The organism is Tsuneonella deserti, from assembly GCF_014644315.1.
Taxonomy (GTDB): domain Bacteria; phylum Pseudomonadota; class Alphaproteobacteria; order Sphingomonadales; family Sphingomonadaceae; genus Tsuneonella; species Tsuneonella deserti.
On sequence record NZ_BMKL01000001.1, the window covers coordinates 1,122,873 to 1,177,856 of the forward strand.

Sequence of the window (54,984 nt, forward strand, 5' to 3'; positions counted from 1 at the left end):
GGTGGACACTTGCGTGATCTCCATGTCTTTTTGGCGACCGCTTTCACGGTTCGCAATCAGGCAGGCGGATGTCCGCATGCCGGTGACCGCGAATATGGAGCGTTCGCCTCAATTCGCAAATGCTTTCGGCCATTCGCCGTTCCGACGACGAGCCCTATTCGTCGTCTCGCCGTTCGCCCATTCCAAGGAGCTTTAGCTTGCGGTGTAATGCCGAGCGCTCCATCCCGATGAAACTAGCCGTTTTCGAGATGTTTCCTGAAAAGCGACGGATTTGAATCGCGAGGTATTCCCGCTCGAATGTCTCGCGTGCTTCGCGAAGCGGCACTCCCATCATCGCCGAAAGTCCAGCGCCCCCGCCCAGACGGCCGCCCGTAACCTCGCTCGGCAGCATGTCCGCCTCGATTGTCGCCAGCCGCTCGCGGGGGGTGAGGATGACCGTGCGTTCGACCACGTTGCGCAACTGCCGCACGTTCCCGGGCCAGTCGTAAGCTTGCAGCGCGGCGATCGCATCGGCGGAAATTTCCGGCGGCGGGATGCCTTGCTCGGCCGCATACCGGGTGAAGAAGTGGTTGGCGAGCGCCGGGATGTCGTCGCGCCGTTCCGCCAGGGAGGGGATGGCCACCGGCACCACGTTCAGACGGTAGAACAGATCTTCGCGGAAAGTCTTCTGCTCCATCTCGCCCGCAAGGTCACGGGAGGAGGAAGACACGACCCGGACATCGACCGCGATCTGGCGATTGCCGCCGACGCGTACAAAGCTCTGCTCGGTCAGCACCCGCAGGATGCGGGCCTGGGTGGACAAGGGCATGTCGGCGACCTCGTCCAGGTACAGCGTGCCTCCGTCGGCGAGCTCCAGGAGTCCGGGACGCAGCAGCTTGCCGTCTGCTTCTTCGCCGAACAGTTCCTGTTCGAAGCGTTCGGGCGTGATGCGGGCCGAATTGACGATGACGAACGCGGCGTCGGCTCTGTTGCTCCAGGCGTGGAGCAGACGAGCGGCCACTTCCTTGCCCGATCCGCCGGGCCCGCTGATCATTACCCTGCTTCCCGTCGTCGCCACGCGTTTCAGCGTTGCGCGCACCGCGTTGATCGCTAGCGAGTTACCGGTGAATTCCTCCCCGCGTGCAAAGCCTTGGCGCAAGCGGGTGTTTTCGCGCCGCAGCCTTTCGGTCTCCGTGGCGCGCTGGACCAGGAGCAACAGCTTCTCGGCCTCGAACGGCTTCTCGATGAAGTCCATTGCTCCGCGGCTGACGGCCGACACCGCGGTGTCGATGTTACCGTGCCCGGAGAAGATGATCACAGGCAATTCCGGCTCGCGCTTCTTGATCTCGTCGAGCACTTCCAGCCCATCCATCGGGCTGCCGTGGAGCCACACATCGAGCAGGACGAGGCTGGGACGGCGCTCGTCTACCGCAGCCAGCGCGCTCGTGCTGTCTGCGGCGGTGCGGCACTCGTATCCCTCGTCACTAAGAACACCGGCGACGAGTTCGCGGATGTCGCGTTCGTCATCGACGATGAGGATATCGAGCGCCATTATGGCCGGTCCTTTCCCGTATTCATTCAGCCGCAGCCGTGTCGGCCGCGAGCGGGTCGCGCGCGAACCGCAGGATCACCCGGGTTCCGCCCCCCGGCGCCCCGGCGAATGTCATTTCGCCCCCATGTTCCTCGACGATCTTGTTGACGATCGCGAGTCCCAGTCCCGTCCCCTTCTCGCGCGTGGTCACGTAAGGCTCCACGATGCGCTCGCGGTCCTGGGGCAGCCCCACGCCGTTGTCCTCTACCATGATGGACAGCATTTCCGGGCTCGTCTCCATGGATACGCGGATACGCCCTCGATAATCCGGCTCCGAGTGGCGTGCCCTCGCCTCGATGGCTTCGACGGCGTTCTTGAGCACGTTCGTCATCGCCTGACCGACCTGATGCCGGTCGCAGGCAATCTGGAACGCAGTCTCGCTGTCCGACGATAGCCGGAAGTCGATTTCCGGATGGGCCACTTCCTGCAGAAACAGAGCCTGTTTGACGAGATCGTGCGCATTTTCCGGTCGGAAAACAGGCTTGGGCAAGCGCGCAAAGCTGGAAAACTCATCGACCATTTTCCGCAAATCGCCGACTTGTCGCACGATCGTGCTGGTCAACTCATCAAACAACTCGCCATCGGTTTCGATCTGCTTGCGATAGCGGCGCCTGAGCCGCTCGGTGGCGAGCTGTATCGGAGTAAGCGGGTTCTTGATTTCATGCGCGATGCGCCGGGCGACGTCAGACCACGCGGCCTGACGCTGGTCGAGGATTTGCCGTGTGATATCCTCGAACGTGATGACCCGCCCGTCCGGAGCAGCAGCTACTTTGACGGCAAGGGTCAGGAGCTCCCCGCCTTTCGTCCAGTTGACGATCCCGCTCGAAAGCCTCGCATCGGCGAGCGCGGCGAATTGCGGTGCCAGATCCTGGAGATGCGAGCCGCTCGGAACGGGACCTTTCTGCCCCAGAAGCAACACTTGGGCAGCGCTGTTCATCAGCAGGACGCGGCCCGAGTGACCCACGGTTACGATGCCCGCGGAGATGGATTCGATGACCGCTTCGATAAATGCGCGGCGTTCCTCCAGCTGCCGGTTCGCCCCTACCAGCGCGGCAGTCTGTTGCTCTATCTGCGCGGCCATCCTGTTGAACGCCCGGTTCAGCATTCCGATTTCGTCGGGCCCGGTGCGGCCCTCGACGCGCACGGCGAAGTTGCCCGCCCCCACCTTGCGCGCGGCCACCACGAGTTCGGTAAGAGGCTCGACCTGCCGGTCGGCGAATCTTAGCGCGAACCAGACTGCAAGCCCGACCAGGGCGAGGCTCACAAACAGTAGCGCAAGGTTGAAACGCAACTGCAGAGCGCGGGCGCGATTGGTCAACTGGTCGTACCCCGTCGCGACCGCGAGTGCGTTCTGCCACAGGCTGAAGCCGGAGGATTCAGTATTGCGGGCCGTGTACAGATACACCCCGGCCTTTGCATCGACCGGGACCATCGCCTCGAACCGCGTCGGGTTTCCGGTAACAACCACCGGTTCTCCCTGTTGCAGCTGGGGTAGCGCTTTTCGCGCGAAGGAGAGCGGCTCATTGCCGACCTGCAAATTGGCCACGGCCGCCGTGCGGATTGCCCCGTTGGGCAAGAGCTGCAGGATCGCGGATTCGTTAAGGTCGCGCGCGGCGAGCTGCTGGCCGTAAAGATCCGAGAACAACGGATCCGTGAGCTTCATGTTGCCAAGGTAATAGCCAACGTCGGCCGCCATCGAGATGCTGTGCTGGCTGACCTGCGACTGGTTCTGCTCGTAGTATCCCCGCGCCAGGTTGTTCGCGTCCTCCATCACGCTGCGCGAGTTGGCAGAGAACCAGAAGTCGACGCCGGACTGGAACAGGAATGCGGCAAAGGCAGCCACGAGCAGCGTCGGCACCGCGGCGACCAGCGAGAAGAAGAACACCAGCCGAACATGCAGCCGTGCAGTGCTGCCTTCGGCCCTGCGCAACGCGAGCCGGCGGCCGAACAGCACCATCATGGCCATCGCGGGAATCAGGGTCCCGATGACCAGGACCGCGACCTGTTGCGAAGGGAGCAGTTGCCCGTCCGGCGGCGCGCTGGTGAAAGTGTACCAGGTGGTCCACACCATCGCCAGGAACGCGACAGCCGCGACGACTTCGAGGATCAGATAAAAGTTCGCCCGCCGGCTCGCGACAAGGAAACGCCGCCACAACCGGGGGCTGCGGCGGGAACTCCTGTGTGGAAGGGGCTGCGACAGAGCCATCGTTGCCGCGTTACAACGGCCCTGTTGCAGGTTTGCAAGCCTTATTCGTCATACTGCAAGCCGCCTGGGTTGTCCCGAGCGCCAGCGTCCGGATCGATCCCGAGATCCGTCAGTCGTTTGCGCAGCGTGTTGCGATTGATGCCAAGCAGGCGAGCCGCCCGAAGCTGATTTCCGCGGGTGCGGGAAAGTGCGTATTCGAAGAGCGGGCGCTCCAACTGGGCGATCGCGGAGTCGTAAATTTCCCCTTCCGTAGGCCGAGAATCGCGCAGCCACGCGGTCAAAGCTTTCGCGAAGCCAGCTGGGGCTTCTTCAACGGTCGCCCTGGTGCGCTGGCCGAGAATGGTTTCAACCGCCTCCGCATCGATGATGTCCTGCCGCGCGAGCAGGGCGAGGCGATACACCGCATTGCGAAGCTCGCGGACGTTGCCTGGCCACGACCAAGCCTCAAGCGCGGTCAAGGCGGCGGCATCGATTTGACGCCGCGGCAGGCCATCGGAGATAGCTTGCGCCAGAAAATGACGGACGAGCGGAGCGATGTCGTCGCGCCGTTCGCGAAGCGGCGGCAGTTCGATCGGGACCACGGCGAGCCGGTAATACAGATCCTCGCGGAAGGTGCCGGCTGCGATCATCGGCGCGAGATCGCGGTTGGTCGCCGCAAGGATGCGCACGTCCACGCCGATTTCCTGACGTCCCCCGACACGCCTGATGCGGCCCGACTGAAGCGCCCTCAGGAGCCGCGTCTGCGCTTCCGCGGGCATGTCGCCGATCTCGTCAAGGAACAGCGTGCCGCCGTTCGCCTGCTCGAACTTGCCGATCACCTGGCTGGTTGCCCCGGTGAAGGCACCCTTCTCGTGCCCGAAAAGCTCGCTCTCGAGAAGATCGCGAGGAATGGCAGCTGCATTGACGGCGACAAAGGGGCCCGAGCGGCGTGAACCGAGCTGGTGGATCGCCTCGGCCACGAGCTCCTTGCCGGTGCCGGACTCGCCGAGGATGAGCACCGTCAGGTCGTTGTGAAGCACCCGGGTGATCATCCGATAGACGCCCTGCATTGCCTGGCTGCGGCCCACGAGCGGCAGGGCTTCGGAAGTTTCCTCCAGTCCGGTTGCCGGTCGGTCTCCCTCGCGCGATGCCGCTTTGACCGTCACCCGGACCAGCTCTTCGAGGTCGAATGGCTTCGGAAAGTACTCGAACGCCTGGATCTCGGTTGCCCGGACAGCCGTGTCGAGCGTGTTCTGCGCAGACAACACGATGACCGGGAGGCCAGGATTTCGCTCCCGCACGCTGGACAAGGTTGAAAGTCCATCCCCGTCGGCGAGCATTACATCCGTCAGCATCGCTGCATACTTGTTCTCCTCAAGCGCGCGATCGCGGCCCGCGATCGAATCGACGCGGTCGACGAGGAGACCTTCCTCCTCCAGCGCCCGGGTTATCACCGTGGCAATTGCCCGGTCGTCCTCCACAAGCAGGATGCGGCGCGGCAAGATCGTTCCCCTATGTGCTTTGCGGAAGATGGACGCGGAAGTGAGTAAGGCCCTGTTTCTCGTCGCGTTCGTAGGAAATGCGCCCGCCCATGTCGCGCACGAGCCGTTGGACCAAGGCAAGGCCGAGACCCTGTCCACCCTTCTTGGTGCTGACGAAGGGTTCGAAGATGTTCTCACGCAACGCCGCATCGATCCCTGGTCCGGTGTCGGTGATCGTCAATTCTATCGGCAGCCGAACCGCGTTGAGAATGACTCCGCTGACATAGCGGGTGCGAACCTTGATCTGGCCCCCGCCCGCTTGTTCTAGCGCATCGCGCGCGTTGGCGAGCAGATTGATGACGACCTGCTCCAGAGCGCCCCGATTGGCGAGCGCAGGCGGTATGGAGGGATCGAATTCCTCGATGAGTTCGATGTCACGCAGCCCGCCTGCACGGATCGTACCGATCGCCCTGCGCACTGCTTTATGGGGGTTGATCGAATCGTTGGGCTCCACGGTGCGCGTCCCGATGCGCTGCATTCGATCGAGCAGTGACGCCACGCGGGAAACCTCGGTTTCGATAAGATCGGCGAGCTGGCGGTCTTCCGGCTCCAGCTTGCGCGCAATGAGCTGGCCGGCTCCGCGAATCGCGGCCAACGGATTCTTGATTTCGTGCGCGAGGACAGCCGGCGCGCTGATCCCGGCGGCGCTGCGGTCGGTTTCACCAGCCGTTTCCTGCCCGGCATCCGACAGCGTTACTACGCGCCAACCCGGGTGACTGGCGAGGGGTGAGATCGTGAGATTGATGCGACCCTCCACTCCGCCCGTGCGGACGCGCACCCAACGGGCGACCAGCGGGGCATCCTGGTTTTGCGCGCGATCCGTGACGCGCGGGTCGTCAATCTCCAGAATGTCGAAGAGGCCGGATCCGATCAGCCGATGCGCGCTTCGGCCGAGAAGTTCCTCGCTCGCGGGATTAGCCTCGGCAATAACCGTATCAGGGTCAACAAGAAGAAGGGCGAAGACGAGGCCGGCAAGCTGTGCTCGAGCGCCGGGCACGTCGCCCTGGCTTTTCACGCGGCAACCCGGCGCAGCAGGGGCTCGTAGAAGCGGTCGATTTCGTCGAGGACCGCTTGTGCCTCGTCGATAAAGTTCACCTTGTTGCGGAACTCCGCTGAACCATGGAGTCCCTTGGTATACCACCCGATATGTTTGCGGGCGATCTTGACCCCGGTGTCCCTGCCATAGTGATCGAGCATTGCCCGGTAATGTTCGGTAATGAGGGCGTATTGCTCGTCGATGTCGGGATCGGCGAGGCTCTCGCTGGTCCGCCACCAGTGCATGACCTGACCCAGCAGCCAGGGACGACCATAGGCGCCGCGCCCGATCATGAGCCCGTCCGCACCGGACTGCGCAAGCGCCCGCCCTGCATCCTGGATCGAGCAGATGTCACCGTTGACGATCACCGGGATGCTCACCGCGTCCTTCACCTTGCGGACGAACGACCAGTCGGCACTGCCCTTGTACATCTGGTTGCGAGTGCGCCCGTGCACCGCCACCATCTTCACGCCGATGTCTTCGGCGATCCGGGCTAGCTCGGGTGCGTTGAGACTATCGTGATCCCACCCCATCCGCATCTTGACGGTTACGGGCACGTCCACCGCCTTCACGCAGGCTTCCATCAACCGAACCGCCAGCGGCACTTCGCGCATCAAGGCTGAGCCAGCATATTGGCCCACCACCTTGCGCACAGGGCAGCCAAAGTTGATGTCGATAATTGCGGCGCCGCGGTCTGCGCTCATTTTTGCGGCTTCCGCCATCGAGACAGGATCACAACCGACGAGTTGCATCGAGACCGGATCTTCGATGGGCGCCCAGGCGGTTTTCTGGATCGACTGGCGCGTTTCGCGGATCGCCGCTTCGCTCGCAACCATCTCGGTCACGTTGAGGCCGGATCCATAACGCCGGACGAGTGCGCGGAACGGCAGATCGGTGACGCCGGTCATCGGCGCCAGCACGACCGGCGTATCGATCTTCACGCCGCCGACCTGGATCGGCTGGGGGACGGAGGGAGCGGGGAAGGACATTGGTGCCTAAAAATTAGGCAGGCGCATAGTGGATTGATGCCTCCTACGCAAGTCGGTAGCGCGCGGCTTATGGGCACCCTTCCCCCTTTCGCCGCCGTGATCGTCGCAGCTGGACAAGGCCTCAGGGCGGGACAATCGCTGCCCAAGCAGTTTGCGCCCTGGCGCGGCAAACCGGTCGTAAAGCATTCCGCCGAGGCGCTTCTGGCGGCGGGCGCTTCTCCGGTAGTCATCGTGATACCCGCAGGTGCCGAGGAGTTGGCGAGCGCGGCCGTGGCAGGCTTGCCGGTTGAACTGGTCACGGGCGGAGAGACGCGGCAGCAGTCCGTCGCGCGTGGGCTGAAAGCAGTTGTGGCGAGTGAGAAGGTTCTTATTCATGACGCGGCGAGGCCCCACGTTCCCCGCGCCGTCATCGAGCGACTGCTTGCCGCACTCGAGCATCATCCCGGCGCAATTCCGGTCTTGCCGGTAGTCGACAGTCTCGTCGTCGAGTCAGGCGGGCTGATGACGGGAACCGGGGACCGCGCCTCACTTCGCCGGGTGCAGACACCGCAGGCATTTCTCACCTCCGCCATCGCCACGGCTCATGCAAGCTGGCAAGGCTCGGCGGATGCTGGCGACGACGCCCAGGTCCTGCGTGCCGCAGGGGGGACCATTGCCCTCGTGCAAGGCGACGAGGCGTTGAAGAAGCTTACATTCGCCGAGGATTTCATGAACGCAGATCTCGCCGTTCGCGTCGGCACCGGATTCGATGTCCATCGCTTGGAGCATGGCAAGCAGTTGTGGCTGTGCGGAATCAGGATCGATAGCGAGTTTGGTCTTGCCGGCCATAGCGACGCAGATGTGGGGCTCCACGCAGTGGTCGACGCCCTTCTCGGCGCGATCGGCGCGGGCGACATCGGCCAGCATTTCCCGCCCACCGACGAGCGCTGGAAGGGAGCCCCCTCATCCCTCTTTGTTGCGCATGCCGTCGACCTGGTTACGCAAGCGGGTTACCGCGTCGGCAACATCGACGTGACGCTGATTTGCGAGGCACCCAAGATCGGGCCGCATCGCGATGCGATGCGCGCCTCGATCGCCGCGCTTGCCGGGATCGACGCAGCCGCTGTAAACGTGAAGGCGACTACTACCGAGCGGCTGGGGTTCACCGGCCGCGGCGAAGGGATTGCCGCGCAGGCTATACTCACGCTCGTTCGTTCTTGAGGGGGTCCCCATGAAAAGTTTTGTTGCCCTTGCTGCCTTTGCCGCACTTTCCCTGCCCGCGTCCGCGCAGGCCCGTGCCGACCTGAGTCCGGAAGCGACCCAGGCTGCGGTGCGCTATGCTTTGCCGCACCTGCTTTCGGGTGTGCGCGCGACGTGTGCACCGAAGTTGTCGTCCACGGGATACCTCGCCACGAATGGCGCTGCGTTGCTCGCGCGGTATTCGAACGGCTCGGAGGCCGCATGGCCCGCCGCGCGCACGGCGCTGATGGCGCTCGGCGCGGATACGGACAAATCGGACATGGTTGAAATGTTCTCGAAGATGCCCGATTCCGCGCTCAAGCCGTTCGTGGACGCTACCATCTCGTCGATGATCGCCACCAAGATCAAGCCAGCTAACTGCGGCGATATCGAGCGAGGGCTCGAACTGCTTGCACCACTGCCGCCGGAAAACATTGCTGGCATCGCCGGCTTCCTGTTCGACATGACCCGCCGCGACAAGAAAACCGGGTCAAGCCAGGGTGGCTGACGGTCTGCTACCCGCCGATATCATCGCGCTGGCCGGCCGGGTGGTAGAGGAGAACGCGGCTATCGGGCGCCGTGTAACCGTGGCGGAGAGCTGCACGGGGGGGCTGGTCGCCGCCGCGTTGACCGAGATACCCGGCTCGTCCGCCGTTCTTGATCGCGGTTTCGTGACCTACTCCAACGAGGCCAAGGAGCAGTCCTTATCGGTGCCGAGCGACATCATCGAGACTTTCGGCGCGGTGTCGATTGCCTGCGTGTGGGCAATGGCGCAAGGGGCGCTTGCGCATAGCGAAGCGGATGTCGCCGTCGCCATCAGCGGCATTGCGGGCCCAGGCGGGGGCAGCGAGATGAAGCCTGTCGGCACGGTCGTCTTTGCCCGCGCGGCGCGCTCCGGCGAAGGGGAACCTGAAGGTGAGATGCGCCACCTGGACGGAGCTACCCGTAGCGAGATCCGCCATCAGGCAACGCTGGTCGCGCTGGAACTGCTGCTTCCGTAGAGCGCGTCGGCGCGGGCTTCGAACGCGGCCATCATCTTGCGGAACGCGCGGTCGAAGTACTGTCCGGCCAGCGCTTCGAAGACGCTGCTGCGAAAGGTGAAATCGACACAGAAGTCGATCTCGCAGCCCTCATCGGAAAGCGGCGTGAACAGCCAGCGATTGTCGAGGTCCTTCATAGGCCCGTCGAGGTAGAACACCTCGATCCGGTTGGGCCGTTGCTTTTCCACCCGCGAGGTGAACTTTTCGCGCAGGTGCTTGAAACCGACCAGCATATCGGCGGTCATCTCGCTCTCGCTGTCCGAGCGCACGCGTGTTGCCACGACCCACGGCAGGAACTCGCCGTAGCGGCCGACATCGGCCACGAGATCAAACATCTGCTCCGCCGTGTAGGGAAGCCGGCGAACCTCGTGGATGCCCGGCATCAGGCGCCCTTCTTGGCGAGCCTGCTTTCGCGCGCGGCCTTCATGGCGGCGAAATCGTCGCCAGCATGGTAGCTCGACCGGGTCAGCGGGCTTGCCGCGACCTGCAGGAAGCCCTTTGCCCGCGCGATCGCGCCGTAAGCGGCGAACGCCTTGGGGGAGACGAACTCCTCCACTTTCGCGTGCTTGGGCGTCGGCTGCAGGTACTGGCCCATGGTAATGAAATCGACATCGGCGCTGCGCATGTCGTCCATCACCTGGTGTACCTCGAGCCGCTGTTCGCCCAGCCCCATCATCACGCCCGACTTGGTGAAGATGAGTGGATCGTGCGCCTTCACTTCCTCCAGCAGGCGCAGCGACGCGTAGTACCGCGCACCCGGACGGATCGTCGGATAGAGCCGCGGGACGGTTTCGAGATTGTGGTTGTAAACGTCCGGCCCCGCCTGGCAGATCGCCTCGACCGCAGGGCGCATCTTGTTGCGGAAGTCGGGCGTGAGAATCTCGATCGTGGTATCCGGCGTCTCGCGGCGCAGCGCCTCGATGACCTTCACGAACTGCGACGCGCCGCCGTCGGGAAGATCGTCACGGTCGACGCTGGTGACGACGATGTGCTGCAGACCCAGCTTGGCCGCGGCGGCCGCGACATGCTCGGGCTCGAGCGGATCGACGGTCCGAGGCATCCCGGTCTTGACGTTGCAGAACGCGCAGGCCCGCGTGCAGACGTCGCCCAGGATCATCACCGTCGCGTGCTTCTTGGTCCAGCACTCGCCGATGTTCGGGCAGGCGGCCTCCTCGCACACCGTGTTGAGCGAGAGGTCGCGCATCAACTGGCGCGTCTCGTGATAACCTTTGCTGACCGGTGCCTTGACGCGGATCCAGTCGGGTTTGCGCTGGCGGGGAGCGATGGGGGCTGACGCGAGGTCGTTCATGCGCGCCCACTTAGTCCCGGGGCTTGTCAGCGGCAAGGCCATGCGGCAACGGGCTGGCATGACCATCGCCCCCTCGCTTGAGCTCGCCGGCCTGATCGAAGGCTATCGCCGTTTCCGTGAAACCGGGTGGGAGCCGCGGCGCGAACGCTGGGCGGCCCTGCGCGAAGGTCAGGAGCCCCGCATAATGGTGATCGCGTGCGCCGATAGCCGCACCGATCCCGCGCTCGTGTTCGACGCCGATCCGGGCGAAATCTTCACCGTGCGCAACATTGCCGCGATGGTACCTCCTTTCGAGACCACGCCTGGCCACCACGGGGTTTCCGCCGCGCTCGAGTTCGCGGTGCAATTCCTCAAGGTCCGCGAAGTCGTCGTCATGGGCCACGGGATGTGCGGCGGCTGCAAGGCAGCGCTCACCCAGAGCGTCCAGGGCACCGAGCCCGGCCAGGGCGGTTTCATCGCCGACTGGATCGACTTGCTGGACGAGGCGCGCGAGGAAGTCGTCGCCAAGCACGGCACCGAGGGCCGCGAAGCCGAACGGGCGATGGAGCTCGCCGGCGTCAAGGTGAGCCTGGCCAACTTGCGCACTTTCCCGTGCGTCGCCGAACTCGAAAAGCAGGGCCGGCTCAAGCTGCGCGGCGCGTTCTTCGCCATCTCCGACGGCGTGCTGCACCTGCTCGACGAGGAATCAGGGGAATTCGCGCCGGTTGCGTGAACGCGCCGTGGACCGCATACCGGGGGTCGAAAAAGAACTGCTCCCGACGCGCTCTGATGGGCGATTTCCCTGCGAGAACAATAACATAATCGGCGGACTCGCAAGGCTCTCCCGGTCGGATTTGTCACCTTCCGCGCGCAGCGGAAATCGGCAGGTCGCAGGTGGGAGCAACGGCGTTTCATCCGGCAGGTTAAGGCAGGTTCGCGCTGTGTAGGAAAGCCCTGCCCGGAGCGGAGGAGCGTTGCGCTTCCCGCGCGTTCCGCCCATCTAGCCGCGCATGGATAATAACGAAAGCCTGAAGAACATCGCGCTGCTCATCGACGCCGACAACGTCAACCCGGCAGCCATAGACCCCGTACTGACCGTCATGGCCGAACTTGGCCAGGTCAACATCCGGCGCGCCTACGGCAACTTCGCCAAGCAGGCGTTGACCAAGTGGGACACCATCACAAATCGCTATGGCATCCGCCCGCAGCAGCAGTTCGACGTGTCGAAAGGCAAGAACGCGACCGACATGGCCATGACGATCGACGCCATCGATCTGCTCAACCAGGGCAAGGTGGACGGGTTCGGCATCATGAGTTCCGACAGTGACTTCACGCCCCTGGTAACCCGGCTGCGGCAGGACGGCATCGTCGTCTACGGTTTCGGCAGTGCGAAGACCCCGCAGGCATTCAAGTCCGTCTGCACCCGGTTCATCGACGTGGACCAGCTGATCAAGACTACCCAGGCTGCGGAAACCGCCACCACCGCGGGCGAGTCGGCCACCACCGCGGCGGCCGACACCGAACTGATGGAGCTGATCGGGGCGGCCTACAAGGAAGCGAAACGCGACGAGGAAGGCTGGGCCCGCGTCCAGCAGGTCGGGCAGATTGCCGGCAACCGTTCGAGCTTCGACGTACGCAACTACGGCTTCAGCAGCCTGTCGGCGATGTTTCGCAACCTGCCGAACTTCAAGGTCGAACGGCGCGAAGGCGCCGAGCTGTGGGTCAAGCGCCTCCGCTGACTATGCGGCCCTGAAAAGAAAAGGGGCGCGGATCCAGCCGGACCCGCGTCCCCTTTTTCAAAAAGAGTAGCGGTTACTGCGCCGCGGGAGCAGCCGTCTTGCCGGCCTGCTGGGCGTAGACCGCCCACAGCCGCGCGATGGCCTGCCGCGCACCCTCCACCTTGGCGAAAGTGGCCACAGCTTCGGCACTCTTGCCCTGGTCCGCCTGGGCGATGCCGAGCCGGGTCAGGACGCGGGGCGTATCGACCCCGGGCTTGGTCAGCGCGCGGGCATAGAACTCCTCCGCCTCGGCCGGCTTGCGATAGCTGAGGAATGCGTCGCCAGCCGCCATGAGGGTGGCGACACTCGCGCCGGCAGAACGCGCGTCGGTCGCCAGCTTGGGCAGATCGGCGGTGTCGGCCTGCAACCGGGCAGACGAGATGGAGTTCGCCTCGGTCACGAACACATCGCCCGATTTCAGCAGCCCGGCGGCGATGCCTGCCTTGATGATCCGCTGGGTTTCGCCCGGAAGGCGCCGCGCATCGGCCGCAGAGATGTAATCGACATAGTCGCGCTCGTTGCGCAGCGAGCCCGTCCGCTCGGCAAGGCGCATCAGGTCGAGCAGGTCCTGCCCGTCGTAGTTATTGAGATTGCGCTGGATCGCGATGGCGTCGCCCCAGCTGTCCTTGGACGGATAGTACTGGGCATACATAGCCGCATACTTGGCCGCCTGAGGTTCCATTTTGGCGGTGTAGGCTGCCGCCAGGCCGCGCTTCACCCAGGTTTCCGGAGGAGTCTCGCCCGCCGCCACCTTCTTCGCGATGACCTTGTCGAGCGATTCCACGCCGGCCGCATCCTGGTCCTGCGCGAAATAGGTTTCCGCGATGATCAGTTCCGCGTCGCCGGTGTAGCCAGCCGCCAGGGCCTGTTCGGCGCGGGCGCGCGCGGTTGCCCAGTCCTTGTCCTGGTAGGCGAGCTGGGAGGCAGCGAACAGGTGGCTCGGGCGGTCGGCCGCGCCAAGCGGGCTGTTGCTGTCGATCATCATGTTGATGCCCTGGCGCTGCAGCGCCAGATCCTTGGTCTGCGCGCCCAAGCTGTAGGTGACCTGCCCGGCGGCAAACTTGTCGTCGGGAGTCGAGGCGGCGGCCTGCACCGCGGCGAGTTCCGCCTTGAGCGGGGTGAGGTCTCCGCCGGCCTTCAGCTTGACCGCGAACGGCTGGTACACGCCGACGAAGCCCTTGGAATAGTTCGACTTCGGAGCCGCGGGCTGTACCTGCTTCTTGGCGGCTTGCGCCGGAGCAGCCGCGGTCAGCGCGATGCCCGACGAGAGGGCAATGGCCAGGGCCATGCGCGAGGCGGCGCCGGGGCGACGGATAAAGGACATTGAGTGGTCTCCCATGAGTGGATGGACGGCCAGTGCTTGCGGCCCTGTTGCCGGACAGGGGGCGTAGTGACGCCTCGTGCCAAACAATGCAATTCCTCTATCGACCGGGCCGTGAACGCGCTTTGAACGGGCAGGTAAGGTTCCGCTCACCGGTTGCTTCCGGTGGGGGTCAATCTTATGTGGAAAACGCCCCACGCGCAGTCATCACTTCCTTGCCCGAACTGGCGGTTTGCGGACCCTTCCCCTAGGCTTGTGCCACCCTCCGCGCCCGCTTGGCGCGCCATGAGAAATACAGCACCTTGAGCGACGAAATCGAAACCCTGAGCCCGCCCTCCCCGATGGGCGATTACGCGCGCGTCGACATCGTCGACGAGATGAAGACGAGCTACCTCGATTACGCGATGAGCGTGATCGTCTCGCGCGCCCTTCCCGATGTGCGTGACGGATTGAAGCCGGTTCACCGGCGCATCCTGTTCGCGGCCCAGGAAGGCGGGATGGTCGCCGGGCGCCCCTATCGCAAGTGCGCCAAGATCGTCGGCGACGTGATGGGCAACTACCACCCGCACGGCGACAGCGCGATCTACTTCGCGCTGGTGCGCATGGCGCAGGACTGGTCGATGCGGGTGCCGCTGGTCGATGGCCAGGGCAACTTCGGCTCGATGGATCCCGACGATCCGGCGTCGATGCGATATACCGAGGCGCGGCTCGCGCGGGTTTCCAACAGCCTGCTCGACGATCTCGACAAGGATACGGTCGATTTCCAGGAGAACTACGACGGTTCGCGGCGGGAGCCGACGGTTCTCCCGGCGCGGTTCCCCAACCTGCTGGTCAACGGCGCCGGCGGCATCGCGGTCGGCATGGCGACCAACATCCCGCCGCACAACCTGGGCGAAGTCATCGACGGGTGCCTCGCGCTGATCGACGATCCGCTGACCTCGCCCGAAAGGCTGATGGAGATCATCCCGGGTCCGGACTTCCCGACCGCCCCCCTGATCCTCGGGCAGTCGGGCGCGCGCAATGCCTACATGACCGGCCGCGGATCGATCCTGATGCGCGCGCGGCACGAGATCGAAAGCGGCCGGGGCGACCGGCAATCGATCGTGTTCACCTCGATCCCCTACCAGGTCGGCAAGGCCGGCCTGGTGGAGAAGATCGCCGAGGCTGCCAAGGACAAGCGGATCGAGGGCGTCTCCGACATCCGCGACGAATCGAACCGCCAGGGCGTGCGCGTGGTCATCGATCTCAAGCGCGATGCCACGCCCGAAGTGGTGCTCAACCAGATCTGGCGCCACACGCCGGCGCAGGCGAGCTTTCCGGCCAACATGCTCGCCATCCGCGGGGGGCGGCCCGAGACCCTTGGACTGAAGGACATCCTCAAGGCGTTCATCACCTTCCGCGAGGAGGTGATCACCCGCCGCACCAAGTATGAATTGATGAAGGCGCGCGAGCGGGCCCATATCCTGCTCGGCCTGGTGGTCGCGGTATCGAACCTCGACGAGGTCGTCGCGATGATCCGCGGGGCGCCGAACCCGGCGGAAGCGCGTGCCCGGCTCCAGGCTCGCGAATGGCCGATCGGCGACATCGCGCAGTACATCGCTCTGATCGAGGCGATCGAGCCGGACGCCGAGCAGGCGGGCGGAACCTATCGCCTGTCCGAACGCCAGGTGCGCGCGATCCTCGACTTGCGCCTCCACCGTCTCACCGCCTTGGGTCGTGACGAGATCGGCGGCGAACTGGAGGAACTGGCCGGCAACATCGAGGAATACCTGGCGATCCTGGGCGACCGCGCCAAGCTCTATGCCGTGATGCGCGGCGAACTGGTCGAGATCCGCGATCTCTACGCCACGCCGCGCCTGAGCGAGATCGCCCCCGCGTGGGATGGCCTCGAGGACGAGGACCTGATCGAGCGCGACGAGATGGTCGTTACCGTCACCCTCGACGGCTACATCAAGCGTACCCCGCTCTCGACTTTCCGTGCGCAGAACCGCGGGGGCAAGGGCCGCGCCGGCATGGCGACGAAGGAGGAGGACGCGGTGTCGAACATGTTCGTCACCAGCACGCACAATCCGGTGCTGTTCTTCTCGACCGCGGGCAAGGCCTATCGCCTCAAGGTATGGCGCCTGCCCGAAGGTGGCCCCGCCACGCGCGGGCGGCCGATCGTCAACCTGCTTCCCGCGCTGGACGACGGCGAAACCATCGCCGCGGTGCTGCCGCTGCCGGAAGACGAAGATACCTGGGGCGCGCTCAACGTGGTGTTCGCCACAGCCAAGGGCGGCATCCGCAGGAACAGCATGGACGCCTTCGCCAACATCCCGACGAACGGGAAGTATGCGATGCGCTTCGACGAGGGCAGCGAGGATCGTCTCATCGGCGTGGCATTGCTCGAGCCGGGCGACGACGTGCTGCTCGCCAGCCGGATGGGCAAGGCGATCCGCTTCGCCGGTGACGATGTGCGCGAGTTCCAGAGCCGCACCAGCACCGGCGTACGCGGCATGCGGCTGATGGGAGACGACGAGGTCGTTTCGCTGTCGATCCTTCACCGCGTGGGCACGGAAGCCGACGAGCGCGAGCAGTACCTGCGCTTTGCGCCGTGGAAACCGGACAAGGAGGGCGAGCCGGCTATCGCCGCCGAGCGCTTCGGGGAACTGGCCGCGAAGGAACAGTTCATTCTCACCGTCTGCGCCAACGGTTACGGCAAGCTGTCTTCGGCTTACGAGTATCGCCGCACCGGGCGCGGGGGCCAGGGAATCACGAACATCGACAATGTCGAGCGAAATGGCCCGGTCGTGGCGAGCTTCACCGCCACGCGCGCCGACCAGCTCATGCTGGTGACCGACCAGGCCAAGCTGATCCGCATCGGGCTGGATTCGCTGCGCGTCATCGGCCGCGCCAGTGCCGGCGTGCGCCTGTTCAACGTCGCGGAAGGCGAACACATCGTCAGCGCCGTCCGACTGGACGAGGACGAAAGCCCGGAGAACCCCGCTGAGGAAGCCATCGCGGAGGAGATCATCGGCCGGGGGACCGTGGAAACAGAGCCCGAGACCACGCCGCAAAGCGACGACGACATCGCGGGCGAACCGGAGGAATAGCGATGCACATCGAGCGATCGGGTGAAGCATGCGGTGCCAGCGTTACCGGCATCGATCTGTCCCGAGAGCTCGATGATGATCTGGTCGCGGAAATCCGCGCTGCCTGGCTCGAACACCGGGTGCTCGCCTTTCGCGATCAGGCAATGGACGACGACGCGCTTGAACGCTTTACCCTGGCGATGGGCGGCTTCGGGGAGGACCCGTTCTTTGCTCCCATTGCCGGCCGCTCGCACATCGCCGCCATTCGGCGGGAGGCAGACGAGACGACGCCGCTGTTTGCGGAAAACTGGCACAGCGACTGGAGCTTCCTGCCACGTCCTCCGGCGGGAACCTGCCTGCTGGCGATCGACATTCCTCCCGTGGGAGGCGACACGTTGTTCGCCGACCAGCATTCGGCATGGGAAGCCCTCCCCGCGGCTCGCCAGGCGGAGCTCGAAGGGCTCGTCGCGATCCATAGCGCGCGCTACGCCTACGCGCCCCAAGGGACCTATGGGGAGAAGGACAAGGGTCGATCAATGGACATCCGGCCGAGCGATGCGGCGATGGCCACGCAGACTCACCCCCTGATCGTCACGCACCCGGAAACCGGCAGGCGGGGCTTCTTCAGCACCTTCGGTTACATCGTCGGCATCGAGGGAATGAGCGAACAGGAGGCGCTGCCTCTGCTGCGCGAACTTTACGAGTGGCAGACAGCCGATCGGTTCGTCCACCGCCGCCGGTGGGAGCCCAATATGCTCGTCCTGTGGGACAACCGTGCAGTGCTGCACCGCGCGACGGGGGGATACGAAGGACATCGGCGCGAATTGCACCGCACCACCGTGGCCGCTCCCGAGGGAGCCTCTGTCTAGGCCTGGTGATCGCGCCGCAATGTGCGGATGACGCCGGTGCAGATCATCAATTGCCCGGCGTAATAGAGCGGCCAGACCAGCCACTCGGTCAGCGAGGGGTCGAGGGCCCCGCCCAGCCGGGCAAATATCAGCAGGTCGCTTGCAACGAACAGCAGCGCGCCGATCCCCACGTTGTAGCGGCTGAACCGGCTCATCCAGGCGGTCGCGGCCATCGCGGCGAGCGATACCGAATAAAGGACCGGCATCGGATCACGCGCAATCAGCCAGGTAGTCAACGGCACTCCCGCAAGCAGCGCGGCGGCGGCGGCCCTTTGAGTGAGGGCGGGATGCGGTCTCCGGTTCCGCAGATAGAGTACGATCGCAACGAGGTGCGACAGCAGGAACAGCGCTCCGCCGGCCACCGTGTCGAGCTCCATGCCGATGTCCCCGGCGGCGCCGATTGCCATGACTGCAGCGATCAACCGGGCATCTCGCGCAGAACTTCGCGACAAGGCGTAGGCCGCCAGGGCCGCGACCGATCCACCCTTGAGCGCCATCTGGAACAGGCCACCCAGAGCGCTGTCCGAAAGGACCCAGAACGCGAGAGCGAGCGCGACGCCCAGCACCAGCCATGGCCGGCTTTCGATCAGTGCGCGTTTCGGCAAGCTGCCCCCCTTGTTGCCTGCCCACATAGCGGCCCGCGCGCGGCCAAGTCGAGCGCAATGCAGGGCGCATATCGACTTCGCGGCCAGTCGGCGGCATGGCCCTTTCCATGACTCACGACATTCATGTGATCGGTGGCGGGCTCGCGGGCAGCGAGGCGGCCTGGCAGCTCGGACGTCGCGGTTTCAGCGTGCGCCTGTCGGAAATGCGCGGCGGTGGAGACATGACTCCAGCCCACCAGGGAACGGGCCTTGCCGAATTGGTATGCTCCAATTCGTTTCGGTCGGACGATAGCGAAAAGAACGCCGTGGGACTGCTGCATCATGAGATGCGCGCACTCGACAGCCTCGTCATGCGCGCAGGCGAAGTGGCCAGGGTGCCTGCCGGTTCCGCGATGGCGGTGGACCGGGATGTCTTCTCCGCCGAAGTGGAGCGCGAACTGGCGGCGCTCTCCAATGTTCACGTCGTCCGCGAGCGGATCGACCGGCTGCCCGCCTCCGGGCCGACGATCATCGCGACAGGCCCGCTCACTGCCGCGCCTCTTGCCGAAAGCGTGGCCGAGGCCACCGGGCAGGATAGCCTGGCCTTTTTCGACGCCATCGCTCCGATCGTGCACCGCGACAGCATCGACATGGATGTGTGCTGGATGGCAGCGCGCTGGGACAAGGGGGGCAAGGATTACATCAACTGCCCCATGACCCGCGAACAGTACGAGGCCTTCGTGCAAGGCCTTCTCGATGGAGAGAAGACCGAGTTCCGCGAGTGGGAAGCAAGCACGCCGTACTTCGAAGGATGCATGCCGATCGAAGTGATGGCATCGCGTGGGATCGAAACCTTGCGCTTCGGTCCCATGAAGCCGGTCGGGCTCGACAATCCGCACTGGGCCACGGCGGAACATCCGAATGGCCGCTGGCCTTACGCGGTCGTGCAACTGCGCCAGGACAACAAGCTCGGCACGCTGTGGAACATGGTAGGCTTCCAGACCAAGTTGAAGCACGCCGAGCAGGTCCGCCTGTTCCGCACCATCCCCGGTCTGGAGAATGCGGAGTTCGCCCGGCTCGGCGGGCTGCACCGGAACACCTTCATCAATTCCCCAATGGTTCTTGATCGCGAGTTGCGGCTGAGGAGATCCAGCCATGTGCGGTTTGCCGGCCAGATAACGGGCTGTGAAGGATACGTGGAAAGCGCCGCCGTGGGGCTGATGGCGGGCATGATGGCTGCTACGGAACTGGCGGGAGAGACGTGGCAGGCGCCTCCGCGCACGACGGCGCTCGGTGCATTGCTGGCTCATATCACCGGCGATGCGGAAGCCGAGACATATCAGCCCATGAACGTCAACTTCGGCCTGTTTCCGCCCTTGCCCGAGGTGAAGAAGAAGGCGCGCAAGGAAGCCTACACCGAACGCGCCAAAGCCGACCTCGATCGCTGGATCGGCGATCGCGCGGTGGAGCTAGCCTAGCACCGGCAAGCCGGCTTTCGCTTGGCGGGCTTGGGCGCGGTGGTGGCGAACTCGGCGAGATCGAGCTCCCGGTTTCGGTTGGCGTCCGCCTTGTCGAACCGCTGGGCAGTCGCCACCGCCCATTCCTCGAAGTCGAGCAGGTTGTTCCCGTCCTTGTCGAGCTTGCGGAAGGCGTCGCTGCGCGTCGAGAGCATCTCGTTGCGGGTGATGCGCCTGTCGCGGTTCCGATCGTAGCGGAAAAAGCGCTCCTCCTCGCGGGTGAGCTCGGTCGCTTCCGGCGGAGCAGGCCCGCGCAAGTCCGTCGCCGCAGTCGTCGGCAAATCTTCGGGAGAAGGTTTCGCGGGTTGCTCAACTGGGGGCGGAGCGGCCTGCTCGACTTCCGCCCTGCCCTGCCACCAGAACAGCCCGACGCCGACCAGCACCAGCGTCAGGAAAGCCCCCAAAATCATACGGTTCATTGAATGCGCCCCGGTCTTTCGCCGGGTCATAGGCTATCTGCCGAACAAGCCAAGGCGCATTGCGGCGGCCGCAGCGCCTCGTCCCTCCATGATCGGTTCTCCGCGCAGAAGGGCGCGGGCGGACAAGCCGCCCAGCACTGCCACTCCACGCAAACGCCTGGAGCGGGGAAGCGCCACGGTTTCAGCCGAACCGAGCGACCGCGCCATCTTCCTTTCCGCTTCGTCCGAGGCGCGGACCGCAAGGTCTGCGAACGCCCAGGCTCGGCCGATAGAGGCGGCGGCGTCCGCATCCGCGCCCGCCCCCGCATGGTTGGCGAACGCCCGCAGCGCTTCCGCCCGGCCAGTTGCAAAAGCGGTCATGTCCTCAGTCGAAAGGGAGGGCTCGCCCACCAGGTGCTCCCAGCCATCCACCAGGGCAGCCAGCCGGCCGCCGGATGGGCCCCACGTCTCGCTCACTCTCGCGAGGAGCGGTTCGCCCGAGGCTGGGTTGCTTGCGATTTCCGACAATCGTTCACGCCACCAGGCAAGCCGCACCTGGGCGAGCATGGGCTCCCGCGCCTGGGCCACCGCCGCTGCCAGCCGCTCGTCCAGCTGGAACAGGACGGACAGTCCGGCTCGGCTCCCGAATGGCTGCCACGCCAGGCAGACGGCCAGGCCGGGATCGGATTGCGCTGTTTCCGGCATAACGATTGGGATGTCCCTTCCCGGCACACGCGCAACCAGCTGGTTTAGACGCGGTGCGCTTAAACGCTTCATTAACTACAATCTTTCGCGAACTGCTTACCCTGCGTGCGTATCACGCATCTGAGAAAAATCCGTTCGAAGAGAAGGAAATCTGTCCCATGAGGGCGTTCAAAAGACTCTTGCGGGATTTGATCGGTCAGAAGCTCGGTCAAGCTTCTGTCATAGTCGCGCTCGCCATGCCGGTGCTGATAGGCGCGGCTGGTTACGCCGTCGACTTATCGCAAGTTTATGTTTGGAAACGTGAACTGCAGCATTCGGTCGATCAGGCGGCTCTAGCTGGTGCGTGGACACTGGCTTATGATAAAAATGCGACCAATTACAAAATTCGTGCGCAACAGGAATATGACGCTAACCAGGTGTACACGGCTTCCTTCGACGCGACTCCCACGATTCAATTGGGTAGCTACGGGCCCGCAACCAACAACAGCATTATCGTTGCGTCTTCGGTTACCAAAAGGCTGCCTTTTTCCGGCTACTTGATCGGCCAATCGCTGACGATCGCCGCTAGGGCGCAGGCGACGTTCAAGCAGGGCGGTGTCTACCAGGCATGTTTGATGAGCCTTAAGAAGGAGGCGTCGGGAACTTTCACCATAGGGGGCAACGCGACCGTAAACGCCCTGTGTGGCCTCGGAGCTCTCTCCTGCGAGCCGAACGCGATTACGATCGATGGCTCAAGCCACGTGACCACAAACAGTATTGTGTCATGCGGTACCTCGCAGGTGCCAACCGATCTTCAAGACAAGGTCACCGACTACGCGACCTCGATAAGCAATCCCTTTGAGGACCTTCCGCCGCCAGCACCGACTGATAATAGTGCGACCTCGCTGAATTGCCCCAGCAGCGGTAAGGGCACGCAGTACCTATCCCCTGGGCGGTACGTGGGTGGATTCAATGTGACCTGCAAAGTCGTCATGACCAAAGGTATTTATATTATCGACGGCGGGGTGATGGATCTTACGAGCAATAAGGGAAATATCACCGGGACCGGTGTGATGTTCGTTCTGAGAAACGGAGCCCAGGTTAAAATGGGGGGCAGCGGGACCGGGGGGATCATTAATCTCAGCCCCATGGAAGCGGCAGACTTCGTGGGCACCCCGAACGAGGCTTACCGGAATCTTTATGCGGGTATGTTGATCTACGAAGATAAAACCGGCCAATCATCGCCAGTTGAGCATGTCTTCAACGGAAACGCCGACGTCTCAGTGCGAGGAACGTTCTATCTTCCGAACGGCAACCTGACGGTCAATGGCAACTCGAATACGTCTCCCCTCTGTTTCCAGCTCTGGGCCTCAACGCTTAAAATCAACGGTAATACTACCATCACCACTACCTGTACGAGCAGCCAGACGAACTCGGCGGGATCTGCCGCGGGCGGCGTGAGGCTCGTAGCGTGAGGACCGTACGATCCACCGTCATGCGGCTTTGGGCTGCCCAGCGTGGCACGATGGCGATCGAAACCGCTATCGTGCTTCCGGTTCTCGCGACGTTGGCCCTCGGAGCGTTCGACGCCAGCCGGATTCTGTCGCGACAGCAACAGCTTCAGAGCGCGGCAAACGAGGCCGCCGAGGTCGTTCTCGCAGCATCTTCGGGTCCTGGCATAAACTCTTCGGATCTCAAGACGATCCTCGTGAATTCCCTGGGCATTCAGCCGAGCCAGCTGACGATCGAACAAAGGTTTCGGTGCGATGCGTCACCGACGCTTGTAACAACGAAGCCCACCTCTGAAACCTGCGCACCGCCAATGCCCATCTATACGTACGTCAGGTTGAACCTTACCGAAACTTACAATCCTGTCTGGACTCAGTTCGGCGTCGGTTCGCCTGTCAACTATAACATCGTCCGGACGGTGCAAACCTCATGACTCATCCAAAGTCATTCCTCGACCGGATTGGGCAAAATTCGGTGGCAGCATCAGCAGTGGAGTTTGCGCTGCTGGCTCCGCTTTTCTTTGCCTTGCTCTTTGGAGCAATCCAAATCGGCATCTACATGCAAAACTATAACGCATTGCGTTCGCTTGCCGCCGATGCATCCCGCTTCGCCGCTGTTGAGTACCAGAAGAACCATCCGATGTCGTCCACTGCGCTTGAGGACAACATTCTATCGTTCGGGACCAAAGCGCCATACTTCCTGAACGAGTCGCGCCTGGAAGTCCACTTGACGGAAGTGACCCCAAGTACCGTCAGTGGGGCGCGCGAGTTCACACTTGATCTGAGCTACAACCTTCCTTCGATTGCAGGCGGAATAGCCATCGATGCATTCGAAATCACTCTCTCGCGCCCGGTATTCGTTTTAAAGGTCTAGGCTGATCCGGAAGGATCCATGGGCTGCGCTTCTTTGAAGTGGCTTCAGTCGCGATAGCAGACCTTTTTCACCGCACTGACGATCGCATCGCTGTCGATCAGTGCCAGTGCCTCCAGGTTGGCGGCATACGGTAGCGGCACGTCCGCATCGCACACGCGCAGGACCGGCGCGTCGAGGTGATCGAAGCCTTCCTCCATGGCGATCGCGATGATCTCCGAGGAGATCGAGCAAGTCGGCCAACCTTCCTCCGCGACGACCATGCGATTGGTCTTGGCCAGGCTCTCCAGGACCGTCGCCTTATCGAGCGGGCGAAGGGTGCGCAGGTCGATGACTTCGGCATCGATGCCCTCGGCCGCCAGCTTTTCGGCCGCTTCGAGCGAAAGCCCGACCCCGATCGAGTAGCTGACGATGGTGACGTCCTGGCCCTCGCGCACGACGCGAGCCTTCCCGATCGGCAAGACATGATCTTCGAGGTCCGGGATCTCAAACGTACGGCCATAGACCAGTTCGTTTTCGAGGAAGACCACGGGGTCCTCGGTGCGGATGGCTGCCTTGAGCAAACCCTTGGCGTCGGCCGCGTCATACGGTGCGATGACGATCAGGCCGGGGACGCTGGCGTACCACGGCCCGTAGTTCTGGCTGTGCTGCGCGCCCACCCGGCTGGCGGCTCCGTTCGGTCCCCGGAAAACGATCGGACAGCGCATCTGCCCGCCAGACATGTAATTGGTCTTGGCGGCCGAGTTGATGATATGGTCGATCGCCTGCATGGCGAAGTTGAAGGTCATGAACTCGACGATCGGGCGCAGGCCCCCCATCGCGGCCCCGCTGCCGATGCCGGCGAACCCGTATTCGGTGATCGGGGTGTCGATCACCCGCTTGGGTCCGAATTCATCGAGCAGCCCCTGGGTAACCTTGTAGGCGCCCTGATACTGGGCGACTTCCTCGCCCATCACGAACACACGGTCGTCGCGGCGCATTTCCTCGGCCATCGCGTCACGCAGGGCTTCCCGCACGGTGACGGTCTTCATCGCCGTGCCCGCGGGCACCTCGGGATCGCGCGCGGGGCCCTTGTTTGCGAACTGATGCTCGATCTCGGCCCGGTGAGCGACAGCAGGACCTTCTGCCCGGCCTACGTCCTTGCCCTCGCCCGGCACATCCGCCGGCGCTTCCGCGCCCTGGGCAGGCGCGGAAGCGACTTCACCGCCCTCGCCCGCCATCGTCGCGATCACTGCGCCGACTTTCACGTTCTCGGTTCCTTCAGGTACGACGATCTTGCCGATCGTCCCCTCGTCCACCGCCTCGAATTCCATCGTTGCCTTGTCGGTCTCGATCTCCGCGAGGATGTCGCCGGCGTGAACTTCGTCGCCTTCCTTGACGAGCCACTTGGCCAGCGTGCCCTCTTCCATCGTCGGGGAGAGCGCAGGCATCTTCAGTTCGAGCGCCATCAGTAGCTCTCCACCAGGACGTCGGTGTAGAGTTCGGCCGGCGCCGGCTCGGGCGAGCTTTCCGCAAAGTCTGCAGCTTCCGAACCGGTCGCGCGGATGCGCTTGTCGATGTCCTTCAATTCATCCTCTGTCTTGCCGCGCGCGAGCAGTTCGGTTTTCGCCCGCTCGATCGGGTCATTATGTTCGCGCTGGTCCTGCACTTCCTCGCGCGTGCGGTACTTGGCCGGATCGGACATGGAGTGCCCGCGATACCGATAGGTGTTGAGCTCCATCAGCACCGGTCCGTTGCCCTCGCGCACGTGCTTGAATGCCAGCTCGGCAGCCTGACGAACTTCGAGCACGTCCATGCCGTTCACGTCCATGCCGGGAATACGGAAAGCGGTTCCGCGACGGTAGAACTCTGTCTCGGCACTCGAACGCGCGGTGCTGGTGCCCATCGCATACTGGTTGTTCTCGATCGCGAAGACGATCGGCAGCTTCCACAGCGAGGCCATGTTGAACGTCTCGTAGACCTGGCCCTGATTGGCGGCGCCGTCTCCGAAATAGGCCAGGCACAATCCGCCGTCTCCGCGGTACTGGTGTGCCAGAGCAAGACCACCGCCCAGCGCCACCTGCGCACCGACGATGCCGTGGCCGCCGTAAAACTTATGCTCGGTCGAAAACATGTGCATCGACCCGCCCTTGCCCTTCGAGATGCCCGCCTCGCGCCCGGTCAGTTCTGCCATGATGACCTTGGGATCGATGCCGTAGGCGAGCATGTGGCCGTGATCGCGGTACCCGGTGATCACGCTGTCCTTGTCGTTGTCGAGCGCGCTCTGCAGGCCGATCGCGACAGCTTCCTGGCCGATATAGAGGTGGCAGAAGCCGCCGATGAGGCCGAGGCCGTAGAGCTGGCCCGCCCGTTCCTCGAAGCGCCGGATCAGGAGCATCTGTTCGTAGAACTTCAGAAGCTCTTCGTCAGACGCCTCGTAACGCGGTGACTTTGCGTGCGTTTCCTGCAGCGAATGAAGGATGAATTCCGGTTCGTTGCTGGCGGCGTTTCCGCCATTGGCGGGGTTGGCTGCTGATGGGGCGCCGGTTTTGCCCTTGGTGGCTGATCTGGCCAAGGTGGTCCTCGCTATCGTGTCTCGCCGGGGAGGTGGCGTGTGGCGGTCAGCCTATGGCCCAAGCACCCACGGGGTGCAATGCACCGGGACACGAAATTGCCGTAGCGGAAACCGCGCCTTGCCGGCCCGGAGTCCCCCGCGGCTAACGCTCGGGCTTGAGGATCAGCACGACCTCGTCAGGGTGGACGACGTTCAGGTTCTTGCGGATGAGTTCGCCGCTGAGGTCAGCGTCAGCATGGTTGGGATCGAGCAAGTCGACCTGCAGCTTCAGCTCGTCACGCTGGTGAGCGAGACGGGCAATTTCGGCCTTGCGCTGATCGAGCACGCGAAGATTCTCGCCCCAGGCCAGCAGCCCGCTGGGCCCGGCGATGGCCAGGCCGCCGAGAACGAGCAGGATAAACAGAGCCGCACCCTGCGTCAGCCGCTCCTTTGGTGAAGTGATTGTGTGTCCCTCGCGTGTCACAATCTCACAGAATCACAGTTAACTTCGGGTATCAAGAGGTTTGTGGGCGCGGATTGCGAAACTGGTTGAAGACCGCGCGAAATGTGCTGCCAAGGCCGCAGGGTGACGATAATCTGGCGTCATGAAGGCGGCCCGCTCTTTCAAATGGACCCTGGGTGCCATGGCGGTGATCGCAATTGCGTTTGCGATTCGGTTTTTGCTGGCCGAGGGGGCGCCAACGATCGAACGTGACGGGCTCACTTTCGCCTCCCCGCACCTTGCTACAGCGCTTCAGCGGACGCAGCCCGGGAGCGGCGTGCGGATCATCTCGACGTTCCGCGACGGTGAGGTGCCCTGCAAGGCCTTCGTGGGCGAAGGCGCATCGGGCATTGCGTGCCGGGAGCGCGGCGGATGGCATCTCCGGGTGGTGCGTAGCGGGGTATCGCTCGACGACCCTGCCGGGACGAAGGCTCTGGAGCTCGCCTTGCGCCGATCGGCGGCCGAAATGTCTCAATAACTGCGCGGCAGCCCCAGCACGTGCTCGGCGAGATATGACAGGATCAGGTTCGTGCTGATCGGGGCGACGGTATAGAGCCGCGCCTCGCGGAACTTGCGCTCCACATCGTATTCCTCGGCAAAGCCGAAACCGCCGAATGTCTGAACGCACATGTCGGCCGCTTCCCAACTCGCCTCGCTGGCGAGAAGTTTGGCCATGTTGGCCTCCTCACCCGGATTACCGCCAGCGTCGTATGCACGTGCCGCGTGGTGGACCATCAGCTCGGCGGCTCGCATACGGGCATAGCAACGGGCAATAGGGAATTGAATTCCCTGGTTTTGTCCGATGGGCCGGTTGAAGACCATGCGCTCTTTCGCATAGCTCGAGGCCTTCTCGATGAACCACTTCGCGTCGCCGACGCATTCCGCGGCGATGAGGATCCGTTCGGCATTCATGCCCGACAGGATGTAGCGGAAGCCCTGCCCTTCCTCGCCTACCAGGGCGGATGCCGGAATGCGCAGATCCTCGAAGAAAACCTCCGTCGTCGAGTGGTTCATGAGGGTGCGAATTGGCTTGATCGTCAGGCCGTTACCGAGAGCTTCTCGCATATCGACGAGGAAGATGGACAGCCCCTCGGTTCGCTTCACGGCCTCTTCGCGCGGGGTTGTGCGAGCGAGAAGGAGCATGAGGTCGGAATGCTCGGCCCGGCTGGTCCAGACCTTCTGTCCGTTGACGACATACGTGTCGCCATCGCGCACCGCGCGCGTCTTCAGCGAAAGAGTATCGGTGCCGCTGGTCGGTTCGGACACGCCGAACGCCTGCAGGCGCAGCTCGCCGCTGGCGATCCCTGGCAGGTAGCGCGACTTCTGCTCGGCACTGCCGTACCGAAGCAGGGTGTTCATGATGTACATTTGCGCGTGGGCGCTGGCGCCGTTGCAGCCGGAAGCCTGGATCTCCTCCATGATCACCGCCGCGGCGTCGAGCTTCAGCCCGCTTCCGCCAAATTCCTCCGGAATCAGAGCCGCGAGGAAGCCCGCGCGGGTGAGCGCGTCGACGAATTTGCCCGGATAGGCCCGGTCGCGGTCCTTCGCGCGCCAATACTCGCCCGGAAACTCGGCGCAGAGCGCCCGTACTGCACGGCGGATTTCCGCCAGGTCCTCGCGTTCGTCCATCGCTTGTGACTAGCGGTTGGCGAATGCCGCGCAAGACGGAACCGCATGGGCGATTGTCAGCCCGCTGCAGCGCGGATAAGGCACCCGCCGGCGCGCCCGTAGCTCAGCAGGATAGAGCACCAGATTCCTAATCTGGGGGCCACAGGTTCGAATCCTGTCGGGCGCACCATCAAACTTCGGCGGGATACACCAGCGCCTGCCCCTCTACGCGGGCGGCGGGGGTCATCTTCGCCGGCTCGACCCGGTCGGCTCCCATCAGGTGGAACACCTCTCTTCCGGCGTCGAGCATGTAATCCGCTACGAAGCGACGGTGACAACGCCACCAGACGGCTTCCGAACACATGATCGCGCAACGCCGCTCACTGCTGAGTGCGCTGAGCTGGGCAAGACCCCGTTGGAATTCGTCGGACAGCGCATAGTCTGCGTAGTTGTGAAAGCTTTGATTGGTCCAGTAAGCGTTGACCTCGGGCGGAACCGTCTTCGACTTTGGCCTGCGTCCGCCCAGCTCCTCGATCCTGACATGACCGATTTGCCAACGCTCCAGCGTTTCGGGCAAAGTGTCGAGGTTGTATTGCGGGTTGGTCCGCGAACGCGGCGTGCTTCGTATATCGACCAGCACATCGATCCGGCCTGCGCGCAACAGCTCGACGAATTCCTCGATCGAACGTGTCGAATGACCGACGGTGAATAACGGGAGGGCGTCCGTTTCCGTCACGCCAGAGCCTCCCGGACCGCGGACCGCAAGGCGGGCAGGACTTCCGCTTCGAACCACGGATTGCGCTTCATCCAGACTTGCGAACGCCACGAAGGGTGCGGGAGCGGAAGCACCTCTGGAAGATGGTCCCGAAACGCGCGCACGCGTTCGGTCATGGCGCCACGACCTAGCCGCTCGACCTGTGCGTAGCTGCCAATCAACAGGGTGAGGCGAAGCTGGCGCAGCTGCGCCATGATGCGCGCGCGCCACAGCGGGGCGCACTCCGGGCGCGGCGGCGCATCGCCTCCGCCCTTGCGGCCAGGATAGCACAGTCCCATGGGGACGATCGCCACGCGGCTCGCGTCGTAGAACTCTTCACGAGCAACGCCCATCCACTCACGCAGTCGATCCCCCGACGCGTCGGCGAAGGGCACGCCGCTATGATGGACCTTCGTTCCTGGTGCCTGGCTCGCGACGAGGATGCGCGCGGTCGGCGAGATCTGCAGGACCGGCCGGGGACCGAGCGGCAGAACGTGACTGCAGGCACGGCAGGCGGCAATCCCCGCAAGCAGGTCGTCGATCGGCTCGGCTTCATGCAGTGCAGGCATCCGGCTCGATCAGTTGAGCTCGTCTGGCGGGGCGACCGGAAACGGGAGCGGCACTACCGCGATCCCTTCTTCAACGAGAGCGGCCGCTTCGTCAGGGGTGGCCTGGCCGTGGATCGTCGCGGCGTCGCGCTCGCCATAGTGCATCGCGCGACTCTCTTCGGCAAATCGCTCGCCTACCCAGGTGCTTTCTTGCAGCGCAGCCGCCTGCGCCTTGGCAAGCGCGGCCATTGCTTGCCTCAGCGCCGGTGGGATCGCGTTCGACATCGGCTGAGTAGGGGGAACATCCCGGCGCGCATTTCCCTTCGCCGGAACGGCCGGCGCCATCGGCGCCTTTTCCATCTCAGCCGATCCGCAATGCGGGCACGCGACCAGTCCTCTCTTTTTCTGCTCGGCAAAGGCCGCAGAGGAGGCGAACCACGCCTCCGACCGATGGCCCTGCGGGCAAGTGAGGTCGAACACGATCATCGGGTGTCAGGTGGCAATCGAACGGCGATTGGCAAGGCTGGGAAGCTGCGCGCGCACCTGCCGGGTCCGGGACCGGTCGATTTCCGCAAAGCCTAGGCCCGGCCCCTCTCCACCCATGTCGAGCACCACGTCGCCCCACGGGTCGACCACCAGGCTGTGACCGTAAGTCTGGCGACCGTCCTCATGAGCGCCCACCTGCGCGGCAGCCACGACCCAGGCGCTCGCCTCGACCGCGCGGGCGCGCTGGAGCAGATGCCAGTGCGCCTGGCCCGTGGGCACCGTAAAGGCAGCAGGGATGGCGATGACGTCGCACGAGCGCTTGCCAAGCTCCTCGAACAGCGCGGGAAAACGAATGTCATAGCAGACCGTCAATCCCAGCCGGCCGACCGGCGTATCGCCAGCCGTGACGACGCTTGTACCGGCACGATAGGCGTTCGATTCCCGCCAGCTTTCCCCGGTCGACAAATCAACGTCGAACATGTGGATCTTGTCGTACCGAGCGGCGATCTCCCCCCGGGAGTCAATCAGTAGCGAACGATTGGCCCAGCCCCCCTCGGCCGACACCACCGCGAGGGAACCGAGGGCAATCCATAGACCACGCCGTGCCGCCGCCTCGCGGGCCGCGCCGAGAACGCGATTGTCTTCCTCGGGAACGATGTGATGAGAGGCGCGGGCGCGATCGCGGTCCAGCAGTCCGCTCATCTCGGGGGTGAACAACATGGTTGCGCCGCCCGCGCTGGCATTGTCCGCTGCGGACACGATAGTCCGTGCGTTCACTTCCGGGTCGATCCCGGCGTTCATCTGCAGCAGCGCGATGCGCGTCATGCGCCGGCGAGTAATGCGTCGAGTTTGCCGGATGCTTCCAGTGCATGGAGATCGTCGGATCCCCCTATATGGGTGGCGCCGATGAATATCTGGGGCACGGTGCGTGCGCCGGGCGCCCGCTGCAGCATCTCGGCACGTTTTGGCCCGCCCAACGTGATGTCGTGCTCGGTATAGGCAACGCCCTTTTTATCGAGCAGACGCTTGGCCCGGAAGCAGAAGCCGCAGCCGAACTTGGTGTAGATCACGACTTCGGGGGCGGCCATCGATTGTCCTTCGCTACAGACCAGCAACACCCTCTTGAACCGGGTATGCAGTCAACTATGTCAAGGCAGCCTGTCCGTGCCGCAAGGCGGGCGGAAAGGCAACGTTTCGGCGGGCGCCGCGGGTGCGGGTCCGTCGGTGGTTCAAATTGCTCATTGGAGGATTTGTTTCATGTCACGCCTTGATTTCACCCCCTATCGCCGCACCACGGTTGGCTTCGACAAGCTGTTCGATCTGCTCGAGAGCCAGGTGCGCAACAACGCGGGGGACAACTACCCGCCGTTCAACATCGAGCGGCGCGGCGAGGACGAGTACCGCATCACGCTGGCGGTCGCGGGTTTCCGCGCCGGTGATCTCGATATCACCGCCCAGCAGAACCTGTTGGTCGTGCAAGGTCGCAAGCGCCCTGACAACCCGCAGGGAGAGGTGCTCCACCTGGGGATCGCCAATCGTGGCTTCGAACGCCGGTTCGAACTGGCCGATTTCGTGCGAGTCGAAAAAGCCGACCTCGCCGATGGCCTGTTGATCATCGACCTCGTGCGCGAGGTTCCCGAGGCGATGAAGCCCAAGAAGATCCACGTCGGCGGACAGCCGGCTCTGGAGGTCGTCAAGGATGGCGACGAGAGTTCCGGCACAGCCGATGCCGCCTGAGGCAACGGCGTCTGGCGCCTGACTTCAACGAATGGGGGCGGACCTTGCGGCCCGCCCCCGCGACGTGAACGCCGCCTCGGGCGAATCTGACCGTCCGGGTCGCAGAAGACGATCAAACACGCACCAAGTCCATTTCTCTTGCTTCGGTTCTGCCCTGGGCTGCCATACGCAGTTTCCCGCAGACAAACTTAGCAAAAGGCAATTTTGCGGTAACCCTGCTCCCCTACGGGCGAACGGCCCTGTTTGGCAACATATATAACGTTTGCTGCCAGTTTTCTTGTAAGAAATAACCCGAGGCGCTTTCCGGGCTGGGGTCTAGACGAGACGCGCCTGGCGCAGGGCGGCGCCGATAAACCCGGCGAACAGCGGGTGGGGGTCGAAGGGCTTGCTTTTCAGTTCCGGGTGGAACTGGACGCCGATGAACCAGGGATGGTCGGGCCTCTCGACTATCTCGGGCAACAGACCATCGGGTGACATGCCTGAGAATACCATCCCGTCGGCCTCGAGGGCCTGGCGATAGGCCGAATTGACCTCGTACCGGTGGCGATGGCGTTCGCTGATGGTGGTCGCCCCGCCGTAGATCGCGCTGACGTGGCTATTGCCATCGAGTTTGGCCTCGTAGGCACCCAGGCGCATCGTTCCGCCCAGATCGCCTTCCACGCTGCGCTTCTGCAGGCCTTCCTTGCTCATCCATTCAGTGATGATGCCGACGACTGGCTCGTCCGTCGGACCGAACTCGGTTGAACTGGCGAGAGGGCGCCCTGCTGCCCTTACCCCTTCGATGCAGGCCATCTGCATGCCGAGGCAAATGCCGAGAAACGGTACATTGCGCTCCTTGGCGAAACGAACGCTGGCGATCTTGCCTTCGGAGCCTCGTTCGCCGAATCCACCCGGTACGAGAATCCCGTGCAGCGGCTCAAGCCTGGCGGCGATTTCGTCGTCGTCCGCCTCGAACAGTTCGGCGTCGATCCACCGGATGTTGACCTTGACCCGGTTGGCCATCCCGCCGTGAACCAGCGCTTCGTTGAGCGACTTGTAGGCATCCGGGAGGCCGACGTACTTGCCCACCACGCCGATCGTCACTTCACCCTCGGGGTGCTCGAACCGTTCGAGAATATCGTCCCAACGGGCCATTTCGGGTGCGGGAGCGCTCATTCCGAAGTGCCGCAAGACCTCGTCGTCGAGGCCCTCGCGATGGTACTGGACGGGCACCGCGTAGATGCTCGTCGCGTCGAGCGCCGGGATGACCGCTTCCTTGCGCACGTTACAGAACAGCGCGATCTTCGCCCGCTCGCTGTCGGGCAGCGGCTGTTCGCAGCGGCACAGGAGAAGATCCGGCTGTATGCCCAGCCCGGTGAGCTCGCGCACGGAATGCTGGGTCGGCTTGGTTTTCAATTCGCCGGCCGCGGCGATGTATGGCACCAGGGTGACGTGGACGAAACAGGTGCGCTCGCGCCCCAGTTCGTTGCGGACCTGGCGAAGTGCCTCGATGAACGGCAGGCTCTCGATATCGCCCACAGTGCCGCCGATTTCGCACAGGACGAAATCGAGATCATCGGTCTCGGCCTGGGCGAAAGCCTTGATGGCGTCGGTGACGTGCGGGATCACCTGCACGGTCGCTCCCAGGTAATCCCCGCGCCGTTCCTTGGCGATGATGTCGCGGTAGACGCGGCCCGAAGTGATGTTGTCGCCCTGGTGGGCCGAGACACCGGTGAAGCGTTCATAGTGGCCCAGATCGAGATCGGTCTCGGCACCGTCATCCGTCACGTAGACTTCGCCATGCTGGTATGGGCTCATCGTGCCCGGATCGACATTGAGATAGGGGTCGAACTTCCGGATTCGAACGCGGAACCCCCGTGCCTGCAGCAGAGCCGCCAGGCTCGCCGCCATGAGACCTTTGCCGAGCGAGGAGACCACGCCGCCGGTGATAAAGATATACCGCGCCATGGGAGTTGGGCCTTAAGCCTGTGAGTGGGGTGGAGGCAAGCCGGTGGGGGCGGCGGAGTGCCGCAATCCACAACCGCTTCGTCCCGCGGCGGACCGGCTTGGAGGAAAAACTAGCGGGTAACGTCGGCCAGCGGATCGTCGCCATTCGACGGTGCTGTCGGCGCGGCCGGCGCAGTCTCCGCCGGAGCCGGCGCATTCTGGACCGGGGCTGCGCGATCGAGCGTCGATTCGACCGATGTGGACCCGCCCGAGGTGTTGGCTGCAATGGCCGCCAGAATGATCGAAAGCACCACGAACACGACTGCCAGCCAACGCGTGGCCCTGGTCAGGAAGTCGGCCGCGCCGCGCGCGCTCATCATTCCGCTCGGGCTGCCGCCGATACCCAGACCGCCCCCTTCGGACCGCTGGATGAGGATCACCCCAACCAGTGCTGCGGCGACGATCGCCTGGAGAACGAGGAGGAAAATGAACAGCGACATGGGCTAGCGATCGATCCGTTTGCTTCAATGAGCATTGATGGGCCCGCGCGACTTAGGCGCGACGGGTGGGAACGGCAAGTACGGTACGTTTCAGGCGTCCTGCAGATCGACCGCGGCGACCACGATGCCGAGGAAGCTTTCCGCGGTCAGGCTGGCGCCGCCCACGAGGGCGCCGCCCACTTCATCGGCGGCCAGCAATTCGCGCGCATTCTCGGGTTTGACGGAGCCGCCATACAGGATGCGCACGGCCGAGCCCTGATCCTGGCCATAACGGGACACGAGCAAGTCGCGAATAGCGCGGTGCATCGCGCCGATATCGGCGACAGTAGGTGTCCGGCCGGTGCCGATGGCCCAGATCGGTTCGTAAGCGACCGACAGCCGCTCGTCCGCGGCGTCGATTTCATCGGGGAGCGAGGCTTCCAGTTGGGCGGTGACGAATCGCTCCGCCCGGCCTTCATCGCGCACCTGCTCGCTCTCGCCGCAACAGACGATCAGCTTGAGACCGGCAGCCAGGGCGGCCTCTGCCTTGGCCCGCACCAGAGCGTCGGTTTCACCGTGGCCTTCGCGGCGCTCGCTGTGTCCGAGGATCACGAACTTGGCGCCGGCATCGGCCACCATGGCTGCCGAAATGTCGCCGGTGAACGCGCCGTCGGCCGACGGATGGCAATCTTGCGCGCCGACACCGATCTGTTCGGCTTCCCGGTGAACCGCGTGGATCAGCGTATAGGGGGGAGCCAGCGCGACCTCGACCTTCATCAGGCGCTGGGCAGACCGATCGATAGCACGCGCCTCGGCGAGCATGGCCCGGGTGCCATTCATCTTCCAGTTGCCGACGACGTAGGGCCGAAGGGCCATGAGTGTTCCTAGCAGTGTTCGTGGAGTGGTTAGCCCGCGCTATAACGACGGACGCGGCCGGCCTGCTAGCGCGCAAAGCGGGTCGCGTCAAAACGGCGCAGGACCTGTTGCGGCAAGGTCGCAGGGCCTCTAAAGCCCTCGGCCTTCGCGCCCCTGCGGCGCCCAACCCGTTTCGCCAGGCGTCCGCTCCCCCATGCTCCAGTTTTTTCGCAATATCTTCAAATCGAAGTACGGCGTTCTCCTCACCCTCGTGTTTATCGGGATAATCGGTGTCGCTTTCGCGGTGGGCGATGTCGCGGGCACGGGCTCCCTGGGTGGAGGAATTTCGGGCGGCGACCGGGTCGCGGTCGTGGGTGGCGACAAGATCAGCGCCGCCGAACTGAGCGAGGCCGCAAGCAACGCGGTCGACCAGGTGCGGCAGGAAAACCCGACCGTTTCGATGGCCGCGTTCGTTGGACAGGGCGGACTGACCGAGGTCCTCGACCAGCTTCTCGACCGCAGGGCGATCAGCAACTGGGCGCGCGATCACGGCCTGCGCGCCGGTAACAACCTCGTGAACAGTGAGATCCGCCGCATCCCTGCCTTCGCGGGCCCTGATGGCAAATTCAACGAGGCCATCTATCAGCAGACGATCGCGGCCCGCAAACTGACCGACGCGGTGGTTCGCCGCGACCTCGCGGACGGGCTTCTCGCCCAGCAGACGCTGGTGCCGGCGGCATTCGGCGCGAAAATGCCGCAGAAGATCGCCCTGCGCTATGCGGCGCTGGCCAAGGAGCGCCGCCAGGGAGCCGTAGCAGTCATCCCGAGCAGCGCCTTCGCACCCAAGGGCGCGCCGACCGAATCGCAGCTCGTCTCCTATTACAACGCTCACAAGTCCGACTTCATCCGGCCCGAGAGGCGGGAGCTGCGTTACGCGGTATTTGACGCCAAGTCGCTTGGGTCCGTCGACCCCACGGACGCGGAGATCGCCGCGCGCTACGCTCGTGACCGGTCAACCAAGTATGCCGCGCGCGAACGCCGCAACCTGACGCAATTGATCGTGCCCACTCGCCAGGCTGCACAATCCATTGCCCAGCGCGGCCCCGGCGCGCTTGAGGCAGGTGCAAAGCAGGCCGGCCTGGAAACGGCGAAGGTCGCGGAGGTCGACCGGCAAACCTATGCGGGCCAGACGTCGCAGTCGGTGGCCAGCGCGGTGTTCGCGGCTCCCCGTGGAACGATCGCGACGCCGACAAAGGGTGGTCTCGGCTGGTACGTGGTGCGGATCGATGCAGTCACCAGCACGCCCGCCCGCTCACTCGATCAAGTGCGCGGCGAGATTGCCGCGGCCCTTCGTGACGAGAAGCGCAGCCGTGCCCTGTCCGAACTTGCTTCGGACGTGGAACAGCAGATCGATGAGGGTAATGCGCTGGCCGACATCGCCAAGTCGCTCAAGGTGGAACTGCAGACAACGAAGCCGGTGGTAGCCGACGGGCGGGTGTACGGCTCATCGACCGAGCGCGCGCCCGAGGTGCTTGCCCCTGCACTGGCGAGCGCATTCGAGATGGAGGAGGGCGAGCCGCAAATCGCCGCGCTTCCCGGAGGGCAGAGCTACCTCGTCTACGAAACTAGCCGCATTACCCCCTCCGCTGCCGCGCCAATGGCCGAAATTCGCGAGGACGTCGTCGCCGGTTGGCGGCGCGCGACGGGCTCCGCCGCCGCCAAGGCTGCCGCCGATCGCATCCTGGCCCGGATCGCCAAGGGGCAGTCGCTCAGCCAGGCGCTCGCCGCCGAGAAGGTCTCCCTGCCCTCGCCCAACCCCGTCGACATGTCGCGCGAGCAACTGGCGGCCCAGGGCCGTCAGGTTCCCCCGCCTCTGGCGCTGCTGTTCTCGATGGCAAAGAACAGCGTGAAGAAGCTCGAAGCACCGAACGATATCGGCTGGTACGTGGTCTCGTTGAATTCCGTTGAGCCGGGGAAGATCGCACCGAGCGACCCGATTGTCGCTCAGGCGGCCAACAGCCTTGGGCAACTGCTGGGACGCGAATATGGCGACGCGCTGAGGGTAGCCATCCGCAAGGAAGTGGGCGTCGAGCGAAACCCGGAAGCGGTCGCCGAAGTGCGCAAGCGTCTTATCGGCGAAAACTGAGGGCTGTTTCGCTGACCGGATCATCGTCTCAAAACGTCGAAGCGGCGCGCGCGGCGCTTCGCGAGGGTCGTCCGTCATTGGTATGGCGGCGTATCGTCGCGGACACGGAAACGCCTGTCGGCGCGGCGCTCAAGCTCATCGAAACCGGGCGGGGCGATTTCCTCCTCGAATCTGTCGAAGGAGGCGAAGTGCGCGGGCGTTATAGCCTGCTGGGGCTCGATCCGGACCTCGTGTTCCGGGCCGAAGGCGCGCGGGCGGAGGTCAACCACGATTGGCGGCGTCGGCGCGATGGCTTCGCGCCGTGCGAGGAGGGCGCCCTCCTTGCCTTGCGCAATCTGGTTGAAGAGTGCCGGATCGACGTGCCGCCTGGACTCCCGCCAATCTCCTGCCTCGTCGGATATTTCGGCTACGAGACGATCGGACTGGTCGAGCGACTGCCGCGGGCGCGCGGAGAGGGACTCGGCCTGCCCGACATGCTTTTTGTCCGGCCAACCCTGATCCTGGTGTTCGACCGGTTGGGAGACGAGCTTTTCTGCATCGCGCCCCTGTGGCCGGATGGCGGCCCGCCCGAGGCGGCGGTCGAGGCTGCGTCAGATCGGATCGATGAGGCTTTGCGCAAGCTTTCCCTCTCGCCGCCTGTACCGGAGCCGGCGCCGGCCATTCCTGATCTTGCACTGGAGCCTGTCGTTCCCTCCGGGGACTACCGTTCCATGGTCATGCGAGCCAAGGAGTACATCGAGGCTGGCGACGTGTTCCAGGTGGTTCTTGCGCAGCGCTTCACCTGCCCGTTCCCGCTTCCGCCGTTCGCGCTGTATCGCGCCCTGCGTCGCATCAATCCGAGCCCGTTCCTCTACTTCCTCGATCTTCCCCGGTTTTCGATCGTCGGCTCGAGTCCGGAAATCCTCGTGCGGGTCCGTGACGGCGAGGTAACCATTCGGCCGATTGCCGGCACCCGCCCGCGTGGAGCGACGCCTGAAGCGGACCGGGATGCCGAAACCGGATTGCTCGCTGATCCCAAGGAGCGCGCCGAACACCTGATGCTGCTGGACCTTGGCCGCAACGATGTCGGCCGGGTCGCTGCCCCCGGTACGGTGGAGGTGACCGCCAGCTTCACCATCGAGCGTTACAGCCACGTAATGCACATCGTCAGCAACGTGGTCGGCCGGGTGGATCCTGCAAAGGATGCCCTCGATGCACTGTTCGCCGGCTTTCCCGCCGGGACCGTCAGCGGAGCGCCCAAGATCCGCGCGTGCGAGATAATTGCCGAGCTCGAACCGGAGGTGCGCGGCGCTTACGCGGGAGGCGTGGGTTACTTTGCGCCCGACGGCACGCTTGATTCATGCATCGTGCTGCGGACCGGCGTCATCAAGGACGGCACGCTCCATGTCCAGGCAGGCGCCGGGATCGTCGCGGATAGCACTCCCGAATACGAGCAGCGGGAATGCGAGGCGAAAGCCGGAGCGCTGATCGCCGCGGCGCGAGAAGCTGCCCGCATCGCCCTCGAACCCGGATACGGCCAGTGAAGCGGCTGTCACCTGTTTTCAGCCTGCTCCTCGTATGCGCGTGCAGTCCCCAGGCCGAGGGCGAACCCGTCACCCGTATCGATCTCGATAACCCCGCCGCCGCGGCCGCCCCGCGGCCGACGCCGACGCCCGTCGCTGATTCCGCCTGCAAAACGGTCACGTTCGAAGACGCCGCGTTCACCGATTGCGTGGCCGATCCGGCTCGTCATCGCATCACGACCGTGCTCGGCAATCCACCGTACCGGGGCTTCAAGGCCCTCGCCGATGCGCGCGGCCCAGCTGCACCGAAAGTCGCTTTCGCGGTGAACGGAGGAATGTTCGGCGAAGATGGAAAACCCATCGGCTATTACGTGAAGGACGGGGAGCGGGGTCACGAACTGAACCGCAACGATGGCCCCGGTAATTTTCACATGAAGCCCAACGGGGTCTTTTTCGGCAGCGGCGGCCAGTGGCGGGTGATGACCGCGGACGATTTTTACGCCAAGGTGAGCGACCGGCCGGAATTCGGAACCCAGAGCGGACCCATGCTACTGATCGGCGGCAAGCTCCATCCAGAAATAACCGAGGATGGTCCAAGCCGGACGATCCGCAACGGCGTTGGCGTCGACGCATCCGGCCGCGCCCATTTCGTGATTAGCGAAGGCCCGGTCAGCTTCGGCAAGCTCGCGCGTTATTTCCGCGATATACCCAAGACGTCCGATGCGCTCTATCTCGATGGCGGGGTTTCCGCCGTCTGGGTGCCGGCCATGGGCAGGATGGATGCGCGCGCCCCGATCGGGCCGATGATTGTTGTCGAGGAGAAGCCGGAATGACCGCCAGCTATTCCGGGCGCCGCACGCTCTATCCGCCGATCGAGCCATACCAATCGGGAATGCTGGACGTCGGCGGTGGTCATTCGATCTACTGGGAGCGCGTCGGCACTCCCGGCGCGAAGCCGGCAGTGATGCTGCACGGGGGGCCGGGCGCGGGATGCAACGAAAAGCACCGGAGCCAGTGGAATCCGGCCCTTTACGACGTGCTGCTGTTCGATCAGCGCGGGTGCGGCCGGTCGAAGCCGTTTGCCAGCCTGGAGAACAACACGACCTGGGACCTTGTCGCGGACATCGAGGCTCTGCGCGAGATGTACGGCCACGACAAATGGCAGGTCTTCGGCGGTAGCTGGGGCTCCACCCTTTCGCTCTGCTACGCTCAAAAACATCCGGAGCGGGTCAGCGAACTCATCCTCCGCGGTATTTTTCTGTGCGAGCAAAATGAACTGGACTGGCTGTACGAATACGGCGCAAGCGAAGTTTTCCCGGAGGAATGGGAAGCCTTCAATGATCATATTCCCGCGTCCGAGCGCGGGGACCTGCTCGCTGCGTATTCGCGCAGGCTGACCGGTGAGGACCGTCAGGCTCGCATTGCTGCAGCCAAGGCGTGGAGCCGCTGGGAAGGTGTCACCGTCACGCTGCTGCCGGATCCCAAGGGTCTGGAGGAATCAACGCAGGACGAGCACGCCGATGCAATCGCGCGGATAGAAACGCATTATTTCAATCACATGTGTTGGCTCGAACCCGGTCAACTCCTGCGCGATGCGCATAAGCTGCACGATATCCCCGGGGTTATCGTGCAGGGGCGACATGATTGCTGCACCCCGCCGTCAGCCGCTTGGTCGCTGAAAAAGGCTTGGCCGCAGGTCGATCTCCAGATCGTGCCGGACGCCAGCCATTCGTTCTCGGAACCAGGCATCACCGACGGTCTGGTACGCGCGACAGACATGTTCGCGGGCTGAACCCCATGATCCTCGTCATCGACAATTACGACAGCTTCACGTTCAACCTGGTCCACTACCTGATGGAGCTGGGCGCCGAGGTCCGCGTGGTTCGCAATGACGCGATCAGTGCGGACGAGGCAATTCAGAGCGGTGCCCAGGGATTTCTCATCAGCCCCGGCCCGTGCACCCCCAACGAGGCTGGAGTGAGCCTCGATCTGGTCGGTGCGTGCGCCGCGGCCGGCAAGCCGCTGCTCGGGGTTTGCCTGGGCCACCAGTCCATTGGCCAGCACTTTGGCGGGCGGGTTGTGCGCGGCGGGCTGATGCACGGCAAAACCAGCGCGGTGACTCACGACAGCACCGGAGTGTTCGTCGGACTCCCCTCGCCCTTCATGGCGACGCGCTACCACAGCCTCGTGGTGGAGCAGGTGCCACCCGCCCTGGTGGTCAATGCGACCTCGGAGGATACCCACGTCATGGGATTCCGGCACATCGAGCTGCCAATTCACGGTGTGCAGTTCCACCCGGAGAGCATCGCGACCGAACACGGACACGCATTGCTCGCCAATTTCCTTGCCATGTGTGGGATCGCGGCAAAGAAGGTCGCATGAAGACGCTGCCCGCCGCCGAGCCCCATCTGAAAGAGAGCCAGGCTGAAGAGGTCTTCGGCGCGCTTCTGGACGGAGAGGTGAGCGAGGCGGAAATCGCGCGCTTCCTCTGTGAGATGTCCGATCGCGGCGAGACGGCGGATGAGATTGCGGGAGCCGCGCGGGCTCTGCGGGCAAGGCTGATCCCGGTGGATGCGCCGGACGATGCGATCGACGTTTGCGGCACCGGCGGTGACGGGCATCATACGCTTAACGTTTCGACAGCCGTCAGTCTGGTCGTGGCCAGCTCCGGCGTGCCGGTCGCCAAGCATGGCAACCGCGCCGCGAGCAGCAAGGCCGGCGCGGCCGACACGCTCGAAGCGCTCGGCATGAACATGGAAGCGGCGGGAAGGACGGCAGAGAAGTCGTTGTCGGAGTTGGGAATATGCTTCCTGTTCGCCGCCAACCACCACCCCGCGATGCGCCGCATCCAGCCCATCCGCCAGAAACTGGGTCGCCGCACCATCTTCAACCTGATGGGCCCGCTGTCGAATCCTGCCGGAGTGAAAGGCCAACTCATCGGCATTGCCCGGCCCGCATATGTTCCGATTTACGCGGAAGCCGCAGCTCGCCTTGGGACTCGCCGGACGATGATCGTGTCGGGTGACGAGGGTCTCGACGAGTTGAGCCTGGCGGGTGGCAATGAAGTCGCCGACGTGCGCGGGCACGAATGGGAGCTGCGCCGCGCGCGAGCGTCGGACGCCGGGCTGCCTACGGCCCCGATCGAGGCGATCCGGGGCGGGGACGCGCTGCACAATGCCAAGGCGTTGAAGGCATTGCTCATGGGCGCACCCGGACCCTATCGCGATGCAGTGCTGTTCAACGCTGCCGCCGCGCTGATTATCGCCGGTCGCGCATCCGATTACTCCGAGGGAGCGGTGCGCGCAGCCGAAGCGCTCGATTCCGGGCGGGCCGAAGATCTCCTCGCTCGCTGGATCGAACTCACCCGATGAACAAGCTCGAGGAGATTTGCGCGACCAAGCGGCAAGAGGTGGCCGAGCGCCGTGCTCTGGCCACCGTGGATGATCTCGATAGAATGGCTGCCGGGCAGACGGCGCCACGCGGATTTCGCGCTGCGCTGGAGAATAAGTCGCGCGACGGGTTTGCCCTGATCGCGGAAATCAAGAAAGCTTCGCCGTCCAAAGGTTTGATCCGGCCCGATTTCCGTCCTGCGGAACACGCGGCGGCGTACCAGTTGGCGGGGGCTGCCTGCCTGTCCGTCCTGACGGATGCCCCGTACTTCCAGGGGCACGAGGACTATCTGGCCGACGCCCGGCGCGCGTGCGAGCTGCCAGTTCTGCGCAAGGATTTCCTGGTGGATCCGTGGCAGGTCGCCGAGGCTCGGGCGATTGGGGCGGATGCGATCCTGATCATTGTGGCCGCGCTGGATGACGTCCTTATGCGGGAGATTGAAGCCGCGGCGCTGGAGCGCAGGATGGATGTGCTGGTCGAAGTTCACGACGAGGAGGAAATGGCGCGCGCCTCTGTCCTTCGGTCCCGATTGATCGGGATAAACAACCGCGATTTGAAAACCTTCCGCACCGATATTGGCACGACGGAACGTCTGGTCCGCATGGCACCCGAGGATGCCTTGCTCGTCAGCGAGAGCGGGATCGAAACGCACGATGACTGCGTAAGGCTTTCTCACAGCGGGGTGCGGTCGTTTCTTGTCGGAGAAAGCCTCATGCGCCAGCACGACCTCGAAGCTGCGACGCGGCGCCTCCTGGATGGCGAACCCCGATGAGCGGTCTTACCCATCTCGACGAGACGGGGGCTGCCCGTATGGTCGACGTGGGCGGGAAGGCGGAAACGCTGCGTTCAGCGACGGCATCCGGCCGGATAGCGATGACTGCGGAGGCCTTGTCCGCAATTCGCGAGGGGTCCGGCCCCAAGGGCGATGTTCTCGCCGCAGCTCGCATTGCCGGCATCATGGCGGCCAAGAAAACGTCTGAGTTGATCCCGCTATGTCATCCGCTTCTGCTTGAAGCGGTAACGGTAGATTTCACCTTCGAGCCCGGCGGCGTGCGCGCCACCGCTCGCGCGACCCTGACGGGCCGAACCGGGGTGGAAATGGAAGCGATGACCGCATGTTGCGTCGCCCTGTTGACAATCTACGACATGGCCAAGGCGCTCGATAAGGGGATGGTTCTGGGGGAAATTCGCCTTGTCGAAAAATCGGGCGGCAAGTCGGGACCCTGGCGCGCAAACACTCTGTAGCGGAAGCTCTTGACGGAGCTGTTGGAGTTGCCTAATTGTTCCGCGTTCGTTCCCGAATTGGAACGTTTAGCCAGAGGAACGCGCATGCTCACCGCTAAGCAACGCGAACTGCTCAAGTTCATCACCATCCGGCTCGAAGAGAGCGGCGTGTCGCCGTCATTCGAGGAAATGAAGGAGGCGCTGGATCTGAAAAGCAAGTCCGGTGTGCACCGCCTGATTTCCGCACTGGAGGAACGCGGTTTCATTCGCCGCCTGCCCAATCGAGCGCGGGCTCTGGAGGTCATCCGCCAGCCTGAAGACTCCGTCGCGGCCCCCCGGGTTCGGGCCAGTGATAACGTGATCCCCCTCCACCGCCTCTCGCCGCCGCGTGCTCATGCGGCAAACGACGTGGTCGAGCTGCCGCTTCATGGACGGATCGCCGCCGGTGTTCCGATCGAGGCGCTCGAAGGTCAGAGTACGTTACCGGTTCCGGCAGCGCTGCTTGGCCCTGGAGAGCACTACGCTCTGGAGGTTTCGGGCGATTCGATGATCGAAGCGGGTATTTTTGACGGCGATTTCGCGCTGGTTCGCAAGACCGAAGTCGCGCGTGACGGCGAGATCGTCGTCGCTCTGGTGCGGGACGAGGAAGCGACTCTGAAGTACCTGCGGCGGGAAGACGGGATGATCCGGCTCGACCCTGCCAACGGCGCGTATGAGCCTCAAATCTACCGTCCTGGCGAAGTCAAAGTGCAGGGCAAGCTTGCGGGCTTGCTGCGGCGGTACAACTGACCGCCTTTCGACGCTGATTGCCGCGGGCCACCCACCACGGGTGACCGCTCCGGCCCTCCGCCACTTTCGTTACGCCGGCATCGGCAAGGTACAGGGCAAGACCTCCGCTTTCAGCCAGGAGGCGGCGGTCGGCTTTGAGCCAGCCCGGAGTGCAACTGCGGGGCAGCCACCGGTCGGCTATGACGATATCGGCCTGGTCACACGCGGCGGCCAAGGCGCGCTCCTCGATGCGTGAGCGGCTCCGAGCCATCAGTATGCGCCAGCGACGTTCGCCCCGTTGCATCCCAAGCGTGCAGAAATCACGGCTGCAGCTGGCACCGTGCCACCGTTCCATGGCGATCGTTTCTCCGTCGACGCCAGCCAGCTCTCGCAGATTGTCGCGTGCATAGTCGCTCCGGCTCTCACGCAACATCAGCAGCTGCTCGCCGCGGACCCGAACGCCCACATGCGTGCCATCGCCGGATATCAGAATATCGGGCGCCGGTGTGGCGGCAAGCGCGAGCGCACCCACGGCGACCGGCAGGAGTCCCCACAGCCTGACACTTCCCTGCCATAACGCCAGCCACAATCCACCGGCGGTGAAACTGGCAAAGGCCCAGCCGTCCATTTGTGGCATCAGCTTGACCGCGCCCGGTTGCCCCGAGGTGAAATGAGCAATTGTCAGGAGCAGATCGAGTGACTGGCCGACGAGCCACCAGGCAGGCGCGCCCAAGCCCATCAGGTCGAGCGCCAATGACAATGCAATCAGGGGCATTGAAATGAATGTGACCAGCGGAATCGCCACCACGTTGGCGAGCGCGCCGTAGAAGCCCGCGCGGTGAAAGTGGAACAGCACGACGGGCATCAGTGCCAGCTCGATGGTCAGGCCCGTTAGCAGGAGCATGCCGGTTCGCCTGGCGATCTGCGATAGAGTGCTTTCTTCCCGCGGAGCGAGAAAGGCCCGAATGGGTCCGGCGGAGTGCAGCGCTACGATTTGCGATGACCGCCGCGAAGCTCATCTGGAAGCTCGGACTCACGACGGCTTCTGGCCACGCGAGCATGACCACGAAGGCCCCTGCGGCGACCATCCGCATCGAAAGTGGCTCCCGCCCCAATGCCAGCGCGCCCAAGACCAGCAGGGCGCCGACGCAACTCCTCACCGTGGGAACTTCGGCCCCGGTCAGCAGGGTATATGCTATGCCGGCGGCCGCGCCGCTCGCTGCGGCGACCAATGGCAAACGCACGCGAAGCGCAAGCCACGGCCACAGCGCGAGCAAGCGGATTGCCAGAAAGTAGACGCCAGCGATCACGGCGCTCACATGCAGCCCGCTGATCGATAGCAGGTGCGTCAGACCTGAATCGCGCATCGCCTGTTCGTCGACAGGCGAGATTCCACCGCGGTCCCCGCTAGCGAAAGCGGCGGCGATTGCGCCGCCAGAACCGGCGAGCTGATCGCGAACGTGCTTCGAAAGCTCCCGCTGGAGCTTGTCCATCGTTTTGCGCTTTGAGCTGGCCTCCACAACTTCGACCGGGCCGATGGCGCTCCCCGTAGCCGAAAGCCCGGCGAACCATGCGGTGCGGGCGAAGTCGTACGCTCCCGGCACCATCGGGGCAGCGGGTGGCATGAGCCGGGCGCGTACGCGGACCCGCGCACCTTCGGTGACCTCCGGTCCGAGTGATGAAGGTGGAAGATTAATGCGCACCTTTCGGGCGGACCCGTTTTCGGCATCCCGGTACGCCAGAGTTAGCCGGATGCGATCTTCCGCGGGCCGGTCCTCGCGGACCAGTATCCGGCCATCGATCATGACGACTTGCGGCCGCGCAACCGGCAGCGCGCCAATCATCGCCGATCGGGCCCAGATGAGCACGATGCCAAGCGCGATCATTAGCGCGATTGCGATGACTGCCCGCTGCAGCTGTTGCCGATTCTCGGCGCCTCGCCATCCAAGCCAGGCCAGGACGGCCAAACCGAGCGCCAGGCCAAGCGCGCCTGACCACCACTCCATGCCCGGCAGCGTGAACCATGAGGCGATCCCGGCCGCCAAGGCAACCGCCAGCCAGGGCGCGCGGTCGAAGCCCGCACGCTCGAGCCGCGCTTCGGCGGCGTCTCCGAGGCTGGACAAGCGCAATGGCTTGCGCCAAGGCTGCTGCTGCACTGCAGCATCGTCCTGGTCGCCCTCCAGAGGCACGAGCGACGCGACGCGGTTCGCCATGCAACTGTTGGATAAGGAAGCAAATTCGGATGGCAAGCGCTAGCGGAGAAGTAGTCACCCGCTTCGCCCCCTCGCCTACCGGGTTTCTTCATATCGGCGGCGCGCGCACGGCCTTGTTCAACTGGCTTTATGCGCGCCATCATGGTGGCCGGGCCCTTCTGCGGATCGAGGATACAGACCGCAAGCGCAGTACAGCCGAAGCAATCGACGCCATCATCGACGGCCTTTCCTGGCTCGGCCTCGATTATGATGCACCCCCCGTTTTTCAGTCAGAGCGCGCGGCGCGGCATGCCGAGGTGGCCTTCCAGCTTCTCGAGAATGGTCATGCTTACAAGTGCTACGCCACGACCGAGGAACTCGAGGAAATGCGCGCGGCCCAGCGCGCCGCGAAGCAGCCGCTGCGATACGACGGTCGTTGGCGCGACCGCGACCCGTCACACGCGCCCGAAGGCGCCCCGTTCGTAATCCGCCTGAAGACTCCGGACGAGGGGGAGACGGTGATCGACGACCAGGTGCAAGGCCGGGTCACGGTGCGGAACGAGGAGCTTGACGATTACGTCCTCCTGCGCGCCGACGGCTCACCGACCTACATGCTGGCAGTGGTGGTTGATGATCACGACATGGGCGTGACCCATGTGATCCGGGGCGACGACCACCTCAACAATGCTTTCCGTCAGCTGCCGATCTATCGCGCGATGGGCTGGCCCGAACCGGTTTACGCGCACATCCCGCTGATCCATGGCGCCGATGGCGCGAAGCTGTCGAAGCGGCACGGCGCGCTTGGCGCGGAAACTTACAGGGACGAGTTCGGCATCCTGCCGGAAGCGCTTTTCAACTATCTCCTGCGCCTCGGATGGGGCCACGGGGACAAGGAAGAAATCACCCGCGACGAGGCGATCGCGCTGTTCGACCTGTCCGGGGTGGGCAAGAGCCCATCCCGCTTCGATCTTAAAAAGCTGCATCACCTGAACGGGCATTACATCCGCCTGGCGGATGACGCCCGCCTTGCCGCGCTCGTTGCGCCGCGCATCGGCCCTGCGGTGGACCAGGCCCTGCTGACCCAGGCCATGCCGCAGCTCAAATTGAGAGCCAGGGATCTCGACGAACTCGCTGCCGGCGCTGCTTTCCTGTTCAAGTCGCGCCCGCTCGCGCTGGACGAGAAAGCGTCAGCCCTCTTGCAGGCTGAAGGTGCGCGCGACCTGCTCGGAAGGATTTCTGCGCTTTTGCGAACGCAAACCGACTGGACAGTGCCGGCTCTGGAAGCCACGCTGAAGGCACTTGCTGAAGAGCTCGGGTTGGGTCTCGGGAAGCTGGCGCAGCCGATGCGCGCCGCCCTGACCGGGACGTCCACCTCCCCGGGAATATTCGATGTACTGGCCCTGCTCGGACGGGACGAATCGCTGGCGCGGCTTGACGCGCAAGCTTCGTCTGCCGACGCGGAGCAGCAAATTTAAGGAGACCGACCATGGCCGACAAGCAGGCGACGCTGAGCTACAGGGACAAGAGCATCGATCTGCCGGTTCTGGAAGGCAGTGTCGGGCCGGAAGTCATTGATATTCGCAAGCTGTACGCGCAGACCGGCGCGTTCACTTACGATCCGGGCTACAAGTCGACTGGCAGCTGCGAAAGCGCGCTCACTTACATCGACGGCGACGAAGGCATCCTGCTCCACCGCGGCTACCCGATCGGCCAACTGGCCGAGCAATCGAGCTTCATGGAAGTCAGCTACCTCCTGCTTAACGGTGAGCTGCCTTCAAAGAGCCAGCTTGACGAGTTCACGCACACGATCAGCCGTCATACGATGGTGCACGAACAGCTGGCGACGTTTTACCGGGGGTTCCGCCGCGACGCGCATCCGATGGCGATCATGTGCGGCGTGGTGGGCGCGCTGTCGGCTTTCTATCATGACAGCGCCGATATTTCCGATCCCGAGCAGCGCAAGATCGCAAGTCACCGTCTGGTCGCCAAGATGCCGACGATCGCGGCGATGGCGTACAAATATTCGGTCGGACAGCCGTTTCTCTACCCGGACAATTCGCTGTCCTACACCGGCAATTTCCTGCGCATGACCTTCGGCGTGCCGGCAGAGCCGTACGAAGTCGTCCCAGCGGTCGAAAAGGCGATGGACCGGATTTTCATTCTCCACGCCGACCATGAACAGAACGCCTCCACTTCCACGGTGCGTCTTGCCGGCTCGTCGGGCGCCAACCCGTTTGCGTGCATCGCGGCGGGCATCGCCTGCCTGTGGGGCCCAGCCCATGGCGGCGCGAACGAAGCGGCGCTCAACATGCTCCGCGAGATCGGAACGCCCGACAAGATCCCCCACTACATCGAGCGGGCGAAGGACAAGAACGATCCGTTCCGCCTGATGGGTTTCGGCCACCGGGTGTACAAGAACTACGATCCTCGCGCGACGGTCATGCAGCAGACGGTGCGCGAGGTGTTCGATGCGTTGAAGGTCAACGATCCGCTGTTCGAGACCGCTCTGCGGCTCGAGGAGCTGGCGCTGAAGGACGATTATTTCATCGAAAAGAAGCTGTTCCCGAATGTGGATTTCTACTCGGGCGTGATCCTTTCCGCGATTGGCTTCCCGACCACGATGTTCACGGCGCTGTTCGCCCTCGCCCGGACCGTGGGCTGGGTGGCGCAGTGGAACGAGATGATTTCCGACCCCGCGCAGGTCATCGGACGTCCCCGCCAGCTCTACACGGGTCCCACTCAGCGGGATTACGTGCCGATCGATCAGCGCTAAGGCATCACGAGATGCAGGCCCTGGCAGCCGCGCTCGGCTTCCTCCTTGTCCTGGCGGGAGGATTGTTCGCGCTGCAGGGCCTGGGGATTGTCATGTGGCCCAGCGATAGCTTCATGCTCGCCGACAAAACCTGGGCGCTTTACGGCGGCGTGATGGCGGTGATCGGACTGCTCCTGATACTTTGGAGCAGGGCGCGCCGCGCCTAGCCGGGAAGGGTCAGGATAAAGCGCGCTCCCTCCCCCGGCGCGCTCTCGACAACAAGGTCCCCGCCCATGGCACGGGCCAGCTTGCGCGAAATATACAGACCAAGCCCGGAACCCCCGTCGCCGCTGCGGCCGAGGCGTTCGAACTGGTTGAACACCCTTCCCCCCTGCTCGGCTGACATGCCCGGCCCTTCGTCGGCGACCGTCACGCGAGAGACTTCCTCTGCCTTGTCTACGGAAAGGGTCACGCGTGACCCTGCAGGTGAATAGGCGATCGCGTTGCCGACAAGGTTAAGCAAGATCTGAAGGACCCGGCGGAATTCACCGGTCGCGGGTGCGGCCTCGCTCTCGCCGGGCGCCAATAGCTGGATGTCTTTCGCGCGGGCACGCACCGCGAGGATACCCGTCGCGCGCCGGGCCACGTCCGCGAGATCGATGAGATCGGGCTGCGTTGAGAAATCCGCCGACTCGACCGCTTCCAGGTCGGCGAGGTCATCGATGAGCGAAAGAAGGTGCTGCCCAGCGCTGGCAATGTCGGCCGCATAATCGCTGTATTCGTCGGCCAGCGGTCCAGCCAGGCGCGCCCGAATGGTTTCCGCATTGGCGATGATGCGGGCGATGGGCTGGCGCAGGACCGGCGTCACCTCCTGTGCGAATGCTGGCGGGATAGCGAGTGGCTCTTCCAATAGCGGCGCCTGCTCGGACAACGGAGTGTCGGCGACAAATAGAAGCTCGAACCCCGCGCTTCCCGGCTCCGGCCGTCCCAAAGGAACAAGGGTAACCGTCCAGCGGCGCCCCGAACCGGGAATCTCGCACCGTGCGCCATCGAGCAGGCGCCAGTGCAGCGGCTGCCGGTGAGCAAGGTCGGGAAACGTGACGAACTCGCTCCACAGCTTGCCTTGCCCCGCTCGCATTGCGTGGGCCACTTGGTCGAGATCGGCTGCGTGGGCGTCCACCGTCAGCAAACGCTGGCTGCCATCCAGTCGCGCGGTAAGTTCCGCCACATCGCGATCGATTTCGATCCGACGGGCTGCTGCGGCATCATCGGTTTCCGCAGTGGGAGGCGTGGCGGTCCACGCGCCAACCTCGATGGTGCAACCGCCATGCGACTGTTGTGGAGGTGCAATATCGACCCAGGCCCGTACCATGGCCTCGCCATCGAAGGCTATGATTGTCCGGGCAATCTTCAGGCCAAGGGTGCGTGATTTTCGAACCGCTTCGAGCAATTGTGGTATCGCGACGGTTCCTGGCAGATCACCGCCGCAGCGCGTCTGCAGCCCGGCCAGGGGCTCGTCTGCCTCGATCAGACGGTCCTCCCCGTCCGTCACACCGCGCGCGAAGACATTCGAAGCGCTCATCTCAGAACGCCCGGGTTCAATTGCGAGGCACCTAGAATGCGGTGGGCCCCGGCGGTGTCGAGCGCAGTGAGTTCCTGCGGCACGTTGAGGTCGGGATGAAGGTGGACGAATTGCTCCTCTATCGCCCTCGGCTTCAGTCCGGCTGCGCGAAGCGACAACGCGAGCCGCACGATCTGTCGTTCATTGGTGGAAAGTATCGCAAGGTCGCGCTGCTGGTGCGTCGTCGCTGCCAGCGCCGTCAGGAAGATGGCGGCGCCCGCATGATTGACGGAGAGCGCGGCCAATGCACCTGCTCCCATCGCATGAATGAGACGGGCAAGCAGTCCAAGTCGGCTCGCACCCTCGTCATACCCGTCACGCAGCGATTTCGCCGCTAGACGCGCCGCCTCGTCGTCCCCTCCGCATTCCCGCTCCAGCGCCGTGATAGCAATATGAAAGTGTTCCGCTGGGAGTTCGTCCAGGGGTAACTCCATCCGCCGCTGGAATTGTACAAAGCGGGCTTGGGCCGCCAGCGCTGCCATCGCCATCGACGCCGTTGTGGGATCGTCCGATGCTATCAGTGACTCGAGTAAAGGAGAAAGCACGGGGTCGATGGCGCTGCGTGCCTCAAGGCGCGAGGCGAGCTGCCATTCCAGGGCAAGGGCATGGCAGTGCAAGACAAGGCGCTGGTCGGCAAGAAGGTTCGCGGCGAGATCGGGAGTGTCATGACCGGCGTGCGCGCGCGCGTCTTTCTCGCCCGCTGCTGTCGCTCGCGCGAACAGCAACTGGCGGGCCAGATCGCCAACCATGCCACGTACGCGGCTGACGATCTCATCGCTGAACAGGGAGCTATGGCGAGTGGACAGCAAGTGACCAAGAACCGGCCCGGCCGTCCGCAGCACTGCGTCGCCGCGTGCGAGTTCTTCACCCACGGCGGCTTCAATGGCAGCCTCGCTGGCTGGGAACGGCGCGGAATTTTCCATTGCCGGCGCAGTAGCATCCCCGTGGTTAAGCGGGTGTTAGCTTCTTTTGGTGGGGCCAGAAAATCCGCAGCGCCAACGCGAGTAGCGCCAACAGCGCCATGGCAGGTGCGAAGAGTTCGCCCGCTGCGGCGATCGTCAACAGGGCCAGCATCAAAGTGCGGTCGGACATCGGCCGCAAGAAGAGTGGGGAAGATGGCTCGGCCGCCAGCCGGATTGCCGCGACCAGCACCAGTGCGGCGAACGCGGTGGTCCAGCCTTCGAAGGTCCGCGGGCTTGTGGCAACCGCGACCAGTGAAAGATCCAGGAAGGCGCGCCGTTGCTCCTCCCACCTGTCTCTAGCGGGTTCGCCCGTACCCGCTCGCGATAGTCTGCCCAGGGCCGCGGCAATGGCCAGCAAAAGACTGGCTGCCGTCAATCCAGTCATGGCGGCGGTCGTCTGGCCGAGAAAACCTGCCGTAGCACCGGCGATCCCGGCAGCTACTCCGCTTGCGGCCAGGGCAATCCGTGCGCGCCGTGCATCGCCGACGCGCCCGGCAAGCCAACGCGCGAAGCGATGCGCGAGGGCGGCGCCGGGCACATGCGGTGGCGGAGGCGGTGCATGCCTTTGGTACCAGTGTACCTCGTAGCGCTCGGCAGCAGCGGGGCTTCCCACCAGAGCCCACCGATCTTCGTCCAGCCACTTGTCAGGGACCGCTATTCCGCTCGCTCCGCGCTGGAGCGACACACGAAGAAGCCCCGCGATCGGGTCGGCATCGGGCGGCAAGGCGCCGAGCGCCTCGACCGCGTCTCCCCGGGTCGCGAGAACTCCGGCCCAAGCTCGCTCACGGTCAATCCGTTCGAAACCGCGCTCGACCGCGCCTTCCGAGGACAAGACCGCAACCCCGACCCGGCCACCGAATGCCTGCGCCAGCCACTCGCGGTCGGGAAGGATGCCGGGGGCGAAAACGATCAGGGTGTCGGCGGCTTTCACCAGGCCGGACAGTGCCCTGTGGCTGCCTGTGCCGTGGAATGAGACCCCGCGGCGCTCCGCCTCGCGCTGGACCAGCGCAAGTTCGGGCCCCGGACGATCCGCCAGGCAGACGACCCGTTCGCAAGCAAGTGCGAGTGCAGCCTGCACCTGATGCCAGGCGATCGAGTGACCGGCCAGCCTGACAGTGCTGGCGCCCTCCCCCGGCATTGAAATCAGCGCAACGCGCAAGCCACCTAACCCTCTCGCCCCGGTTGGAGCGCGAAGCTAGTGTCTGACTGCCACCTTGGCTAGCGCGCTGCTGGAGCGCTGGCGACGAAACGATCCCGATATTGCTCGATCCGCCTCAGGATGGTCGGCTCTCGCGGTGCCGCCGCGATCGCTTCCTCGGCGAGATCGATCAGTTCACCAGCGTGGAAGCTTGTGGCCAGACCCTTCAACCGCTGCGCGGCAACCGTCCAGTTTCCATCGCAGCGAGCCCGCCTGAGCAGGTCGAACTGCCGGTCAAGACTGTCGCAGAAGGCCGCTCGCAACTCGGCGAGCAACGCAGGGTCCTGTCCGGCGGCGGCCCTAAGCGTCGCATCGAATGCACCGTGTTCGTAAGCCATGGGGCGGTTCGATAGGCCGCTTATGATTAAGACACTGTTTAACCATATCCCATTGGTGTATTTCACCGCCCCATGAGTGGGGGTTCACACATTTGGGCTGTAGGCCCGGGAAGCGGCGCTCAAGCGCCAGGCGAAACTTCGGATAAGGCTCAGGAGCCGCTGAATCTCGACGAGAACTGGGAGCAAGAGGCCGCGCCGCTGGAAGAGAACTGGGCAGAAGAGCCCCTCCGCCCACACCGGGGCGGGATCATCGCCCCGATCCTTGCCGGTACCGCAGGCGCTGCATGGACCGGCTTCTATGGCTGGGCTCACTTGGAGGAAGTGCGCGCCGGGATTTCACCTATCGGCGGGGCGCGCTTGCTCGTCGACTGGTCGATTCCCACCCTGCTCGTGATGGTGCTGTGGCTGCTCGCCATGCGAACCAGCCGACGCGAGGCGAACCGCTTCAGCGATGCGGCGAGCTCGCTGCAGAGCGCCAGCGGCTCGCTCGAGGTGCGTCTGTCGGCCGTCAACCGCGAGCTGAGCCTTGCCCGCGAGTTTCTCGCCGCCCAGACCCGTGAGCTCGATTCCCTCGGGCGGGTAGCGACCCAGCGCGTTTCGGAACACGCGGATCGGCTCCAGGAGCTGATTCGAGACAACGGCGCTCAGGTGGACGCGATATCGAGCGTCAGCCGCACGGCACTCGACAACATGAACAAGCTGCGCGACGATCTCCCGGTGGTCGCGAATGCGGCGCGCGACGTTTCGAACCAGATCGGCAATGCCGGAAACACCGCGCACGCACACCTTGCCGAACTGATCGCCGGCTTCAATCGCCTCAACGAATTCGGCCAGGCCAGCGAGCGTCAGGTCGGCGTTCTGCGCGGCAAGGTGGATGCCGCCATCGCGGGCTTCGAAGCGCAGGCGCTTCAGCTCGATGAGATCGCGGGAACCCGCTTCGCTGCCTTGCGTGAAAAGAGCGACGAGTTCCGGGGCGAACTGGACGGCCGCGAGATCGATGCGCTGGCGGCGATGCGCCATCGCGCCGACCGCTTGCGCGAGGAAGTCGCCAGTACCGCCGCCGCTCTTGAGGCGCAGGAGGAAGAGCTGCTGAAATCGCTTCAGGCGCGTCTGAGTTCGCTGCGGGAAGGTGCCGCCACTGTTGGCGCGGGCCTTGCAGGGCACGAGCGCGAAGCGCTCGCGGCGTGGAGCAAGCGACTAGAGGCGATGAAGGCAGACCTCGAAACCGCCATTCGCCACGTCGAGAAAGTCGATGCGGCGGCGAAGGCGGGAGCGGTCGAGCGGTTGCAGACTATCCGTCAGGAGGCGGAACTCGTCGATGCCAAGCTCACCGAATCGCATACCATCTTCGTGACCGAAGTCGAAAAGCGGCGGGCTGAAGCCGGCGCTCTCGCGCATGAACAGGCGCAGCAAATCGGTCAGCAGCTCACCGCTCTTGATATGGCCATGGAGGAACGGCGCGCGGCTCAACTCGCCCGGTCGGCCGCGCTGGCTGAGCAAAGTGAAGCGATCGGCGAACGTCTCGACTCCCTCGGCGCTGAAATGCGCCGTGCCGGTGAGCTTGGCCGCACCGCCGAGGCCGCGCTTGCCGCTGCGATCGATGCATTGGCTTTGCGGCTCTCCGCGAGCCGTGAGGCGCTCGGCAACACCGACCAGGCGGTGGCGGAACTTACCGACGCGAGCGTTCGTCTGCTGGAGCTCATACGGGCGAGCGCCGAGCACACGAGAACCGATCTGCCGGCCGCACTGGGTAATGCCGAGGAGCGCCTGAACGAGTTGGGCGGCCAGGGGGAGAAGCTGACCCTGATGCTGAGCACCGCGAGCGATCGCAGCCGCGAGCTGTCGGAGTATGTTCTCACGGCGAGCACCGATAGCAGTGCCGCCATGGAGGGACTGAAGTCACTCCATGCGGAAGTCGCCGCAGCCCACGCGGAAAATGCGGAGCTCATTGCGGGC

The 54,984-nt window shown here is 64.3% G+C and carries 55 protein-coding genes, 1 tRNA gene and 1 pseudogene (2 of these 57 running past the window's edge); 27 read left to right on the forward strand and 30 right to left on the reverse strand.

Annotation, left to right across the window (positions count from 1 at the left end; all coding sequences use genetic code 11):
• The 6 genes from hfq to dusB form a co-directional block, all read right to left on the reverse strand.
• A protein-coding gene (hfq, locus tag IEW58_RS05260; RefSeq protein ID WP_188644160.1) for an RNA chaperone Hfq crosses the window boundary here: on the reverse strand, positions 1-24 show its 5' end (the start). It extends 543 nt beyond the left edge of the window; only the first 24 of its 567 coding nucleotides appear in the window; its start codon is at positions 22-24; the stop codon falls past the left edge of the window.
• 130 nt (positions 25-154) lie between these two features.
• Positions 155-1,531, reverse strand: coding sequence for a nitrogen assimilation response regulator NtrX (gene ntrX / locus IEW58_RS05265; RefSeq protein ID WP_188644161.1), 1,377 nt, complete (start codon positions 1,529-1,531; stop codon positions 155-157).
• 22 nt (positions 1,532-1,553) lie between these two features.
• On the reverse strand, positions 1,554-3,776 hold the full coding sequence (locus IEW58_RS05270; RefSeq protein ID WP_188644162.1) for a sensor histidine kinase: 2,223 nt from the start codon (positions 3,774-3,776) through the stop codon (positions 1,554-1,556).
• A gap of 41 nt (positions 3,777-3,817) precedes the next feature.
• The gene (gene ntrC, locus IEW58_RS05275; protein WP_188644163.1) at positions 3,818-5,257 is read right to left on the reverse strand and encodes a nitrogen regulation protein NR(I); all 1,440 of its coding nucleotides are present in this window, start codon (positions 5,255-5,257) and stop codon (positions 3,818-3,820) included.
• 10 nt (positions 5,258-5,267) lie between these two features.
• Positions 5,268-6,311: a two-component system sensor histidine kinase NtrB gene (locus IEW58_RS05280; RefSeq protein WP_188644164.1), complete on the reverse strand. Its 1,044-nt coding sequence runs from the start codon at positions 6,309-6,311 to the stop codon at positions 5,268-5,270.
• A complete protein-coding gene (dusB, locus tag IEW58_RS05285) occupies positions 6,308-7,321 on the reverse strand; it encodes a tRNA dihydrouridine synthase DusB (protein WP_188644165.1) in 1,014 nt (337 codons plus the stop codon). The genes IEW58_RS05280 and dusB overlap by 4 nt, the downstream gene beginning before the upstream one ends.
• Before the next feature lie 69 nt (positions 7,322-7,390).
• On the opposite strand from dusB, the gene IEW58_RS05290 reads away from it, so the two are divergent.
• From IEW58_RS05290 to IEW58_RS05300, 3 genes are read left to right on the forward strand one after another with little or no spacing between them, the layout of a single operon-like run.
• Positions 7,391-8,521 (forward strand): bifunctional 2-C-methyl-D-erythritol 4-phosphate cytidylyltransferase/2-C-methyl-D-erythritol 2,4-cyclodiphosphate synthase, encoded by a 1,131-nt coding sequence (locus tag IEW58_RS05290; protein ID WP_188644166.1) that lies wholly within the window; start codon positions 7,391-7,393, stop codon positions 8,519-8,521.
• 10 nt (positions 8,522-8,531) lie between these two features.
• A complete protein-coding gene (locus IEW58_RS05295; RefSeq protein ID WP_188644167.1) occupies positions 8,532-9,047 on the forward strand; it encodes a hypothetical protein in 516 nt (171 codons plus the stop codon).
• Positions 9,040-9,540, forward strand: a complete 501-nt coding sequence (locus IEW58_RS05300) for a CinA family protein (protein ID WP_188644168.1) — start codon at positions 9,040-9,042, stop codon at positions 9,538-9,540. The genes IEW58_RS05295 and IEW58_RS05300 overlap by 8 nt, the downstream gene beginning before the upstream one ends.
• On the opposite strand, the gene IEW58_RS05305 is transcribed toward IEW58_RS05300, so the two are convergent.
• Together IEW58_RS05305 and lipA are read right to left on the reverse strand one after the other, a co-directional pair.
• A complete protein-coding gene (locus IEW58_RS05305) occupies positions 9,501-9,962 on the reverse strand; it encodes a type II toxin-antitoxin system RatA family toxin (protein WP_188644169.1) in 462 nt (153 codons plus the stop codon). The two genes, IEW58_RS05300 and IEW58_RS05305, sit on opposite strands and share 40 nt — an antisense overlap.
• Positions 9,962-10,888 (reverse strand): lipoyl synthase, encoded by a 927-nt coding sequence (lipA, locus tag IEW58_RS05310; protein ID WP_188644170.1) that lies wholly within the window; start codon positions 10,886-10,888, stop codon positions 9,962-9,964. The genes IEW58_RS05305 and lipA overlap by 1 nt, the downstream gene beginning before the upstream one ends.
• Before the next feature lie 58 nt (positions 10,889-10,946).
• On the opposite strand from lipA, the gene IEW58_RS05315 reads away from it, so the two are divergent.
• Positions 10,947-11,600 carry a carbonic anhydrase gene (locus IEW58_RS05315; protein WP_188644171.1) on the forward strand — a complete coding sequence of 218 codons (654 nt, stop codon included), beginning with the start codon at positions 10,947-10,949 and terminating at the stop codon, positions 11,598-11,600.
• A 277-nt stretch (positions 11,601-11,877) separates the two neighbouring features.
• Positions 11,878-12,606 carry an NYN domain-containing protein gene (locus IEW58_RS05320; RefSeq protein WP_188644172.1) on the forward strand — a complete coding sequence of 243 codons (729 nt, stop codon included), beginning with the start codon at positions 11,878-11,880 and terminating at the stop codon, positions 12,604-12,606.
• Positions 12,607-12,679: 73 nt separating this feature from the next.
• Here IEW58_RS05320 and IEW58_RS05325 read toward each other — a convergent pair whose 3' ends face one another.
• A complete protein-coding gene (locus tag IEW58_RS05325) occupies positions 12,680-13,969 on the reverse strand; it encodes a hypothetical protein (RefSeq protein WP_188644173.1) in 1,290 nt (429 codons plus the stop codon).
• A gap of 299 nt (positions 13,970-14,268) precedes the next feature.
• Here IEW58_RS05325 and gyrA point away from each other — a divergent pair, with 299 nt between their 5' ends.
• Positions 14,269-17,058 carry a DNA gyrase subunit A gene (gene gyrA / locus IEW58_RS05330; RefSeq protein ID WP_188644174.1) on the forward strand — a complete coding sequence of 930 codons (2,790 nt, stop codon included), beginning with the start codon at positions 14,269-14,271 and terminating at the stop codon, positions 17,056-17,058.
• A 2-nt stretch (positions 17,059-17,060) separates the two neighbouring features.
• Complete coding sequence (locus IEW58_RS05335) at positions 17,061-17,906, forward strand: TauD/TfdA dioxygenase family protein (protein WP_188644175.1); 846 nt, start codon at positions 17,061-17,063, stop codon at positions 17,904-17,906.
• Here the strand turns inward: IEW58_RS05335 and IEW58_RS05340 are convergent.
• Positions 17,903-18,550 carry a lysoplasmalogenase family protein gene (locus IEW58_RS05340; RefSeq protein WP_188644176.1) on the reverse strand — a complete coding sequence of 216 codons (648 nt, stop codon included), beginning with the start codon at positions 18,548-18,550 and terminating at the stop codon, positions 17,903-17,905. The two genes, IEW58_RS05335 and IEW58_RS05340, sit on opposite strands and share 4 nt — an antisense overlap.
• A 107-nt stretch (positions 18,551-18,657) precedes the next feature.
• On the opposite strand from IEW58_RS05340, the gene trmFO reads away from it, so the two are divergent.
• Positions 18,658-20,007 carry a methylenetetrahydrofolate--tRNA-(uracil(54)-C(5))-methyltransferase (FADH(2)-oxidizing) TrmFO gene (gene trmFO / locus IEW58_RS05345; RefSeq protein WP_188645678.1) on the forward strand — a complete coding sequence of 450 codons (1,350 nt, stop codon included), beginning with the start codon at positions 18,658-18,660 and terminating at the stop codon, positions 20,005-20,007.
• On the opposite strand, the gene IEW58_RS05350 is transcribed toward trmFO, so the two are convergent.
• Together IEW58_RS05350 and IEW58_RS05355 are read right to left on the reverse strand one after the other, a co-directional pair.
• Positions 20,004-20,465 carry an EF-hand domain-containing protein gene (locus IEW58_RS05350; RefSeq protein ID WP_188644177.1) on the reverse strand — a complete coding sequence of 154 codons (462 nt, stop codon included), beginning with the start codon at positions 20,463-20,465 and terminating at the stop codon, positions 20,004-20,006. The genes trmFO and IEW58_RS05350 overlap by 4 nt on opposite strands.
• Positions 20,466-20,498: 33 nt before the next feature.
• On the reverse strand, positions 20,499-21,149 hold the full coding sequence (locus IEW58_RS05355) for a hypothetical protein (protein WP_188644178.1): 651 nt from the start codon (positions 21,147-21,149) through the stop codon (positions 20,499-20,501).
• 158 nt (positions 21,150-21,307) lie between these two features.
• Between IEW58_RS05355 and IEW58_RS05360 the strand changes: the two genes are divergently transcribed.
• From IEW58_RS05360 to IEW58_RS05370, 3 genes are read left to right on the forward strand one after another with little or no spacing between them, the layout of a single operon-like run.
• On the forward strand, positions 21,308-22,603 hold the full coding sequence (locus IEW58_RS05360) for a pilus assembly protein TadG-related protein (RefSeq protein WP_188644179.1): 1,296 nt from the start codon (positions 21,308-21,310) through the stop codon (positions 22,601-22,603).
• A 50-nt stretch (positions 22,604-22,653) separates the two neighbouring features.
• Complete coding sequence (locus tag IEW58_RS05365; protein WP_188644180.1) at positions 22,654-23,070, forward strand: TadE family protein; 417 nt, start codon at positions 22,654-22,656, stop codon at positions 23,068-23,070.
• On the forward strand, positions 23,067-23,510 hold the full coding sequence (locus IEW58_RS05370) for a TadE/TadG family type IV pilus assembly protein (RefSeq protein ID WP_188644181.1): 444 nt from the start codon (positions 23,067-23,069) through the stop codon (positions 23,508-23,510). Before IEW58_RS05365 ends, IEW58_RS05370 begins: the two co-directional genes overlap by 4 nt.
• A 44-nt stretch (positions 23,511-23,554) precedes the next feature.
• Here IEW58_RS05370 and IEW58_RS05375 read toward each other — a convergent pair whose 3' ends face one another.
• The 3 genes from IEW58_RS05375 to IEW58_RS05385 form a co-directional block, all read right to left on the reverse strand.
• Positions 23,555-24,955, reverse strand: a complete 1,401-nt coding sequence (locus IEW58_RS05375; protein WP_188644182.1) for a pyruvate dehydrogenase complex E1 component subunit beta — start codon at positions 24,953-24,955, stop codon at positions 23,555-23,557.
• Complete coding sequence (gene pdhA, locus IEW58_RS05380; protein ID WP_188644183.1) at positions 24,955-26,061, reverse strand: pyruvate dehydrogenase (acetyl-transferring) E1 component subunit alpha; 1,107 nt, start codon at positions 26,059-26,061, stop codon at positions 24,955-24,957. Before pdhA ends, IEW58_RS05375 begins: the two co-directional genes overlap by 1 nt.
• 142 nt (positions 26,062-26,203) lie before the next feature.
• A complete protein-coding gene (locus IEW58_RS05385; RefSeq protein WP_229658444.1) occupies positions 26,204-26,524 on the reverse strand; it encodes an FtsB family cell division protein in 321 nt (106 codons plus the stop codon).
• A gap of 121 nt (positions 26,525-26,645) precedes the next feature.
• Between IEW58_RS05385 and IEW58_RS05390 the strand changes: the two genes are divergently transcribed.
• Positions 26,646-27,020 (forward strand): hypothetical protein, encoded by a 375-nt coding sequence (locus IEW58_RS05390; protein ID WP_188644184.1) that lies wholly within the window; start codon positions 26,646-26,648, stop codon positions 27,018-27,020.
• Here IEW58_RS05390 and IEW58_RS05395 read toward each other — a convergent pair.
• Positions 27,014-28,171 (reverse strand): acyl-CoA dehydrogenase family protein, encoded by a 1,158-nt coding sequence (locus IEW58_RS05395; protein WP_188644185.1) that lies wholly within the window; start codon positions 28,169-28,171, stop codon positions 27,014-27,016. The genes IEW58_RS05390 and IEW58_RS05395 overlap by 7 nt on opposite strands.
• 92 nt (positions 28,172-28,263) lie before the next feature.
• On the opposite strand from IEW58_RS05395, the gene IEW58_RS05400 reads away from it, so the two are divergent.
• A tRNA-Arg gene (locus IEW58_RS05400) sits at positions 28,264-28,340 on the forward strand.
• Here IEW58_RS05400 and IEW58_RS05405 read toward each other — a convergent pair.
• From IEW58_RS05405 to grxC, 5 genes are read right to left on the reverse strand one after another with little or no spacing between them, the layout of a single operon-like run.
• A complete protein-coding gene (locus IEW58_RS05405; RefSeq protein ID WP_188644186.1) occupies positions 28,341-28,886 on the reverse strand; it encodes a DUF488 domain-containing protein in 546 nt (181 codons plus the stop codon).
• Entirely contained in the window at positions 28,883-29,473 is a 591-nt protein-coding gene (locus IEW58_RS05410; RefSeq protein ID WP_188644187.1) for a uracil-DNA glycosylase family protein, read from the reverse strand. The genes IEW58_RS05405 and IEW58_RS05410 overlap by 4 nt, the downstream gene beginning before the upstream one ends.
• A gap of 9 nt (positions 29,474-29,482) precedes the next feature.
• Positions 29,483-29,938, reverse strand: coding sequence for a DUF1178 family protein (locus tag IEW58_RS05415; RefSeq protein ID WP_188644188.1), 456 nt, complete (start codon positions 29,936-29,938; stop codon positions 29,483-29,485).
• A 6-nt stretch (positions 29,939-29,944) separates the two neighbouring features.
• Positions 29,945-30,763 carry a carbon-nitrogen hydrolase family protein gene (locus IEW58_RS05420; RefSeq protein WP_188644189.1) on the reverse strand — a complete coding sequence of 273 codons (819 nt, stop codon included), beginning with the start codon at positions 30,761-30,763 and terminating at the stop codon, positions 29,945-29,947.
• A complete protein-coding gene (gene grxC, locus IEW58_RS05425) occupies positions 30,760-31,026 on the reverse strand; it encodes a glutaredoxin 3 (protein WP_188644190.1) in 267 nt (88 codons plus the stop codon). Before grxC ends, IEW58_RS05420 begins: the two co-directional genes overlap by 4 nt.
• Before the next feature lie 169 nt (positions 31,027-31,195).
• Here grxC and IEW58_RS05430 point away from each other — a divergent pair, with 169 nt between their 5' ends.
• A complete protein-coding gene (locus IEW58_RS05430) occupies positions 31,196-31,675 on the forward strand; it encodes an Hsp20 family protein (protein WP_188644191.1) in 480 nt (159 codons plus the stop codon).
• Positions 31,676-31,990: 315 nt separating this feature from the next.
• Here IEW58_RS05430 and pyrG read toward each other — a convergent pair whose 3' ends face one another.
• From pyrG to tpiA, 3 genes are all read right to left on the reverse strand, one after another.
• The gene (gene pyrG, locus IEW58_RS05435; protein WP_188644192.1) at positions 31,991-33,622 is read right to left on the reverse strand and encodes a CTP synthase; all 1,632 of its coding nucleotides are present in this window, start codon (positions 33,620-33,622) and stop codon (positions 31,991-31,993) included.
• 110 nt (positions 33,623-33,732) lie between these two features.
• Positions 33,733-34,101, reverse strand: a complete 369-nt coding sequence (secG, locus tag IEW58_RS05440) for a preprotein translocase subunit SecG (protein ID WP_188644193.1) — start codon at positions 34,099-34,101, stop codon at positions 33,733-33,735.
• A gap of 90 nt (positions 34,102-34,191) precedes the next feature.
• Positions 34,192-34,956, reverse strand: a complete 765-nt coding sequence (gene tpiA / locus IEW58_RS05445; RefSeq protein WP_188644194.1) for a triose-phosphate isomerase — start codon at positions 34,954-34,956, stop codon at positions 34,192-34,194.
• 193 nt (positions 34,957-35,149) lie between these two features.
• On the opposite strand from tpiA, the gene IEW58_RS05450 reads away from it, so the two are divergent.
• The 9 genes from IEW58_RS05450 to lexA all read left to right on the forward strand — a co-directional run bounded on the left by IEW58_RS05450 (position 35,150) and on the right by lexA (position 43,986).
• Positions 35,150-37,081 carry a peptidylprolyl isomerase gene (locus tag IEW58_RS05450; RefSeq protein ID WP_188644195.1) on the forward strand — a complete coding sequence of 644 codons (1,932 nt, stop codon included), beginning with the start codon at positions 35,150-35,152 and terminating at the stop codon, positions 37,079-37,081.
• Positions 37,082-37,158: 77 nt separating this feature from the next.
• Positions 37,159-38,604: an anthranilate synthase component I family protein gene (locus IEW58_RS05455; RefSeq protein ID WP_229658445.1), complete on the forward strand. Its 1,446-nt coding sequence runs from the start codon at positions 37,159-37,161 to the stop codon at positions 38,602-38,604.
• Positions 38,601-39,416, forward strand: coding sequence for a phosphodiester glycosidase family protein (locus tag IEW58_RS05460; protein WP_229658446.1), 816 nt, complete (start codon positions 38,601-38,603; stop codon positions 39,414-39,416). Before IEW58_RS05455 ends, IEW58_RS05460 begins: the two co-directional genes overlap by 4 nt.
• Positions 39,413-40,375 (forward strand): prolyl aminopeptidase, encoded by a 963-nt coding sequence (pip, locus tag IEW58_RS05465; RefSeq protein ID WP_188644197.1) that lies wholly within the window; start codon positions 39,413-39,415, stop codon positions 40,373-40,375. Before IEW58_RS05460 ends, pip begins: the two co-directional genes overlap by 4 nt.
• A gap of 5 nt (positions 40,376-40,380) precedes the next feature.
• The gene (locus IEW58_RS05470) at positions 40,381-40,965 is read left to right on the forward strand and encodes an anthranilate synthase component II (RefSeq protein ID WP_188644198.1); all 585 of its coding nucleotides are present in this window, start codon (positions 40,381-40,383) and stop codon (positions 40,963-40,965) included.
• On the forward strand, positions 40,962-41,954 hold the full coding sequence (trpD, locus tag IEW58_RS05475) for an anthranilate phosphoribosyltransferase (protein WP_188644199.1): 993 nt from the start codon (positions 40,962-40,964) through the stop codon (positions 41,952-41,954). Before IEW58_RS05470 ends, trpD begins: the two co-directional genes overlap by 4 nt.
• On the forward strand, positions 41,951-42,745 hold the full coding sequence (gene trpC, locus IEW58_RS05480; protein ID WP_188644200.1) for an indole-3-glycerol phosphate synthase TrpC: 795 nt from the start codon (positions 41,951-41,953) through the stop codon (positions 42,743-42,745). Before trpD ends, trpC begins: the two co-directional genes overlap by 4 nt.
• Positions 42,742-43,218 carry a cyclic pyranopterin monophosphate synthase MoaC gene (gene moaC / locus IEW58_RS05485; RefSeq protein WP_188644201.1) on the forward strand — a complete coding sequence of 159 codons (477 nt, stop codon included), beginning with the start codon at positions 42,742-42,744 and terminating at the stop codon, positions 43,216-43,218. The genes trpC and moaC overlap by 4 nt, the downstream gene beginning before the upstream one ends.
• A gap of 84 nt (positions 43,219-43,302) precedes the next feature.
• Positions 43,303-43,986, forward strand: coding sequence for a transcriptional repressor LexA (lexA, locus tag IEW58_RS05490; RefSeq protein WP_188644202.1), 684 nt, complete (start codon positions 43,303-43,305; stop codon positions 43,984-43,986).
• Here lexA and IEW58_RS13940 read toward each other — a convergent pair.
• The gene (locus tag IEW58_RS13940; protein ID WP_268237100.1) at positions 43,940-44,869 is read right to left on the reverse strand and encodes a ComEC/Rec2 family competence protein; all 930 of its coding nucleotides are present in this window, start codon (positions 44,867-44,869) and stop codon (positions 43,940-43,942) included. The genes lexA and IEW58_RS13940 overlap by 47 nt on opposite strands.
• A gap of 151 nt (positions 44,870-45,020) precedes the next feature.
• A pseudogene (locus tag IEW58_RS13945) lies at positions 45,021-46,178 on the reverse strand (ComEC/Rec2 family competence protein); the annotation flags it as partial.
• A gap of 29 nt (positions 46,179-46,207) precedes the next feature.
• Between IEW58_RS13945 and gltX the strand changes: the two are divergent.
• From gltX to IEW58_RS05510, 3 genes are read left to right on the forward strand one after another with little or no spacing between them, the layout of a single operon-like run.
• Positions 46,208-47,632 (forward strand): glutamate--tRNA ligase, encoded by a 1,425-nt coding sequence (gltX, locus tag IEW58_RS05500; protein WP_188644203.1) that lies wholly within the window; start codon positions 46,208-46,210, stop codon positions 47,630-47,632.
• 11 nt (positions 47,633-47,643) lie between these two features.
• Positions 47,644-48,930 (forward strand): citrate synthase, encoded by a 1,287-nt coding sequence (locus tag IEW58_RS05505; protein WP_188644204.1) that lies wholly within the window; start codon positions 47,644-47,646, stop codon positions 48,928-48,930.
• Between the two features lie 11 nt (positions 48,931-48,941).
• On the forward strand, positions 48,942-49,136 hold the full coding sequence (locus IEW58_RS05510) for a hypothetical protein (RefSeq protein WP_188644205.1): 195 nt from the start codon (positions 48,942-48,944) through the stop codon (positions 49,134-49,136).
• Here IEW58_RS05510 and IEW58_RS05515 read toward each other — a convergent pair.
• The 4 genes from IEW58_RS05515 to IEW58_RS05530 all read right to left on the reverse strand — a co-directional run bounded on the left by IEW58_RS05515 (position 49,133) and on the right by IEW58_RS05530 (position 53,028).
• Positions 49,133-50,491, reverse strand: a complete 1,359-nt coding sequence (locus tag IEW58_RS05515) for a sensor histidine kinase (RefSeq protein WP_188644206.1) — start codon at positions 50,489-50,491, stop codon at positions 49,133-49,135. The genes IEW58_RS05510 and IEW58_RS05515 overlap by 4 nt on opposite strands.
• The gene (locus IEW58_RS05520; protein ID WP_188644207.1) at positions 50,488-51,453 is read right to left on the reverse strand and encodes a hypothetical protein; all 966 of its coding nucleotides are present in this window, start codon (positions 51,451-51,453) and stop codon (positions 50,488-50,490) included. Before IEW58_RS05520 ends, IEW58_RS05515 begins: the two co-directional genes overlap by 4 nt.
• A 25-nt stretch (positions 51,454-51,478) precedes the next feature.
• Entirely contained in the window at positions 51,479-52,630 is a 1,152-nt protein-coding gene (locus tag IEW58_RS05525; protein ID WP_188644208.1) for a hypothetical protein, read from the reverse strand.
• A gap of 80 nt (positions 52,631-52,710) precedes the next feature.
• On the reverse strand, positions 52,711-53,028 hold the full coding sequence (locus tag IEW58_RS05530) for an Hpt domain-containing protein (protein ID WP_188644209.1): 318 nt from the start codon (positions 53,026-53,028) through the stop codon (positions 52,711-52,713).
• A 72-nt stretch (positions 53,029-53,100) separates the two neighbouring features.
• Here IEW58_RS05530 and IEW58_RS05535 point away from each other — a divergent pair, with 72 nt between their 5' ends.
• Positions 53,101-54,984, forward strand: the 5' portion of a protein-coding gene (locus IEW58_RS05535; protein WP_188644210.1) for a coiled-coil domain-containing protein. Its footprint extends 753 nt past the window's final position; 1,884 of the gene's 2,637 nt are visible here — the first part of the coding sequence; its start codon is at positions 53,101-53,103; its stop codon lies beyond the right edge, outside the window.

What these genes read in the sequence shown, in the direction of transcription:
- IEW58_RS05525 (WP_188644208.1), bottom strand. Translation starts at nt 52,630, where the DNA reads ATGCCGGGGGAGGGCGCCAGCACTGTCAGGCTGGCCGGTCACTCGATC.
- secG (WP_188644193.1), bottom strand. Translation starts at nt 34,101, where the DNA reads ATGTCGCTGTTCATTTTCCTCCTCGTTCTCCAGGCGATCGTCGCCGCA.
- IEW58_RS13940 (WP_268237100.1), bottom strand. Translation starts at nt 44,869, where the DNA reads ATGCTCCTGCTAACGGGCCTGACCATCGAGCTGGCACTGATGCCCGTC.
- trpD (WP_188644199.1), top strand. Translation starts at nt 40,962, where the DNA reads ATGAAGACGCTGCCCGCCGCCGAGCCCCATCTGAAAGAGAGCCAGGCT.
- lipA (WP_188644170.1), bottom strand. Translation starts at nt 10,888, where the DNA reads ATGAACGACCTCGCGTCAGCCCCCATCGCTCCCCGCCAGCGCAAACCC.
- dusB (WP_188644165.1), bottom strand. Translation starts at nt 7,321, where the DNA reads ATGTCCTTCCCCGCTCCCTCCGTCCCCCAGCCGATCCAGGTCGGCGGC.
- IEW58_RS05530 (WP_188644209.1), bottom strand. Translation starts at nt 53,028, where the DNA reads ATGGCTTACGAACACGGTGCATTCGATGCGACGCTTAGGGCCGCCGCC.
- IEW58_RS05295 (WP_188644167.1), top strand. Translation starts at nt 8,532, where the DNA reads ATGAAAAGTTTTGTTGCCCTTGCTGCCTTTGCCGCACTTTCCCTGCCC.
- IEW58_RS05505 (WP_188644204.1), top strand. Translation starts at nt 47,644, where the DNA reads ATGGCCGACAAGCAGGCGACGCTGAGCTACAGGGACAAGAGCATCGAT.
- gltX (WP_188644203.1), top strand. Translation starts at nt 46,208, where the DNA reads ATGGCAAGCGCTAGCGGAGAAGTAGTCACCCGCTTCGCCCCCTCGCCT.
- IEW58_RS05510 (WP_188644205.1), top strand. Translation starts at nt 48,942, where the DNA reads ATGCAGGCCCTGGCAGCCGCGCTCGGCTTCCTCCTTGTCCTGGCGGGA.
- IEW58_RS05325 (WP_188644173.1), bottom strand. Translation starts at nt 13,969, where the DNA reads ATGTCCTTTATCCGTCGCCCCGGCGCCGCCTCGCGCATGGCCCTGGCC.
- lexA (WP_188644202.1), top strand. Translation starts at nt 43,303, where the DNA reads ATGCTCACCGCTAAGCAACGCGAACTGCTCAAGTTCATCACCATCCGG.
- IEW58_RS05470 (WP_188644198.1), top strand. Translation starts at nt 40,381, where the DNA reads ATGATCCTCGTCATCGACAATTACGACAGCTTCACGTTCAACCTGGTC.
- IEW58_RS05305 (WP_188644169.1), bottom strand. Translation starts at nt 9,962, where the DNA reads ATGCCGGGCATCCACGAGGTTCGCCGGCTTCCCTACACGGCGGAGCAG.
- IEW58_RS05355 (WP_188644178.1), bottom strand. Translation starts at nt 21,149, where the DNA reads ATGCCGGAAACAGCGCAATCCGATCCCGGCCTGGCCGTCTGCCTGGCG.
- IEW58_RS05290 (WP_188644166.1), top strand. Translation starts at nt 7,391, where the DNA reads ATGGGCACCCTTCCCCCTTTCGCCGCCGTGATCGTCGCAGCTGGACAA.
- IEW58_RS05420 (WP_188644189.1), bottom strand. Translation starts at nt 30,763, where the DNA reads ATGACGCGCATCGCGCTGCTGCAGATGAACGCCGGGATCGACCCGGAA.
- IEW58_RS05410 (WP_188644187.1), bottom strand. Translation starts at nt 29,473, where the DNA reads ATGCCTGCACTGCATGAAGCCGAGCCGATCGACGACCTGCTTGCGGGG.
- grxC (WP_188644190.1), bottom strand. Translation starts at nt 31,026, where the DNA reads ATGGCCGCCCCCGAAGTCGTGATCTACACCAAGTTCGGCTGCGGCTTC.
- pip (WP_188644197.1), top strand. Translation starts at nt 39,413, where the DNA reads ATGACCGCCAGCTATTCCGGGCGCCGCACGCTCTATCCGCCGATCGAG.
- IEW58_RS05515 (WP_188644206.1), bottom strand. Translation starts at nt 50,491, where the DNA reads ATGAGCGCTTCGAATGTCTTCGCGCGCGGTGTGACGGACGGGGAGGAC.
- IEW58_RS05415 (WP_188644188.1), bottom strand. Translation starts at nt 29,938, where the DNA reads ATGATCGTGTTCGACCTCACTTGCCCGCAGGGCCATCGGTCGGAGGCG.
- IEW58_RS05320 (WP_188644172.1), top strand. Translation starts at nt 11,878, where the DNA reads ATGGATAATAACGAAAGCCTGAAGAACATCGCGCTGCTCATCGACGCC.
- pyrG (WP_188644192.1), bottom strand. Translation starts at nt 33,622, where the DNA reads ATGGCGCGGTATATCTTTATCACCGGCGGCGTGGTCTCCTCGCTCGGC.
- IEW58_RS05335 (WP_188644175.1), top strand. Translation starts at nt 17,061, where the DNA reads ATGCACATCGAGCGATCGGGTGAAGCATGCGGTGCCAGCGTTACCGGC.
- IEW58_RS05395 (WP_188644185.1), bottom strand. Translation starts at nt 28,171, where the DNA reads ATGGACGAACGCGAGGACCTGGCGGAAATCCGCCGTGCAGTACGGGCG.
- IEW58_RS05390 (WP_188644184.1), top strand. Translation starts at nt 26,646, where the DNA reads ATGAAGGCGGCCCGCTCTTTCAAATGGACCCTGGGTGCCATGGCGGTG.
- IEW58_RS05450 (WP_188644195.1), top strand. Translation starts at nt 35,150, where the DNA reads ATGCTCCAGTTTTTTCGCAATATCTTCAAATCGAAGTACGGCGTTCTC.
- IEW58_RS05520 (WP_188644207.1), bottom strand. Translation starts at nt 51,453, where the DNA reads ATGGAAAATTCCGCGCCGTTCCCAGCCAGCGAGGCTGCCATTGAAGCC.
- IEW58_RS05375 (WP_188644182.1), bottom strand. Translation starts at nt 24,955, where the DNA reads ATGGCGCTCGAACTGAAGATGCCTGCGCTCTCCCCGACGATGGAAGAG.
- IEW58_RS05360 (WP_188644179.1), top strand. Translation starts at nt 21,308, where the DNA reads ATGAGGGCGTTCAAAAGACTCTTGCGGGATTTGATCGGTCAGAAGCTC.
- IEW58_RS05370 (WP_188644181.1), top strand. Translation starts at nt 23,067, where the DNA reads ATGACTCATCCAAAGTCATTCCTCGACCGGATTGGGCAAAATTCGGTG.
- trpC (WP_188644200.1), top strand. Translation starts at nt 41,951, where the DNA reads ATGAACAAGCTCGAGGAGATTTGCGCGACCAAGCGGCAAGAGGTGGCC.
- IEW58_RS05365 (WP_188644180.1), top strand. Translation starts at nt 22,654, where the DNA reads ATGGCGATCGAAACCGCTATCGTGCTTCCGGTTCTCGCGACGTTGGCC.
- tpiA (WP_188644194.1), bottom strand. Translation starts at nt 34,956, where the DNA reads ATGGCCCTTCGGCCCTACGTCGTCGGCAACTGGAAGATGAATGGCACC.
- IEW58_RS05270 (WP_188644162.1), bottom strand. Translation starts at nt 3,776, where the DNA reads ATGGCTCTGTCGCAGCCCCTTCCACACAGGAGTTCCCGCCGCAGCCCC.
- IEW58_RS05430 (WP_188644191.1), top strand. Translation starts at nt 31,196, where the DNA reads ATGTCACGCCTTGATTTCACCCCCTATCGCCGCACCACGGTTGGCTTC.
- trmFO (WP_188645678.1), top strand. Translation starts at nt 18,658, where the DNA reads ATGACTCACGACATTCATGTGATCGGTGGCGGGCTCGCGGGCAGCGAG.
- ntrX (WP_188644161.1), bottom strand. Translation starts at nt 1,531, where the DNA reads ATGGCGCTCGATATCCTCATCGTCGATGACGAACGCGACATCCGCGAA.
- moaC (WP_188644201.1), top strand. Translation starts at nt 42,742, where the DNA reads ATGAGCGGTCTTACCCATCTCGACGAGACGGGGGCTGCCCGTATGGTC.
- IEW58_RS05350 (WP_188644177.1), bottom strand. Translation starts at nt 20,465, where the DNA reads ATGAACCGTATGATTTTGGGGGCTTTCCTGACGCTGGTGCTGGTCGGC.
- IEW58_RS05315 (WP_188644171.1), top strand. Translation starts at nt 10,947, where the DNA reads ATGACCATCGCCCCCTCGCTTGAGCTCGCCGGCCTGATCGAAGGCTAT.